44 protein-coding genes, 1 tRNA gene, 3 pseudogenes and 1 riboswitch (2 of these 49 only partly in view) are annotated in these 57,671 nt (G+C 59.3%); of the genes and pseudogenes, 19 read left to right on the forward strand and 29 right to left on the reverse strand.

Annotated elements, in window-relative coordinates; translation table 11 throughout:
- The 9 genes and pseudogenes from cysN to AAE027_RS27250 form a co-directional block, all read right to left on the reverse strand.
- Nucleotides 1–167, reverse strand: the 5' portion of a protein-coding gene (cysN, locus tag AAE027_RS27210; RefSeq protein ID WP_370986993.1) for a sulfate adenylyltransferase subunit CysN. 1,717 nt of this gene lie to the left of the window's left edge; only the first 167 of its 1,884 coding nucleotides appear in the window; its start codon is at nucleotides 165–167; its stop codon lies off the left edge, out of view.
- Nucleotides 167–1,120 (reverse strand): sulfate adenylyltransferase subunit CysD, encoded by a 954-nt coding sequence (cysD, locus tag AAE027_RS27215; RefSeq protein ID WP_370987171.1) that lies wholly within the window; start codon nucleotides 1,118–1,120, stop codon nucleotides 167–169. The genes cysN and cysD overlap by 1 nt, the downstream gene beginning before the upstream one ends.
- A 220-nt stretch (nucleotides 1,121–1,340) precedes the next feature.
- A complete protein-coding gene (gene noeE, locus AAE027_RS27220; protein ID WP_370986994.1) occupies nucleotides 1,341–2,579 on the reverse strand; it encodes a nodulation protein NoeE in 1,239 nt (412 codons plus the stop codon).
- Nucleotides 2,580–4,563: 1,984 nt separating this feature from the next.
- A complete protein-coding gene (locus AAE027_RS27225; protein WP_076829490.1) occupies nucleotides 4,564–4,749 on the reverse strand; it encodes a hypothetical protein in 186 nt (61 codons plus the stop codon).
- A 1,027-nt stretch (nucleotides 4,750–5,776) separates the two neighbouring features.
- Nucleotides 5,777–5,947, reverse strand: a complete 171-nt coding sequence (locus AAE027_RS27230) for a cold-shock protein (RefSeq protein WP_370986995.1) — start codon at nucleotides 5,945–5,947, stop codon at nucleotides 5,777–5,779.
- 102 nt (nucleotides 5,948–6,049) lie between these two features.
- The gene (locus tag AAE027_RS27235) at nucleotides 6,050–6,427 is read right to left on the reverse strand and encodes a hypothetical protein (RefSeq protein ID WP_370986996.1); all 378 of its coding nucleotides are present in this window, start codon (nucleotides 6,425–6,427) and stop codon (nucleotides 6,050–6,052) included.
- Nucleotides 6,428–6,944: 517 nt separating this feature from the next.
- A pseudogene (locus AAE027_RS27240) lies at nucleotides 6,945–7,584 on the reverse strand (cbb3-type cytochrome c oxidase subunit I); the annotation flags it as partial.
- 63 nt (nucleotides 7,585–7,647) lie between these two features.
- Nucleotides 7,648–8,007, reverse strand: a complete 360-nt coding sequence (locus tag AAE027_RS27245; protein ID WP_370986997.1) for a hypothetical protein — start codon at nucleotides 8,005–8,007, stop codon at nucleotides 7,648–7,650.
- 416 nt (nucleotides 8,008–8,423) lie between these two features.
- The gene (locus AAE027_RS27250; protein ID WP_084674912.1) at nucleotides 8,424–8,651 is read right to left on the reverse strand and encodes a hypothetical protein; all 228 of its coding nucleotides are present in this window, start codon (nucleotides 8,649–8,651) and stop codon (nucleotides 8,424–8,426) included.
- Between the two features lie 438 nt (nucleotides 8,652–9,089).
- Here AAE027_RS27250 and AAE027_RS27255 point away from each other — a divergent pair, with 438 nt between their 5' ends.
- The 8 genes from AAE027_RS27255 (at nucleotide 9,090) to hemN (ending at nucleotide 16,221) form a co-directional block, all read left to right on the forward strand.
- Nucleotides 9,090–9,608: a hypothetical protein gene (locus tag AAE027_RS27255; protein ID WP_370986998.1), complete on the forward strand. Its 519-nt coding sequence runs from the start codon at nucleotides 9,090–9,092 to the stop codon at nucleotides 9,606–9,608.
- Between the two features lie 74 nt (nucleotides 9,609–9,682).
- Nucleotides 9,683–10,024, forward strand: a complete 342-nt coding sequence (locus AAE027_RS27260; protein WP_370986999.1) for a hypothetical protein — start codon at nucleotides 9,683–9,685, stop codon at nucleotides 10,022–10,024.
- Complete coding sequence (locus tag AAE027_RS27265) at nucleotides 10,021–10,257, forward strand: hypothetical protein (protein WP_245471128.1); 237 nt, start codon at nucleotides 10,021–10,023, stop codon at nucleotides 10,255–10,257. The genes AAE027_RS27260 and AAE027_RS27265 overlap by 4 nt, the downstream gene beginning before the upstream one ends.
- A 155-nt stretch (nucleotides 10,258–10,412) precedes the next feature.
- Nucleotides 10,413–11,018, forward strand: a complete 606-nt coding sequence (gene fixJ, locus AAE027_RS27270; RefSeq protein ID WP_370987000.1) for a response regulator FixJ — start codon at nucleotides 10,413–10,415, stop codon at nucleotides 11,016–11,018.
- 724 nt (nucleotides 11,019–11,742) lie between these two features.
- On the forward strand, nucleotides 11,743–11,898 hold the full coding sequence (locus tag AAE027_RS27275; RefSeq protein WP_283810930.1) for a universal stress protein: 156 nt from the start codon (nucleotides 11,743–11,745) through the stop codon (nucleotides 11,896–11,898).
- Nucleotides 11,899–12,813: 915 nt separating this feature from the next.
- Entirely contained in the window at nucleotides 12,814–13,407 is a 594-nt protein-coding gene (locus AAE027_RS27280; protein WP_130212533.1) for a helix-turn-helix domain-containing protein, read from the forward strand.
- Nucleotides 13,408–13,562: 155 nt separating this feature from the next.
- On the forward strand, nucleotides 13,563–14,192 hold the full coding sequence (locus AAE027_RS27285; protein ID WP_130212532.1) for a hemerythrin domain-containing protein: 630 nt from the start codon (nucleotides 13,563–13,565) through the stop codon (nucleotides 14,190–14,192).
- 676 nt (nucleotides 14,193–14,868) lie between these two features.
- Nucleotides 14,869–16,221 (forward strand): oxygen-independent coproporphyrinogen III oxidase, encoded by a 1,353-nt coding sequence (hemN, locus tag AAE027_RS27290; protein WP_370987001.1) that lies wholly within the window; start codon nucleotides 14,869–14,871, stop codon nucleotides 16,219–16,221.
- A 721-nt stretch (nucleotides 16,222–16,942) separates the two neighbouring features.
- Here the strand turns inward: hemN and metE are convergent.
- A complete protein-coding gene (gene metE / locus AAE027_RS27295; RefSeq protein WP_370987002.1) occupies nucleotides 16,943–19,312 on the reverse strand; it encodes a 5-methyltetrahydropteroyltriglutamate--homocysteine S-methyltransferase in 2,370 nt (789 codons plus the stop codon).
- Nucleotides 19,313–19,414: 102 nt separating this feature from the next.
- Nucleotides 19,415–19,617, reverse strand: a riboswitch (cobalamin riboswitch).
- A 989-nt stretch (nucleotides 19,618–20,606) separates the two neighbouring features.
- Here metE and AAE027_RS27300 point away from each other — a divergent pair.
- The gene (locus AAE027_RS27300; RefSeq protein WP_370987003.1) at nucleotides 20,607–21,434 is read left to right on the forward strand and encodes a nodulate formation efficiency C protein; all 828 of its coding nucleotides are present in this window, start codon (nucleotides 20,607–20,609) and stop codon (nucleotides 21,432–21,434) included.
- A gap of 551 nt (nucleotides 21,435–21,985) precedes the next feature.
- Here AAE027_RS27300 and AAE027_RS27305 read toward each other — a convergent pair.
- Nucleotides 21,986–22,168 carry a hypothetical protein gene (locus AAE027_RS27305; protein ID WP_091894677.1) on the reverse strand — a complete coding sequence of 61 codons (183 nt, stop codon included), beginning with the start codon at nucleotides 22,166–22,168 and terminating at the stop codon, nucleotides 21,986–21,988.
- 1,021 nt (nucleotides 22,169–23,189) lie between these two features.
- On the opposite strand from AAE027_RS27305, the gene AAE027_RS27310 reads away from it, so the two are divergent.
- Together AAE027_RS27310 and AAE027_RS27315 are read left to right on the forward strand one after the other, a co-directional pair.
- A complete protein-coding gene (locus AAE027_RS27310; protein ID WP_479714251.1) occupies nucleotides 23,190–23,900 on the forward strand; it encodes a thermonuclease family protein in 711 nt (236 codons plus the stop codon).
- 10 nt (nucleotides 23,901–23,910) lie between these two features.
- Nucleotides 23,911–24,654, forward strand: a complete 744-nt coding sequence (locus AAE027_RS27315) for a carbonic anhydrase (protein ID WP_370987004.1) — start codon at nucleotides 23,911–23,913, stop codon at nucleotides 24,652–24,654.
- 860 nt (nucleotides 24,655–25,514) lie between these two features.
- Here the strand turns inward: AAE027_RS27315 and AAE027_RS27320 are convergent.
- Entirely contained in the window at nucleotides 25,515–26,669 is a 1,155-nt protein-coding gene (locus AAE027_RS27320; protein WP_370987005.1) for an 8-amino-7-oxononanoate synthase, read from the reverse strand.
- A 1,786-nt stretch (nucleotides 26,670–28,455) separates the two neighbouring features.
- Between AAE027_RS27320 and AAE027_RS27325 the strand changes: the two genes are divergently transcribed.
- Together AAE027_RS27325 and AAE027_RS27330 are read left to right on the forward strand one after the other, a co-directional pair.
- A complete protein-coding gene (locus AAE027_RS27325) occupies nucleotides 28,456–29,622 on the forward strand; it encodes an acyl-CoA dehydrogenase family protein (RefSeq protein WP_130212527.1) in 1,167 nt (388 codons plus the stop codon).
- A gap of 765 nt (nucleotides 29,623–30,387) precedes the next feature.
- Nucleotides 30,388–31,098, forward strand: a complete 711-nt coding sequence (locus AAE027_RS27330) for a glycoside hydrolase family 12 protein (protein WP_370987006.1) — start codon at nucleotides 30,388–30,390, stop codon at nucleotides 31,096–31,098.
- A gap of 108 nt (nucleotides 31,099–31,206) precedes the next feature.
- On the opposite strand, the pseudogene AAE027_RS27335 reads toward AAE027_RS27330, so the two are convergent.
- A pseudogene (locus AAE027_RS27335) lies at nucleotides 31,207–31,535 on the reverse strand (IS630 family transposase); the annotation flags it as partial.
- Nucleotides 31,536–32,016: 481 nt separating this feature from the next.
- On the opposite strand from AAE027_RS27335, the gene AAE027_RS27340 reads away from it, so the two are divergent.
- A complete protein-coding gene (locus tag AAE027_RS27340; RefSeq protein ID WP_370987007.1) occupies nucleotides 32,017–33,135 on the forward strand; it encodes a branched-chain amino acid ABC transporter substrate-binding protein in 1,119 nt (372 codons plus the stop codon).
- A 2,350-nt stretch (nucleotides 33,136–35,485) separates the two neighbouring features.
- Here the strand turns inward: AAE027_RS27340 and AAE027_RS27345 are convergent.
- On the reverse strand, nucleotides 35,486–35,857 hold the full coding sequence (locus AAE027_RS27345; protein ID WP_370987008.1) for a hypothetical protein: 372 nt from the start codon (nucleotides 35,855–35,857) through the stop codon (nucleotides 35,486–35,488).
- 911 nt (nucleotides 35,858–36,768) lie between these two features.
- Here AAE027_RS27345 and AAE027_RS27350 point away from each other — a divergent pair.
- Together AAE027_RS27350 and AAE027_RS27355 are read left to right on the forward strand one after the other, a co-directional pair.
- Nucleotides 36,769–36,960: an RbsD/FucU domain-containing protein gene (locus tag AAE027_RS27350; RefSeq protein ID WP_370987009.1), complete on the forward strand. Its 192-nt coding sequence runs from the start codon at nucleotides 36,769–36,771 to the stop codon at nucleotides 36,958–36,960.
- A gap of 334 nt (nucleotides 36,961–37,294) precedes the next feature.
- Nucleotides 37,295–37,654 (forward strand): hypothetical protein, encoded by a 360-nt coding sequence (locus AAE027_RS27355; protein WP_370987172.1) that lies wholly within the window; start codon nucleotides 37,295–37,297, stop codon nucleotides 37,652–37,654.
- A gap of 586 nt (nucleotides 37,655–38,240) precedes the next feature.
- On the opposite strand, the pseudogene AAE027_RS27360 reads toward AAE027_RS27355, so the two are convergent.
- A pseudogene (locus AAE027_RS27360) lies at nucleotides 38,241–39,027 on the reverse strand (ABC transporter substrate-binding protein).
- Nucleotides 39,028–39,999: 972 nt separating this feature from the next.
- Here AAE027_RS27360 and AAE027_RS27365 point away from each other — a divergent pair.
- Complete coding sequence (locus AAE027_RS27365; RefSeq protein WP_370987010.1) at nucleotides 40,000–41,460, forward strand: patatin-like phospholipase family protein; 1,461 nt, start codon at nucleotides 40,000–40,002, stop codon at nucleotides 41,458–41,460.
- Between the two features lie 21 nt (nucleotides 41,461–41,481).
- Here AAE027_RS27365 and AAE027_RS27370 read toward each other — a convergent pair whose 3' ends face one another.
- The 13 genes from AAE027_RS27370 to nac form a co-directional block, all read right to left on the reverse strand.
- Nucleotides 41,482–44,883 (reverse strand): AAA family ATPase, encoded by a 3,402-nt coding sequence (locus tag AAE027_RS27370; RefSeq protein WP_370987011.1) that lies wholly within the window; start codon nucleotides 44,881–44,883, stop codon nucleotides 41,482–41,484.
- Nucleotides 44,884–45,731: 848 nt separating this feature from the next.
- A complete protein-coding gene (locus tag AAE027_RS27375; RefSeq protein ID WP_370987012.1) occupies nucleotides 45,732–46,577 on the reverse strand; it encodes an ABC transporter substrate-binding protein in 846 nt (281 codons plus the stop codon).
- Between the two features lie 40 nt (nucleotides 46,578–46,617).
- A complete protein-coding gene (locus AAE027_RS27380) occupies nucleotides 46,618–47,394 on the reverse strand; it encodes an amino acid ABC transporter ATP-binding protein (RefSeq protein ID WP_370987013.1) in 777 nt (258 codons plus the stop codon).
- Nucleotides 47,391–48,143: an amino acid ABC transporter permease gene (locus tag AAE027_RS27385; RefSeq protein ID WP_370987173.1), complete on the reverse strand. Its 753-nt coding sequence runs from the start codon at nucleotides 48,141–48,143 to the stop codon at nucleotides 47,391–47,393. Before AAE027_RS27385 ends, AAE027_RS27380 begins: the two co-directional genes overlap by 4 nt.
- An 8-nt stretch (nucleotides 48,144–48,151) precedes the next feature.
- On the reverse strand, nucleotides 48,152–48,853 hold the full coding sequence (locus AAE027_RS27390) for an amino acid ABC transporter permease (RefSeq protein WP_370987014.1): 702 nt from the start codon (nucleotides 48,851–48,853) through the stop codon (nucleotides 48,152–48,154).
- Nucleotides 48,854–48,867: 14 nt separating this feature from the next.
- Entirely contained in the window at nucleotides 48,868–49,635 is a 768-nt protein-coding gene (locus AAE027_RS27395) for an SDR family oxidoreductase (RefSeq protein ID WP_370987015.1), read from the reverse strand.
- Nucleotides 49,636–49,724: 89 nt separating this feature from the next.
- Nucleotides 49,725–50,513 (reverse strand): LamB/YcsF family protein, encoded by a 789-nt coding sequence (locus AAE027_RS27400; RefSeq protein ID WP_370987016.1) that lies wholly within the window; start codon nucleotides 50,511–50,513, stop codon nucleotides 49,725–49,727.
- Nucleotides 50,510–50,929, reverse strand: coding sequence for a biotin/lipoyl-containing protein (locus tag AAE027_RS27405; protein ID WP_370987017.1), 420 nt, complete (start codon nucleotides 50,927–50,929; stop codon nucleotides 50,510–50,512). The genes AAE027_RS27400 and AAE027_RS27405 overlap by 4 nt, the downstream gene beginning before the upstream one ends.
- On the reverse strand, nucleotides 50,926–51,912 hold the full coding sequence (locus AAE027_RS27410; protein WP_370987019.1) for a 5-oxoprolinase subunit C family protein: 987 nt from the start codon (nucleotides 51,910–51,912) through the stop codon (nucleotides 50,926–50,928). The genes AAE027_RS27405 and AAE027_RS27410 overlap by 4 nt, the downstream gene beginning before the upstream one ends.
- The gene (gene pxpB, locus AAE027_RS27415; RefSeq protein ID WP_370987020.1) at nucleotides 51,909–52,568 is read right to left on the reverse strand and encodes a 5-oxoprolinase subunit PxpB; all 660 of its coding nucleotides are present in this window, start codon (nucleotides 52,566–52,568) and stop codon (nucleotides 51,909–51,911) included. The genes AAE027_RS27410 and pxpB overlap by 4 nt, the downstream gene beginning before the upstream one ends.
- Nucleotides 52,565–53,917 (reverse strand): acetyl-CoA carboxylase biotin carboxylase subunit, encoded by a 1,353-nt coding sequence (accC, locus tag AAE027_RS27420; protein ID WP_370987021.1) that lies wholly within the window; start codon nucleotides 53,915–53,917, stop codon nucleotides 52,565–52,567. Before accC ends, pxpB begins: the two co-directional genes overlap by 4 nt.
- Nucleotides 53,918–53,921: 4 nt before the next feature.
- Nucleotides 53,922–54,362, reverse strand: a complete 441-nt coding sequence (locus AAE027_RS27425; RefSeq protein ID WP_370987022.1) for an acetyl-CoA carboxylase biotin carboxyl carrier protein — start codon at nucleotides 54,360–54,362, stop codon at nucleotides 53,922–53,924.
- 112 nt (nucleotides 54,363–54,474) lie between these two features.
- The gene (nac, locus tag AAE027_RS27430) at nucleotides 54,475–55,413 is read right to left on the reverse strand and encodes a nitrogen assimilation transcriptional regulator NAC (RefSeq protein ID WP_370987023.1); all 939 of its coding nucleotides are present in this window, start codon (nucleotides 55,411–55,413) and stop codon (nucleotides 54,475–54,477) included.
- Between the two features lie 142 nt (nucleotides 55,414–55,555).
- Here nac and AAE027_RS27435 point away from each other — a divergent pair, with 142 nt between their 5' ends.
- Nucleotides 55,556–56,764 (forward strand): aspartate transaminase, encoded by a 1,209-nt coding sequence (locus AAE027_RS27435; protein ID WP_370987024.1) that lies wholly within the window; start codon nucleotides 55,556–55,558, stop codon nucleotides 56,762–56,764.
- A 21-nt stretch (nucleotides 56,765–56,785) separates the two neighbouring features.
- Nucleotides 56,786–57,451: an RraA family protein gene (locus tag AAE027_RS27440; protein WP_370987025.1), complete on the forward strand. Its 666-nt coding sequence runs from the start codon at nucleotides 56,786–56,788 to the stop codon at nucleotides 57,449–57,451.
- A 137-nt stretch (nucleotides 57,452–57,588) separates the two neighbouring features.
- On the opposite strand, the gene AAE027_RS27445 is transcribed toward AAE027_RS27440, so the two are convergent.
- A tRNA-OTHER gene (locus tag AAE027_RS27445) sits at nucleotides 57,589–57,671 on the reverse strand; it runs 46 nt beyond the window's last position.

Below are 57,671 nucleotides of genomic sequence, written 5' to 3' on the forward strand. Positions count from 1 at the left end.
CTGTCGCGTTCCAGCACCGTGAGCTGATCGTGGTAGATCATGTTGCTGTCGTGCAGTAATCGGCCGATCAACGTCGATTTGCCGTCGTCCACCGAGCCACATGTGATGAATCGCAGCTGATCCTTTGTCCTGGCGGGGACCGGTTCCATCGTCGGCTTTGTAAACATCAAAAGTAGCCTTCCCGCTTCTTCTTCTCCATTGAAGCGGCTTCATCGGCATCAATTAGGCGTCCCTGGCGCTCCGACACAGTCGCAGTCTGCATTTCTGCGACGATGTCTTCGATCGTCGTCGCATCGGATTCAATAGCCCCGCTCAAAGGATAACATCCAAGCGTACGAAAGCGGATCATCCGCATTTCCGGCGTCTCGTCGCAGTTAAGCGGCAATCGCTTGTCGTCGATCATGATCGTCGCACCATTTCGACGCACTATCGGTCTTTGTTTTGCGAAGTAGAGCGGAACGACCGGAATCTTCTGGAGCATGATGTATTCCCACACATCGAGCTCGGTCCAGTTTGACATCGCAAACACGCGCATGGTTTCGCCCTGGCGGATCCGTGTGTTGAACAGGCTCCAGAGCTCCGGCCGCTGGTTACGGGGGTCCCATACGTGTCCGGCCGAACGGAAGGAGAGTATCCGTTCTTTTGCGCGGCTCTTTTCCTCATCGCGCCGGGCTCCGCCAAAGGCCGCATCAAATCCGTGGAGGTCGAGCGCCTGCTTCAGCGCGTCGGTCTTCATTATCTGGGTATGGAGCGCGGAGCCGGAATCGATTGGATTGATCCCGCGCGCGATGCCCTCCTTGTTGACGTGGACGATCAGGTCGAGGCCGAGCCGCCTGGCTGTCGCGTCCCGGAAGCTGATCATCTCGCGGAACTTCCAGGTCGTGTCAACGTGAAGCAGGGGGAAAGGCACTTTTGCCGGATAGAACGCCTTGATCGCAATGTGCAGCATCACGCTTGAGTCTTTTCCGATCGAGTAAAGCATGACCGGCCTTTTGAACTCGGCGACCACATCACGCATGATTTCAATCGATTCAGCCTCGAGACGGCGCAGATGTTTCGGCAGCATATATCTTCTTTTCGATGCAGGATCTCTGTTCTTCGCCGTTCTATGGCTCCCCAGAGTGGGAATATCCGCGACGGAAACGGCCGGCCAAGACGCATGGCTCGTCCATGAGGTCAAGCCCCGTTGGACAGCAGACTTGCAGACGTGGCAGCATATCGCAATCCGCCGCTGGTGCTGCCGGCGCCTGCGTCACACCTGATCGGGAGATCAGCTCGCGCGGGTTAAGGATCTTGGCTAAATCAGCCAGCGTGTTTTGATCGCAAGCATTCAGATCGGCCTAGGGGATATTGAGGATCTGCTCAAGCCGCGCGACCTCGCCTCGCAACATCTCGATAGCCGTGTCGCGGTTGCGAATGGCGTCCAGCCCCGCAGCTCGATCAGCTTCTGACGCCAACAACGCCTGTTGCAACTGGGCCGCCATGGCCGGGCGCAAATTCTCCTCAACGTTGGCGCCCGATGGACCGTTCGCCTGTCGCACCTTGGAGACGTCGCACGCGGAGCGAGTTTTCTGGACCGGCTCTCCAGCGTGAGATGGACCGGATAATGCTCCCGCCTTTGTACTTCGCAAATCCCACCAGGTTCGGAATATCTGACGATAAAGTTCGGTTACCTCCCCTCCCCTATCGAGGACTCCGGCTTGCTGTGCATGCACCAGTTCCTGCTCATATCCGAGTTCTAGCAAAAGCTCGGAGCCGACCAGATCGGTCACGGTTTGCATCTCTTCGACGCTCAATTGAGATTGCCATGCCTTGACAGAGCTTTCGTCGACGGCGTTTCGTTCCAAGATTTTTCGGTCTCCAAAGCTGCTGGATCGAAGATAATCTGCTTGTCCCATTCCCGCCGATGCGACGGCCGCTGGATCACAGCCGAGCCCCGTCAACAGACGCCGGATTTCCTCGTCCGGATGTGCCACGAGCAGTTCGTATTGCACGAACTGTGTCTGCGGGCGAGTGCGGTGCGCGGCGAGCTTGGGAAGGCCCAGAACCAAATCCGCGAGTGAAGATATGATCCCGTCGGGCAGACGGAGCATGAGATCGGTGAGACTGGATACGCTGACCGAATGCGAGCTTTCTGCCCGCAGTGGGATGCCCCACGTCGATTTCAGTGAAGCGGCGATGGCATAGGGATTGCGCATCAGAAGGATGTGAGGCGATTCTGGATAGACAGATTCAAGAAACCCAAGCGCCGTCCAATAGCGTGGTGTCTTGTCTATGATGATGCGCTTGCCCGCTTCTGCCAGATACTGATCGTATGCTGCATCGGCAAAAGCGCGGCTGACGATCGTGCGATCTATCCGCCCCAGGAATTCCGCGGTCGCGGCCTCAATCAGTGAGCTGCCCGCCGGATGGCGCTGGTCCACCCTGCCAAATGCTTCAAGCGCCAGCATCAACCAGGGTTCAGGCGGAGCCACAATGTCTGGATGGTGCTGGAGCAAATGCGCCAGGAGTGTCGTCCCGGATCGTGGAAGACCGAGGAGAAAGCACACCGCAGGCGAACGGCCAAAACATCCGCTCATCGTTCAGACCCTCGTGCTTGAAAAGCGAACCCCGTCGGCGCTCGCTCGATTGAGCGAAACAAAGCCAGCAGCGGGATCACATAAGAGCAACCGCTTGCGTACAAAGCGTCGAAACGACAAGAATTTTGTCTGCCACTCATGACTGCCGTTCAGTTCGATCGATCGGGCGGAATGAAAGGATAACTGCAATCGCCTCCTCGATTGCTCGACAGTTGAAACGAAGTCAAGCGCCAGCTCAATTGCACGAAGATTGATTGCGGATATGGGAAGGTTGGAAAGAACTATACCGACGTTTGCCGAAGACCGCCCGCAGCACATGGAAGGTTATTACGTATAGTCACAAGCTGCCTGTTGCTGGGCATTGAAGACGCAAATGCGACATGCACCTCGCTGATGCTCGGCATACACCAAAGAAGTTCGGCAAAAGAGCGGACAGCTCGGCGAGTGCGGCAAAGAAGCAGACCATATCGCGGACATCTCAGACTTGGCGAGGCGCAGCTATCTTGTCAACGCGTATCGATCCCGACGCAACTTTCCCGTGAGCGCTGCCGTTGGTCCTTCAAGACACTGAGCCATGGCTCCGGCCAGCCTGTTGTTCGCAAGCCCGTCCGTGGGAACTGTACCAAGTATTTGATTTACCTGCCCTTGCAGCGATGCCCCTCCCCTAATCGGCGCTAAGGAGGCTTGTAAAGGATGGAACCTGGCTTAAGATGCCGCCGGATTTACCTGATCCAGCAAGCGCGCTTGGCCGCATCTCTACTGACGGAGACGAGATTGTCCGGCGTTTGCGTGGGAGATCAGATCGATCCATGCGTGTCTCGAAGAACTTGCCAAATTCCGTGCCAATGTGCTGGGCATCACTGGGCCACGGTGGACGATGCTGATGGCGATGACCTATTTGGGCAGAGAAAAGGATGTACCGGTCAATCTGATGTCACGATTGATGCACGTCGACCCTTGCTTCGTGACGACCCACTCAAAGCTGCTAGAGAAGAACGGTTTCCTGCGGCATAAATCCTCCGCGATGCCCGGATCGTGCAGATGTCGCTGACGGCTAAAACGCGCAAGCATCTCGCGACTTTGGCGCCACGACAGCAAGCGCAGGATGAGCTCGCTCTTGATGAATTCGGCGTTGAGCGATCAAGCGAGTTCATTGCCAAGCTTGCTACAGTGAGGCATCGCCCGGAGAGGGCCCGCTCCGGCACTCAGAAGACCAAACGCACGACCGTCGGAAATGGAGCTCGCTAACCATGTCGAGTCTCCCGTCCTTCGAGTATGTCTTGAAGCAGCGCGGTCGAAGGTGGTTGTGGTCCGTTCACAACACCGAGGGCGCGCAGGTGATGACGGGTTCAGGACGTAACCGCTCCGCCGCCATCTATCAGGCTAACAGAGCGCTTTTTCAATTGCTGCTGAGCGCGCCATATCGCCTAGGAGCTCGAGCTAGCCGACAGGCTCGGCGGCGTCCGCTTACGCCCAAACTTTAGCCTGGCATGAGCTTCGAGGATGCCCCATTCGCGAGGTTGTTTCCATTTGGCTAAAGCGGTCAGCCGATTGTTCGGCCCAGCGCGGCCAAGACTGCCTCGCCGAAGCTGAAGAAGCTGCTGGCGAACGGATGCTAGATTCGGCCCCTACGGGAGTTCGTCTGAGAGTGGTCAGCTTCTCGAAACGCTAACGCGCCTCGGACTGGGCGATGTGGCCCCATCGCATGCATGCCGGGACCGAGTGTTTCGGGGCTTTATCTTCGAGACAGGGCTATGGCTAAGGCTATGTCTTCACTCGCGATCATACATCGCAAGCGGCCGTCGAAACGATCAAAGATGAGGAGGCGTTGGAGCCCGTTCCGCGACATTGAAGGCCATCCAGCACGTGCGTGAAAAACTCTCTCAGCGCGGATCGGCAAAGCTAATGTGCGACAAAGTTTGTATGGCCATGGAGGGCGGCCCGCGAGCCGCCCTACCGCGCCAGTGGCCAGCGTTGCTCAAAATTACCGCTGATGTCCGAGTCCGATTCCGAGATTTAAGGCCTTCTGGCGTAGCGCACCGACACTGCGTTTGGTCATTTTTGCTATTTTGATGACCGGAGTTCGAGCCTTCGAATGGACTTTGAGCTCTTTGATATCTGCCTTCGTCCACTCGCGCCGCTTAACGCGTTTCTTGGTTGCTTTTTTCACGATGAATGCTCCTTTTGAGAGGAGCGGCTTGTAACACAGTTTTTTCGGAGCGACGACCGTAAAAATGAGACAATCATAGGAACTCGCGCTGGGGTATAAGCTCGGTCATGCTTTCGGAAGACAAGGCGTCTGGACTAGTGCAGCTGTGGAATTGTAAACTTCGTACAGACGCCGTGTTGAGAGGCTTCGTTATAATTAAATGCAGCCCCAATCGACGCCTTTCTATTCGAAGCTAAGCACGTAGACTAACATGTTCTGGGATGAGCAAGCCAATCGCGATGAACCTCAACACCTGCAACTCGGGAGGTTCGTGATTTGTATTAAACCTAGAGCGATCAAACATCGAGGCCCTGTGAGACATCGTGGCGATCTCTTACTATGGTCTCCTTATGACGATTGGCGCGCTGCCTTATCTAGACGCCAGATCGGTCTCGTCCGTCGTCCGGGCTCGGCTCAACGCGTCGGAGGGGCAAAGTGTGGCCGGATGAACAACTTTCACTTCTTTAGAAGAAGGACAGAGAACGGAAAGATGTTGTGGTTTCAGCGTCCGCGATGATTTCTTAGAGAGAGGCGGCCGACGTGAAGATCACGGGCCGCGCTTCAGCTTTGATCGCGCGCTTTTCGTCCAATTCGCTTTCGGTGTGATGTATCCAATTTCGCGTAGAGAGACCGCGGCTCCTTGATGGTCCTCGAGTCGAGCGAGCCGGTTATCGGTGAGGTTCACGCGTGCCGAGGTCAGATCCGGAATGCTCGACAGATTGCGCTCGATCTTCCCCATGCGGCCCGCGCAATTGATGCCCTCTACCCCAATTCAAGATCATCATGCCCAATCTCGGGGATAAGATGTTTGCTGAAAAAGCAACGACAAGCCTTCGAGATGACATGCTGAGGCCACTCGATGGCTTCGTAAGGAAGCCACACTCCAGGTCGGAACGCCAGAGGCGGTCAGAGCGCTGAAGGATCGGGCAGAGTCCCTCGCCCGGCGACGTCGTCAACCAATACGCAGATTCTCCGCACTGATTTTGCCTCAACGACCGGCCTTCATCTCGTAACTGACCCGGGCGCCTTCCGCGAGATTGGTGTAGCCGGCCTTCTCGAGCGCGCTGATGTGCACGAAGACGTCAGCTCCTCCATCCTCAGGTTGGATGAAGCCATATCCCTTGGTCGCGTTGAACCACTTCACAGTACCCATTGCCATTGCATTATCTCCAAACTCAACTTGCGCGATCTAATCGGAGTACGTGGCCATCAGCAAGGGATTGAGCGGCAAGCCGTCACGCTGATAGGCCTTTGCGCGGGCTCAATCGCTTGCCGGGCAGCGCTTTCTGCGCGCGCTTGTTCGCAGCTGCGAAGACACCAGGGGCGGCTGCTCATCTTCGGGCTCTTGCGCGATCTCCCGCTCAACCTGACCCTGCATAACACCCCGATCTAGCTGTTCGAGCGTCTCAAGAGACTTCCTTCCCTCCTCGGTGATAATCCAGTAACCGGCCTCTCGCTCGATCAGCCTTTGGCCGAAAATATCGAGCTGGGGCGCGCGGCATGCGATGCGCTTCATACGCGCCGGCCACTCTGGGCCGCTGCTATAATAGATGGCCAAGTGTTGTTTAACGACTTCAATGCTCGCCCGTCCGTGCGGCTGGCCGGCAAGTATCTTCAGTATGGACAGCTGAAAACTCACGCGCGCACGCCATCGACTCAAGGAAAAGCTCTATAATACTTATCCTGAGGGAAGCCGCAGCGCCGTGCGGCGCTTTTTCAAAGAAACCTTGCTCCCTAAGCCTAATGAAGCAGGATCCCCATCTGCCGTCGACGCGGTAAGCAAGTTTCTCGACCGCATCGGCGACATCCTGCCCAGAGTGTTTCGAAGACTGGCTCAGCGTGGATAGCCGCGTTGGCTACGCGTGTGACGAGGTCTCAACTGCCGCCTTCGACCGATTTGAGATCAAACTACGTCGATGGTAACCGCGCTGTTGCACATCTTGGCGAATGACATCGCTCACCGAACGCACCGCCCGCTTCTTTCGCTTCCAATTGCCGTCCAATCCCGCGGGGATCGCAAAGCCTCGCGGAACGACCAAAAGATCGTGTCTTCCGTTCAAATAAATATCGAACATGTCGTCCCTCGTTTGACACGAGCGTAGATCGCCGGTTCATCCATTTGGTGACATCGAAGCAACAGTCGCGCTTAAAGACTGCGGCTCCTTCCTTTTCACCAATGTCGCAAGGAACACAATGGGATAGATGACCCAGACGATGGTGAGCCAGAGATCGGCGCACCACTTCGGCTCGGCGTATTCCTTCGACTGGGTGGCGCCGAACAGATAGCGGTGCCCGCGACCAGAACAAAAACATTGACACACACCATAGCCGACGACCACTAACCACGGCGCGAGATCGCCAGTCAGTCGCGTGCGGCAAGTCTTCTGCACGACGTAGAACGAGGTCGCGATAAGCACGTTGCCGCCGAACGCAAAGATCATAGCCGACGTATGCAGCGGGCGGAGTCGCCCGAAGCTCGTCCAGGACAGACCGAAATCAGTGCAGGCCAAGCAAGCTGTGACGCGATAGAAGACCGATGGAAAACCCAGCGACGCCACATCGCCGAGCGAATTTGATCGGACCGAGTTGTAGCTCGGCCGACCGTTCATCTCCGCCGGCGGTAGTCGCGCCCGCCGTTCATAGTGGCGATTGAGGATGACGGCGGCGACGGCCAGACTGGCAGCGAAAGCCAACAATGCGCAGAAGGTAAACGCCGGATCGTGTCCCCATCGCTCCGGCAAAGAAGCAAGCGTAGGCAGAAACAACGAATGCAGACATCAGGCCTGCTTCACCCATGTCGTGGATTTCGAGGCGGCGATGGGCTTGTCCTGTGTTGGCCTTCTTTGAAATGGGGCTTGCTCAGGAGTCAAGATCTTCGGCGAGGAACTGATTGAGCGCGATCGATCGCGAAAGCGCAGCGGGAGGATATCTCACGACCGAGCCGCGGGGCCTGTTCGTTTGGGCGGTCTTTGAGCGGATTGCATGGTTCTGCCTCTCGAGGTCGGCGGCGCAGCGGGTCTTGGCCTGACACAGGCCGCACACCCGCTGCCTCGCGCAATACGTCTCCTTGGCGGCAGCAAGCGCATTCTCGGAAAGACCGGCAAGTGAGAGGCGCTTGCTTAAGGCTTCAGGAGAGCCCGGTCTTTGCGCCATGGTTAGAAAGGCGGATATGGACAGATTAAGCTCACGTGCGATCGCATCGATGTCCTGCGGGCTCAAGTGAGTCGGTTCGGATTTCCGGGACGGATCGCTCGTAACCGGCTGAGCAGATTCCTAAACCGACAAGGGCATCGATATGTGCAGATTGGCCAAACATGCATGCTCTTCGAAACAGCCATAGCTGTTTTTGACATCAATCAAATAAGACCGATTTGTGGGAGCAAATCCTTCGATCCGGATGGCGCGCCGGTACGACACTTGGCGGAGCGCTGCAGAGCCAGTTGAACGGCAGGCTGGCAAACCGTCCAGCGAGGTCCGCTTAGGTGTCGTGAGGCAACATGGCGCCTGCCGAATTGACGACAGCATCACGAGTTGTTCTCTCAAATCGACGGTCGGCACGACGCTGTCCGGGATCGCGCCTAGATTCATGGATTGACTCCCAATTCAATTCGCAGACTTCCCTGGCCAAACTCAAGCTAACCACCCCATGCCGGCGGCAATGCAGGCGGGGTTCGAAGCTCGATCACATCGGCGAAGACTGTCCAATCGCGGACACTCTTTTGCTTGCAGAAATCGGTCTCCGCCTGCTGTGCAGCAGCACTCAGCGAGGCGGCATCGATCTTGAACGCCGCCTGACAGGCACGATGCTCATGGCCGGTATCGTCACAAACGGTCTTAATGAACCGAACGTTAAATGAAGGCATGGCACCGTCTTCCTGTGGGTTTGCTTATCCGCCATTCTGCCATTCGCGCCACAAGAGTATTTGATCTGCCTCAAGCAGCATCCCCAGGAGGTTGTCCGCTCCTCGGAGATGCGGTCGAGACTTGGGCGGCGCGGCGCGAGCGCTCCTGTTGTCCCGCAGCCCCCGCAATCGCTATCTGTCCGGCTTGGCGGACCGCACTCTGTTTTGAGCCGAGCGACAGCGCCTTCTGGTCTGCTCATGCCCTCGACCAACAAAATTGAGTCGATGATCGAGGAATGTCTTAAAGAGACGATTGAGAGCAGCATGCGCCCTCACGCCCGAGATGCCGGCTATTGATCTCTATCGATCCCATACTCAACCGCTGGCAATACGGAACCTCGAGAGGCCGCGAACTTTTCTGCTTGCCGGCCGATCACAGCATTGAGGACAAATGCTGTCGTGGCCCATTCGCGTGCGGTGCGCCTCATCAACCCGGCTACACGCTGGCGTGTTGCGGACCAACGCGAGGCACTGGCGGATCGCCCGAATTGGGACATGTCGTCTGCCAACACGGGCCTGTCCGGCTCGCAGCGGCCGCTCGAGCTCGGCCATGCTGGACGCGCATCAGCTCCTTTTGACCTGTATCAATACTGCGGCGGCTGCTTACTGATAGAAGTGGTCTTCCAGTCCAAGGTCAGACACATGGCAGACAGAAAGACTTGGCGGCCCATCATCTTTTCATGTCCAGATACCGGCGACCGGGTTCAAGGACTGCTGCCGGACGCACCCGAGCTGCGTGCCGATGACCTGCGCGAGATAACCTGCGCCGCTTGCGATGGCGTCCACTTCATCGACCTGCGGACCGGCGCGATGATCGGCGCCGAGCGCAGCTCGGCCCATCCGAATGTCGTCAAGCGAATTCCGGCGTCTTCCCATTCTCGCCTGGGGATGCCGCCCCGCTCGCAAGGGCGCGGCTGACGTCATCACAACCCAACGCCCCACGCCGACGCCGTGGGACAAGGAGATTTCTCATCAACGGAGGATGTTTCGACATGACAGACCACGGCGCCATTTGTCCCGCCGCGGGCCAGATTGCGGGAGCGGCAGTCCAGTTTAACTTCTGCAGAACAGCGATCAATAGCAACCGCCGAGGGCTTGAGCTGATCCAGATCGATTCGACCGAAGGCCCGGAGTTGTTTCGCAGCGCGAATCCTAATATTTCGGTTGGTGAGCGGATCATGTCCCGGCACGATAGGTTCAACGGCGCCACGGCCGATAAAACCCCGGCCGCGGCTGACGTGATCGAGACCACGCGCCGCCTTGGTAATATTGGGCTGAGCCTGTTCGCGCGCCGGCCAAACGATCTCGTCCGTACTGTTCAGAAGGTTGCGTGAATTTGTCAGCCGGCAGCGATGAACGCCGTTCAAGATCTAACGGCGACCTGACCTGGGAGCGGCTCGAAACGGCGCCGCCGTTTGATCGGGATCTGGAGATCGCCGTGATCGAGGGTAATACGATTCACCGGGTGGTCTTTCCTTGCCGTCGGATCTTCGGCGGCTGGATCAAGGCAAAGACCGGAGAACACGTAGCCGTGCAGCCGACGCACTGGCGCATCTGGCCCAGATAGGGCCGGCTTTGTCACGACCAAAGACCATGATGCGTGTGAGGCTATCAATCTGCCAGACCATTCGAGTCACACTGCGGCCACATCGTCGCGGAATCGAATCCGGGCGGCGGCACGATCTTTCAGTTCACCGCGTTCGCGGAGCTTAGTGAAGAGACATGATTGGCCGGCGCATTCTTGTGATCGACGATGACGCCGCGATGCGGGACTCGCTTGCGTTTCTGCTTGATGTTAACGGTTTCTACGTAGCAACCTATGAGACGGCGACCGCGTTTCTCAATGACGTCGCGAGCGGTCCGGCTGACTGCATTGTGTCAGACATTCGCATGCCGGGTATGAGCGGGCTCGAACTGGTCCGCAAAGTGAAGGCCGATCGCGTCGACTGCCCCGTCGTCCTGATAACTGGTCATGGCGACGTATCGCTCGCAGTCGAAGCGATGAAAGCGGGTGCGGTCGACTTCATTGAGAAGCCGTTCGAGGAGGAGGTGCTATTACGTGCGATCAATAGTGCTTTGGAAGCGCGGCCAGCAAAGCCAGCCGATGACGCAGCGAAACTGCAGGCGGAAGCCCGCCTCGCGGACCTCTCGTCGCGCGAGCGTGACGTCCTGCAGGGACTATTAGCCGGCAAGATTAACAAGGTGATCGCCCATGATCTCGGCATCAGTCCCCGGACGGTCGAGGTCTACCGTGCGAACCTCATGGCCAAGTCCCATGTCCGTAGCATGTCCGAGTTGATGCGGATCGCCATTACAGCGGGACTCTAGCAGCAGCGCAAATGGCGGCGCCGCGCCGATCATGTTTTCAGTGACGGCTACCGATGCAATACACGCGATGCTAGTTTCTTGCCTCCGGACCATCGCGAGAGCTGCTGCTTGCTTAAACAAAATCACGACGGCGTATGAAGCAGATCAATTGCGCGGGCCCAGGTTTGTGCTCCGATGGGCGGCAGTTCTATCAGCCCGGAGAACGGCATAGTTCGGCAATATATTGGTCCATCCTCCCACGGAGCTCCCGGTGCGGGCTGCAGTAAACGGTCCGATTTCCTTCGCATTGGGCATAGGTGCGCATCTTGGCGCTGTGGCGGTCGGTTACGGGAGGACCATTATGCGGTCATTGCGCTCGGCTGGGCGGCAGTCACTTCAGTCTTCGAAATCAAACGGTCGCGTGCGTTGGAGCGGGCCGAAGCGGCACTGCGGGCACGGAACGCCGGCATACCAGTCTATTCCCTGCCCTGTTTGGTACCCGCCATGGATTTTCCATGGCGCTTTCTTCGATCAGACGAATTCGGATTTGCTGGGGCGGCCGCCGCCGTGCGGCCCGCGCGTTGCAAGACGCGATGCCGCTGCTGTGTAAAGCAGACGCCCTCACCGTCGTCGCGACCGCCACTCCGGCAGGGTCCCAGCGGAAAGCTCCACCGCCTGTCTGGGTCAGTATCTTGCAAAGCCGGGACTTTCTGCAAAGGTCGTCTCACTCCCGACATCCCGCTCAGTGCAGCGCGCCCTCCTATCGCTTGCGGCGGACGCAAGCCTCGACCTGCTGGTGATGGGTAGATACGGGCGCTCTCGGCTGCAAGAAAGGCTGCGCGGCGGTATCGCGGGAGATATCCTTCGTGCAATCACCATCCCAGTCCTGATGTCGCACTGAGGGCAGGAATTCCAGATGCGGTCAGAACGCCGTCGCAATCGGCGCAATAGCGACGCCAGGCGCGCGACCAGGAACAGGAGTGCCGTCTGTCCGGGCCATCATGCGTTCGTCGGCGCCCCATCGACGAGGTGCGGGCCGTCATCATGCGACACTGCTTCGAACGTTACACGTGCGCTAACGGTCGAGATGCCGCATGAACTGCTCGCGGACAGTCTGTCACCGGCCATCCGACGATGCCCCGAGCTCAGCTTCAAGCCAGGCGAAGTCACGATTTCCTCCCGTTTCAAAAATCGCTGGAGAGCGGTAAGCTGTCCGTTGAGCCAGGTCAATCTGTCACGCGAGCCGAGTTCTATGATCCGGGTCCCAACTCGGTCCACATGCGTACGTATCGGATGATTTCCAAGCACGTCGTCCACATCGGCCAGCGTACATCGATCAGGATGCCGTCAATATCCGCCTTGTCACGCGGGCCACCGATGCTGATCGGGAATCAGAGTCACGGCGTCCGAACAAGACTTCCTGCGGCGAGCCGAAAGTGGCGGTCGACGACAGCGTTCGGCCTGGCTGGAGTTCTTCACGGGTTCGGCCGTGCGCTTCCGACTGTTTCCATGGACGCGGCTGACGAAGCCAGCATGCAGCTTTCTAATCCGATTGAGCATGTTTGAGCAACCAAGGGATAGCGCCGCATCCATTCAAGACGCCCTACTCCACGGGACCTACGTGTAAATACTTAGGGGCTTCTACCTAGGGGAAACATCCAAATTTCCCAGTTCGTCAGGAGCAGCCAATCTGCGTCCCATCGACGTTCGCAAGATAGGGTCCGCCATGCACGCCCAGGCCCCCAGGTTTACCGAGACCAGCCACCATCCGACCAGGGTCTTGCGTGGGCAACCTCATGGTTGTGGACCGTTTGGCATGATTGCGACACCGATGCGGTTCACTCGCAATAGCGAGATCTACAGCGAAGACGAGGCAGCGGAATACCTGTATCAGGTGGTTTCGGGCGCTGTGCGAACCTACAAGATTCTGGAAGACGGACGCCGTCAGATCGGTGCGTTTTATCTGCCCGGCGACATCTTCGGCTTCGAGGCCGGAGGAAGTCATATCTCTTCGGCCGGAGCGATTTGTGAGACACAGCTGCTGATGGTGAATCGTACCGCCCTCATTGTTCGCGCCAGTCACGAGAGGGAGCTAACACGGCAGCTGTGGGACGCGATGGCGCTCGAGCTCCGCCGCTTTCAGGAACATATGATGCTCCTGATCAGCAGCGCTGAAGACCGGGTCGTGGCCTTCCTGCTCGATATGTCTCGCCGCGCTACGAAGAACGCTGCCATCGAACTGCCCATGTCACGGCAGGATGTTGCCGATTATCTTGGCTTGACGATCGAAACGGTGTCGCGCACCTTTACCCAACTTGAGCAGAATGGCGTGATCGCCCTGCCGACCTCACGCCGAGTCGAGCTGCGTAACGACAGATTGCCCAGGAGCTTTGTGCAAAACTTCGGCTGAGTTGATTTACGCTAGCTCGAATTGAAGCGCGCTACTTTTTTGCGTCGAACAGCGCGGACAATTGCAGCGCAGCGAAGGACACCGAATTCGGCTTGGGCGATCCTGCAAATGGCAGAACCGCTTCCAGCCTGCATTGTGCCTCCAGGAACATCGCAATGATCATCGATCTTTTGCTTCAAGAGCATCGCAACATTGATCTGCTTCTGGTCGCTCTTCAACGCGAATTGGAGATTTTTGAGAAAGGGATTCGTCCCGACTATGAGGTCATTCGCGCGATTATCAGCTATTTCGAGGTTTACCCCGAGGTGTACCATCATCCACAGGAAGACTTGATTTTTTCCAAGCTCAAGGCTCGCGACCCGGATGCAGCTGCAATCGTCGGCGATCTCGCGCTTGAACACCAGGAAGTCGTCGACCGTTTGCACCACTTCGCGCAAGCTATTGACGCCATCCTCGCCGATCGTGAACTCCTTCGGCAAGACGTCGGCAATATCATACGCGACTTTATAGTACGGGAGCGGCACCACATGATATGGGAAGAACGAGATTTCTTTCCCGCCGCCCTGACGGCTCTCTCGGCTCAGGATTGGACCGAAATCGCTTCCGCCCTCACCGATCATGGAGATCCGCTGTTCAGCGAGACAGCGGCAGCGACTTCCGATGCGCTAAGAGCTCATATTCTGCAATTGGAGCAAGAAGCTGAGGCCGAACGGGGCTCGGTCGCGTTTTCGTCCGCCAAGGCCGGCAACCCGCGACACGGCGCCGAGACGGATGGGGCGTATTGACCGCTGCCGTTTCACAGCAGGGAGTGGACCTCATGCTCATCCTGTCGAAATGAAAATGGGGATGCTCGCGGGCGCGTAGGCTGCCGTACCGCCAAGATGGCTTCTGCACAATATGATCGCTTCCTCGACCACCGGTGCAAACGGCATGGCCGAGCCTTCCCGAGCTCTGGTTCCGGCACGTTCCACAATGTGACCGTCGCAGGTATGGCATGCGCAGTAATATCGCGCGAAACGGACGCCTCTCATGTCCGCCGACCGATAAGGACGAGCGATTGCGGCGGCGCGGGTGCGGCGAAACACTCCCACTCCTTGAGCCCCGCCCGGCACGCTCTGAACCATCCGAGCGCAGCCGGTTCAACTCACTGCACGCCAACTGCGAGGCACTGCCACTTCCGGATACGTTCAGCACGAACGGCAAGGCGCTGGACGTTGAGCGCCTGGCGCAGTTCTGGCGCGATCGGATCACAACGATCTATGGGGCTCCGCATCGTAAAGGATGCTCATTCCTGGCGTGTGACCGCTTCATCGCGATCCAAAATACGACGTATGCGGCGTGCGCATGCCCTACCAAATGCGCTTTGGAGTGGCCATCAGCAAACCAGATATTTTGAGGCAGCGCAAAGCTTGCCCGGTCTGCGTCCGATAATCGGACCCAGAAAGCAAGAAAGGCGTCCGAATGCGACCGGACCTGGCACAATCCTACGGGCAGCATCGCCTACCGCGCTACACTAGCTATCCGACGTCCCCGCATTTCTCAGCCTCAGTTCGCGAGTTGGACTATCAAGCGTGGCTCAAGTCCTTGGGCGCGCAGCAATCCGCCTCGATCTACGTGCACGTGCCATTTTGTCGAAGTATGTGCTGGTACTGCGGCTGCCACACGTCGGTCACGAAACGCGACGAGCCGATCGCGATCTATGCGGCTGGACTGCGCACTGAAGCCTACCTCATTGCAGAGGTCGTCGGCCAACGACAGCCGATCTCTCATATCCACTTCGGGGGTGGCACTCCCACAGTCATGACGCCTGCAACGTTTGCTGATCTGGTCGGTTCGTTACGTTATTCGTTCGACGTTCTGCCTGATGCCGAGATCGCCGTGGAGATCGATCCACGCATGTTGAGCGAGCCGATGGCCGAGATGCTTGGCTATTGCGGGGTCAACCGGGCGAGCCTTGGCGTCCAGAGCTTCGATCCAGTTGTTCAGCGGGCCGTCAATCGTCTGCAGAGCTTCGAACAGACCGCAACCTCGGTCGATCGGTTACGCCGCGCCGGCGTCGGCCGGATCAATTTCGACCTGCTCTATGGCCTGCCCCAGCAGACAGTCGCGTCGTGCCTGGACACTGTCGCCAAATGCCTCGAGTTGCATCCGGACCGGTTTTCGGCCTTCGGCTACGCGCACATTCCTGCGTTCAAGAAGCATCAACGCAAGATCGATGAATTCACTCTGCCCGACAGTGTCGAGCGCTATCTCCAATTCGAAACGATCGCGGAAGCTTTAGTTGATGCTGGATACGTACGCGTCGGCATCGATCACTTTGCCCTGCCGCACGAAAGTCTTGCCCGGGCGAGGCGGGAAGGCAGGCTGAAGCGCAACTTCCAGGGCTATACCGACGATTGCGCGGACGCCCTAATTGGTCTCGGCGCCAGCGCCATCGGGCGCATGCAACAAGGGTTTGTCGCGAACGCTGTCTCGGCAAAGGACTACCTTGCTCGCATCAGCGAGGATCGGCTCGCCACCGCGAAGGGCTATTTGCTGACGGATGAGGATCGCTTCCGCGCCGAGATCATCGAGCGAATCATGTGCGACATGGCAGTCGATCTCTCCGAGACATCCCGTCGTCACGGTCTGGATCCGAAGCTCGCCGTCGTCGATCGTTCTCGAATCGACAGCCTTATCGCAGATGGCGTCGTGGTGATTGACGATGGCCGGCTTTCCGTAGCTGGTGGCGCAGAGTTCCTGGTCCGGAGCGTCGCATCGGCGTTCGACGCTTATCTTCCTCGGTGCGGGGCTACACACAGTCCGGCGGTCTAAACCGGCTGCGCCGAGCCGAGTCGTGTCGGGTCCGAAGTCGCCATCACTTAAATGGCCTATCTTTGGGGCAGGACCACACTCAGGGCTGAGGAGCACCCTATCGGCACCCGCCACCTTCAAGCCCCTGACATCCTCTGCGTCGTCCGCTCATAGATCTCAAACAGAGGCCCAAGCCGAAAACTGACTATCGGGTGGAACCGGTCGACCAACGAGTGCCTTAAGCAGGGTCCAAATCAATAGCAACCGCTCATGCATTGGCTACGTTTGCGAGATCCTTCCGGGTTTTTCGTATCGTCGCGCTGATCGAGCATATCGTTACAGGCATGAAAGCGCACCAAGTTTGCGGTTGGTGCCCGTCCATGCGGCGACCGCCCGGCATCACCGCCCTCGTTGCTGTCGGCAAACCGTTGCGAACGTGCTCATGAGCGACAAACCTTGGTGTAGATTTCTAATCTCGGGCTATATCGGTCGCATACCACGGCATAATAGAACTACGCTGAGCTTGTGCTTTAACTGGGCTCCGATTTTCGGCGAATATCCTCGCCGGGATCGAACCGTCGGCCGCCCTCTCTCCGCCGATGGAAGTCCGCGCGATGCGTCAGCGTCGCTCCTCCTAGACTTAACTTCCGCCCGGCCCGCTAAGCGCGGCCGGGCTTTTTGTGTTCCCAAGGCTCCCTCGAGATTATTGAGAGCGCAAATGACTACAAGCGGATCAGCTTTCTCAAGGAGAGACGCAAGCCCGGGACCAACGGCCTCGCGGATCGGATGCAGCGCGCAGTTCGCGGGCGGCAGCGACCATGTTGACCAGCGCCGGCCGAACCTCCTCCCATTTGCGAGTCTTCAGGCCGCAGTCCGGATTGACCCAGAGCTGCGAATCCCGCAGCCGTGTCCGAGCCAACGCCATCAGCTCCTTCATTTCGCCTGTCTCGGGAACGCGGGGAGAGTGGATGTCGTACACGCCCGGCCCGATCTGATTTGGATATTCGTAGTTCCTGAACGCGTCGAGTAGTTCCATTTTCGAGCGCGACGTCTCGATCGAGATGACATCCGCGTCCATTGCAGCGATCGCACCGATGATGTCGTTGAACTCCGAGTAGCACATATGCGTATGAATTTGTGTTTGATCGGCGACGCCCGATGAGCAGATGCGGAAACAATCCCCGGCCCAGTCGAGATAAGCCGTCCACTCCGATCGACGCAACGGCAATCCTTCGCGGAGTGCAGCTTCGTCGATCTGGATCATGGTCGCACCAGCGTTCTCGAGATCGCGGACTTCGTCTCGGATCGCGAGCGCAATCTGGCGGCAGACCTCGCTTCTGGGAATATCATCGCGGACAAACGACCAGTTCAAGATCGTCACCGGTCCGGTCAACATCGCCTTCATCGGCTTCCTGGTTAGTGATTGCGCGTAGCGCCACCAGTCCACGGTGATCGGCTTCGGCCGCAAGACATCGCCAAACAGGATCGGTGGCCTGACGCAGCGCGAGCCGTAGGATTGCACCCATCCGTTCCTGGTAAATGCGAAGCCGGCGAGTTGCTCGCCGAAGTACTGTACCATGTCATTGCGCTCAAATTCACCGTGCACGAGGACGTCCAGACCGATGTCCTCCTGCCAACGTACGGCGCGCGCAGTCTCCTCCTTGAGGAACCTGTCGTATTGCTCGTCGCTCATCGCGCCTCGCGCATGCGCCGCACGGGCATTACGGACCTCTGTGGTCTGAGGAAACGATCCGATCGTCGTGGTCGGAAAAGCCGGTAGTCCGAAGCGATTGCTTTGGATCTCGGCACGACGGGCAAATGTGCTGGCGCGCCGGCGCATGGTCTGGTCGATAGCTCTCATCCGGACAGCGACATTGGCATCACGGATCTTCGGCGAAGTCCGGCGGACGGTCGCGGCACGTTCCGACTCGGCAAAGGCTGGCGCAACATTTTGGTCGCCCGCGAGTGCACGCGCCAGGATCGCAAGCTCGCGCATCTTCTGAACCGAGAAAGCAAGCCAGCTCTTGACGTCGGAAGCGAGACCGGTCTCGAGTTCAACATCGACCGGCACATGAAGCAGCGAACAGGATGGGGCGATCTGTACACGATCCTTGCCGAGCTTCGCAATCGCGGGTTCTAGCCGCTGGCGGAGCGACGACAAATTCGACCGCCATACATTCCGGCCGTCGACGACACCGAGCGACATGACGAGATCACTTCGTGCGCCGGCAATGATCTGATCCAATAACTGTGGCGCTCGAACCAGATCGAGGTGCAATCCGGCAATTGGCAGCCTCAAGGCGGTGTCTAGATTGTCGCCGAGGTCGCCGAAATAGCTGGCAACCATGATCTTGATGGCCGGGCCCTCCTTGGCGAGCCGGTCATAGGCATGTAGCAAAGATTTTCGCGACCCCTCATCCAGATCAAGAACCAGGCAGGGCTCGTCGAACTGAACCCAATTTGCCCCGCGTTTGGCCAATTCCTGCAGAACCTCGATATAGGCCGGTATCAGATCATCCAGTAGTGAGAGTGGCAGGAACGCAGGATCGGCACTCTTGCCGAGCTTCAAGAATGTAACCGGCCCGATCAGGACAGGGCGGGTCTGGAAGCCAAGGGCCTTGGCTTCCTCATACTCCTCGATCGGCTTTCGAGAGCGCAATCTGAAAGTCTGTCCCCTGTGAAACTCGGGGACCATGTAGTGGTAGTTGGTATCGAACCACTTGGTCATCTCCTGCGCGGGTGCGCCAAATCCGCGCGGTCCGTGACCGCAACTCGCACCCTGGTCGTCGCATTGTGAACCGCGGGCCATGGCGAAGTACGTCTTGAGCGAAACGGATTCGGTTTTCGAGGCGTAGATCTCCGGGATGGCGCCAACCATGACACTTGTGTCGAGCACCTGGTCATACAGCGAGAAATCGTTCGATGGAATGACCGTGACGCCGATAGATTTCTGACGAGCCCAGTTCGCGGCACGCAGGCCAGCTGCGTCCTCGAGCAACTGCTGTTCGCTGCTTTTTCCGGCCCAGTAGCTTTCTAGAGCGAGTTTGAGCTCGCGCCTGGGACCGATGCGTGGCGTTCCGAGCGTGGCAACCGGAAGAGAGAGAAGAGACATAGCGTTAACCCATGTTGGGGGCAAAGGCCATGGCGGACGCAGGCAGGGGAAGTCGCGCAGTGCGACGGCTGCTTGGCGCACCACCGGGACACCCCGCCCGTGGACGAATATATTGTCGGGGCAGGTCTCCTGGCTCGCGGGTCATCGCTGCTGTCCGGCCTTCCCGAAGCCGCGCAGGCTTCAGTGACATCGTTGGACAGCGGCTCGCCGCTCACAGTTGCGGGGGCAGCGCCGGCATGTTCACCGGCTTCCCTCTTAGCTCCGGATCAAATGGAAACCGGAGAACCTCGACGACTTGGATTATCGGCAAGAGAACTCTTCCGTCAACCTCTCAGATTTGTCTCAAGCTAAATGCTGCGACATCTGCTACGCGAATGGCCGTGCATCTCTATCGTTGAGACGATGTAGAAGCGCTCTCCAATCAGCGATATCGGAATGACCATCGGAGCTGCCCGCGGCCCGCACGCCAGATAGGTGGAAGGGACAAATGCGGCTTGCGCGGTCGGGACTGCGGCCTCGAGCAGAACGCATTTGATGCAAGCCCCGGCTTCCCAGCGGTTCTTCGAGCACGTCCGCCATCCAGCCGCCTTCTCGACCAACAGGATCCGGGTTGAGTAGGCCCAAGACACCTGGCGAAGCCAGCAACATACCCGGCGAGCACGTTGATTTGCGGTGCCAGCCCGACTCCAAATGCTCGGCGGTGAAGATCGGCTTCGCGTCGTTAGCCATCGAGTGCAAAGCGCAGTTGGCTGAGGCTGCTCTCGAATTCCGGAGCCGAAAGGAGGCGCCAAACGCGCCATGGCCCCTTGGCCGCAAGTGCCCAAAGGCATGGCAGAGATCGAAAGCCCACATTCCGGCAACGATACCGAACCAAACGGTTCAATGGCGGCACACGTGCTCCCAATTCTCATCAGGAACTTGGCACCGAGGCGTTCCGCTGCGCCGTCGAATACCCGCTGCGTGCGAGGATGCATAAGCCGCGATGGATAGGCTGAATGGAACCATCGAAACGTGCGCAAGTCGGAAAGTCGACAAAGAGGACACAAAACCGGTGCGAATTGCCGTCTATTACGTGGCACGAAGAATGCAAGTCCTCGGCATGCCCAGTCTCCTCCTGCTGGGCATGTCCAGCACAGCAAATTGAGGCTGTCGCTGGCAACTGAAGTTAGCGGCGCGCGACATAGAGGGGAGCGCATGCTCGCGCGGGACCGGCGGTCGCCCCGTTGCGTCGCCGCTAACTTCTTGCGCTCGCGCATAACAGGTTGAAGGTTACCCGCTTTGGAACGACGTGTGGATGAATAGGCCGACGGTTATGAAGAAAATGTCTGGAAGACGCGCGCTATGGTTTTGTCTCGGTCGATTCCTGATCTGCCTGGCCGGGCTGGCTGCGACGAGCAACATTGTTCGCGCCAACGACAGCGCGCCTGTCGAAAGAGTCAAGTCAACGTGGCGAGCGCAAGACGGTGAGACAATAGAACAAATTCTCTCCAACGTCTCGAAGGTGGCACACTTCGTCCCTCGAATGTGGGGCGTCGCTGAAGGAGCTGACCAAAATGAATATGTTTTCATTTCGTGGACCAGGCACCGGGACAATAAATCAGACGAACAGTACGTTATCGCTTGGAAGATCGCGCTCGACGGGACGATTGAACTTGCGTCGACCTATGCAAAGCCGATGGAATTGGGCTGGCGCGCCCTGGCGCTCTCGTTGATCGCCCGTGAAGTCGAGGCTGGCGAAAGGGACGCAAATCTTCGCTTTCTGCATGACCCGGCCAACTTCAACTTTGTGACGACCAAGCAAGGCCAGCTCGGCAATCTTCTGCGGCAGGGCCGCTGCACTATCGTTGAACCTGTTGGAGTGGACTACTTGCCGAAGCAGATTGACAAGCCGACCGAGAAAGGTGATCTGTGGCGCGTTCTGCTTGTGGTAAACTGTGATATCCTAGGGCCCCGTTTTTTTACCCACAACGGCATCATCACTTTCGAGAAGAGCGAAGGACAAGATTGGGAGCCGCAATCCCCTTTTGCCGAGCGTATCGCGGCCTATCCTCCTGGCTCCTGGTTCACTCGCATGGAGCCAAAGGAACGGGGAGAGTTAAAGGGGCGGGAAACGTCTCGGTAAATGGTCGCACAGGGCAAGATCGCGCCGCAGCTCCTTTAGCGCCGAACGCCTCAGAGCAACTGCAAGACATATCAGCTCTAAAGTCGCGGTGTTTACGCCTTCGCAACAGTCGCGAGCCTTTCCCGCAGCCTTCAGCCCGTCATCGGAAAAGTCGGGCAGCACGATTTGGCTCGACTCTCTCGAGCTCAGCGGCGCGTGCCAGCTTGCGAGAACTGGTTTGACTCCGGCGCACCCCACGCAGTGAGAGGACACCAATCTGCGAGGGAACCCAGCTCTCCATGCCATTCTTCACGGGACCGGGTCTCGGGCCCAAGCCCGATCCGGCGTGCGCGCCGCGCATCGCGCGACTGACTGGCACCCGCAAGAGCGTGAACATGCCGACGCCGAGGCGGCACGCGGGATCGAATGCTGCGACGACACCGATGAAGACGGCAACGGGGACGTGTTAGCGACGCCGGCATACCCCCTGAGCGCCGGCCCTTTTCCGAGCGCCCCCGGCGAGGAGCCCAGGAGCCGTGCGCGAGGCATCGAGGAGCGAACTTGGGTCAGCGCTAGATTTCCTCGCGCGCATTCGTCTGCGCGTCATAGATCCGGATTTGAAGCATCGGAAAACGCTTCTTTAGTTCTGCTCCACCTGCCCTAGCGCCGTCTCTGGTTGCGAATTCGGCTCTGAGCCGGCCATCCACTTCAAGTGCGTAAGAAGAGACCGGCAATTCACGGGTGGCTGCAACCATTTCATTCCCATTGTGCAGTGAGGTGGTTGAGAATGATGCGTAGCTTGAGTCGGCCAAACCGCACCAGAGCTACCTGCCCGAGTGCGGTGATGGGCCAACGCATGTTGTGGATTGATGCCTCGCACTGAATGGCATCACGATGGCCACTCGCGATCGCCCGACCAGACGGACGACTTACCGCTTGCCCGGTGCGTATACGACAAAGCCACGGCTCGACATGGTTGCCCTTTCAAATTCCCTGGCGCAAACGCACGCCCTCATGCCGGGCTTGGTGGGTAAACCTCCACTTGTGACCGCGGGGAGGCGTACTACGAAAGAGCGGCCGCCCGTCGCGCCGCCTGGGTTATGAACAATCCGGTCCTTGTTACGAACGGGGCGGCTGCACCACGAACGATTATGGTGCAGCGCGGAGCTGCGAAAAGCCACAATGCGATTGGCATCAACGACCATCCCGGCTGGCTCTACGAAAGAGGGCTCCGGGTTTTGCGCGGTCTGCGCAAACGATACCCATTCAGTTACGCAGCGAGCGTTGAGCTGAACTCCGTGGCGACTTTGTCCAAATCTCAGAGGAAGCGAGACCAGATTTCTTTCGAACATCGGTCTTTTCGTGACAAGAATTTACGGCGAAATGTCATCCTCCTCGTCGAAACCGTCGGCAGCCTTCTGTCTGCCGATGGAGGTTGGCACGAAGTATAGCAAGGTTGCTCCCCACGCCTGACTTCCACTCGACTGCCAAAATTCACAGGCGCCTTTTTGTTCAAGCGCGGGAGAAACAGCGTTCCAGAGAGACGGGCGAGGCTCGACGGATACCGCGACACGCACACCGGAAGAAATCGCTTGAACCTCACGCAGCGTCAGGTCGTAGGTTCGAAATCACGACCAAGCTTTCATAAAGCACACGTCAAACGATGCGGGCCCAATAACGGACATGATGCGTCCAGCAGTCGAATGTGGCGGCACCGGATCGTGCGTGAACATAGATCAAGAGCTAAAGGTTATTGTCGGGATGAAACACCGCGTAATGATGGTCGCATTGCTCGCTCTCATCACATCTCCGGTCTGCGCGGCGACACTCAGCGGTGCTCCGCGCATCGTCGACGGCAATACGATCGAGATCGAGCAAACCAAGATTCGGCTCTCAGGCATCGAAGCTCCTGAGACTGATCAGATTTGCCTCGACGCCCACGGCCGCAAATGGGCTTGCGGCGTAGCCGCTCGCGACGAGCTTATCAAGCATTCGAACGGACGAACGTGGGATTGTCATACCACAGGAGTTGATGAGTACAGGAGGTCACTCGGCAGTTGCTTCATCGAAGGCGAGGATGTGAACGCCTGGATGGTACGCTCGGGCTGGGCACTGTCGTCGGGTCCATCTGACCATTCCTACGCTATCTATGAGTTGGTGGCGAGCACAGGCTATGCGGGGCTGTGGTCGGGGGCGTTCATCGCGCCTTGGGACTGGCGTCGCCGCAACAAGAGGACGATCATCGTCGGCGCGAGCTCGGTTCCGATCGACGCTCAGGAACTCCTGCTCGGATCCGCTCTGCTATCGGACCCGCCCTCGCCCGAGTGTCTGATAAAAGGCACCGTGGACCTCAACGGCGAGCGCATTTATCACCTGCCCGGGCAACTCAGTTACGGACAGATCGACATGACGAAGAAGCCCGGTGAACGCTGGCTCTGCAGCGAAGCGGAAGCCGAAGCCACCGGGTGGCGTAAAGCCGCGCGATGAGGTGACACGCATGCATGCAGGCCGTTCTCCGAATATGTCCTATCTGACCAAGATCGCGCCTTCGCGCCGCTCGCTGTTGCTGTTCGCTGTCTCGACGGTTTGCCTGCGGCTTGGCAACAACATTGTCGATGCGAAGCAAGCAAAAGCGTCGCCCAAGCCGGATAACTTGCTCTCGCCGGATGCTGCCCTGAAGCGGCTGATGGAAGGGAACGATCGCTATGTCCAGGGTGCGTCACGAGGCGACGATTTCAAGCGCGAGCGCCCGGTTTTGGTTGATGGGCAAAATCCATATGCGGCGGTTCTGAGCTGCGCCGATTCTCGCGTGGCGCCTGAACTTGTCTTCGGCAGCGGACTTGGTGATCTGTTTGTCTGCCGCCTCGCCGGCAACTTCGCCAACGATGACACGCTCGCTAGTATGGAATATGCGGTCGCCGTGCTGAACACGCCGCTCATCCTGGTACTTGGCCACGATCATTGCGGTGCGATAGACGCCACGATCAAGTCGCTCCACGACGATAAGCCGCCGCCGGGGCACATTTCATCCCTCGTCGCTGCGCTTGCGCCTGCGGTAAAAGCATCTCGCCAGCAAACCGGTGACACGTTCGCCGAAGCAACCCGACAAAATGTAATCGATAATGTCAACAAACTCAAATCGACGGGGCCGATTCTGAACGCGGCAGTTGAGCAGAACAGACTGAAGGTCGTCGGGGGCTTGTATCGGCTCGACACCGGCAGGGTCGATTTGCTGAGCTGACGCTGGCACCTTCGCGCGGCCGGCTAGTCGTTTGCCGACTGATACAGAGCTTCGGTCGAGTTCCGCGCAATTCGCTCGTCCATCGGCTGCATCAAATGCACCGAATACAATCCGCTCCACAATTGTCATAGCTTCGGGAAAACCTTTAGTATGCGCGGCCTCTTAATTCTCCTCCTATTCTACCTACTCATGTTGGCAACGCGCGGCCAGCACCAAGAAACACTCATACCGCGGCCGCCAGCATTCATGCCTCCACCTTGATGCGCCAGGCCAACAGAGGTGGTTCAAACGGCAGATCGCGGTGCGAGGCATGCTGGGTCTGAGCTCTCGGCGTACGGAACACGCGACAATTCCGGCACCCTCTCACCCGCGATCCGTCAAGCCACCTATGGTCCTGCTTATGATCACCAGGCTCAGTCAGGGCCGAAGATCACATAGAGCAGGATTACGACCACCACGACTGCCCAGCCGGCGGATGTAAAGAAAAATGCTACTCGCGTCGGCATCGGACGGTCTCTCCGGCATCAGCCATTTGGGAGACCGCCAGTGTCGGAGAAGCAGCCTCGTTGCATCTGTCTTGGGCCTGTATCCTGGGTTGCGCGTACGACAATTGCGACCACCGGTTTGAGCGGAGAACAATCTTTTGTGCCCTCGCCGGAGTTCGTCAAGCCTGCCGGTCAACTATCGACGAACGCCTTGACGTGCCACCCAAAGAGCGTTCCTGGCTCTGCGCAGGCGGGCCTTGTCATTGGGATTTCCGAAGTGCGCATCGAAAAGGGGCATCTTTTACGCGCCGGCGCGCACATTTGAAGATCGCTTTGCCGATGCGAACATCAGCCTCATGATCGCGGCCCGCGTCCTCATCGCACGTCGCCCCAAGTCTCTTCGACCAACGCATCGATCATATCGGATACATCAAGTTGCCCGACGTTAAGCGTCAGCGAGATCCGCAACCTTGCCGTTCCCACAGGCACTGTTGGCGGCCGTATCCCGCGGATATCAAAGCCGCGCGCCTGTAGTGCAGAGGCGAGCCGCATCGCGCGGGCGTTGTCGCCCACGACGTAAGGAATGATCTGGGAGTTCGAACGGCTCGGGCGCCCGCACACAACGAGCTGACGATGTGTAAAGTCGATCAGATCGATCAGGCGTTGCTGCCGCTCAGGCTCCTCCTGCAGGATCAAGAGTGCTTCTCGCACCGCGACAGCCATAAGGGGTGATGGCGCGGTGGCGAAAATGAATGGACGGCATCGATTGACCATGAAGTCGCACAATACGCCGGAAGCAGTGACAAGCGCGCCCGCCGCGCCCAGCGCCTTCCCGCAGGTGTGGACTACCACCAGATCTTCGCGCCCCTCATAGGAAGCGGTGAGCCCCCGTCCCTGCTCGCCGTAAACGCCTGTGGCATGAGCCTCGTCCACGACCAGGAACGCCTCGTAGCGCTCGGCGATTGCGACCAGATCTTCAAGCGGCGCGAAGTCACCGTCCATACTGTAGAGGCTCTCCACCACGATCCAGATGCGCCCCATTCCGCCCTTGGCGCGCCAGTCGCCAATCGTATCTTCAACCGACTGTAGATCATTATGGGCGCTTATCCGAAACTCGGCTCGGCCCGCTCGCGCGGCTTCATGAATGCTGGCGTGCACGAGCGAATCGAGAACGAGCAGATCGCCCCGCTCCGGCAGCGTTGTCAGAACAGCGAAGTTTGCGATATAACCGCCGCCAAAGAACAGCGCTGCCTCCGATCGGAAGAACTGCGCCGCCTCGGCTTCGAGAGCTTCGTGCTCCTCGCAATTGCCGCGCAGCAGCCGTGACCCACCAGCTCCGATCGGCGTGCCGGCCTCAAGCGCGGTGAACAGAGCCTTTTTCATGCGCGGCGCGCTCGCCAGGGCCAGATAATCGTTCGAAGCAAAATCAGTCCCTGCGCGCGGCTTTAAGCCGCGCAGTCGATCGTCTCCTCTCAAGGCTTCCAGGGCCGCGGCATAGCTGTCAAGCTTGCCTATATGGGTTGGGTACATTGCTCAATCCGCTAATGCCATCAATCTAAACGACTGTGATGGCTACAAAAGAAGTTGAAGGGTCCGCCGCGCACTCTTTCAAGCCGGTCGGACGCAACTGTCTCCCATCAACCAGCACGATGCGCGGCTTGCACGTTTTCTCTCCCCGAAGGACGCATAACTGCAGCCAGTCGCGCGCCCATTAATCGCCACCATGATTGGCAGCCGGAGTGCTTCGATTACGTAGGTGACCGCGCTTCGGTTTCGATTTTGGCAGGTCACAGCGTGTCCGTTGATCAACTATCCCGCCCCCGCGACAGCGCGCGACCGCGTCGCACAAACTTGCTCCTATCACCGGCGCGCGACGCATTTGCAGGAAGGTCGAACGCGCGCTGGCCAAAGAAGTCGAGCGCCCCCGTAGCCATCCGTCCGGCGAACAAGTCCCCTGCTGGGGTGCATGTCGCGACTAAACGCACTCGCATCTCTTAACGCTACCAAACGGCACGTGCTTGACGTCATTCCATAGGATAGTCGGGCAGAACCAGCATATCGAGGCCATCCTCAACACGCTCGCCCATGCCGGTGATGCCGCCGCCGCACACCTTGATGCCGGCGCCACGCGGAGACACCTGCGCCCCCAATTCTTTGCACCTAAGGGCCTTTCCGAAGGCCACCGAAAGAAGGAATTGCGGTGCGGACGATTCCCCCCGCATGGTTATTTGGCAGATTGCGCTTCGGCATGCGCGCGCAACCTTCGTACTGACCGGACAAATGCACACTCTCTCAGCGAGAGTGATCTGATCGTATCATAAGCGTACGGTACGTACCGGAGCGAGCGTGAGAAGATTTCCAGCTTCGGCGCGCCGAACCACCGGCCGTCTTGCCGCACGTCACGGCAGCCGCACCAGCATTGCGATACGGCCAAAAATCTCAAGGCCTGCTGGAAGCTTTTTGTCTTTCGATTGCATGAGCGGGGGCACTCTTGCAGCACCTAGGACAGTGAATTGATTTTGCAATGGTAGCGCCTGAAGCGGCCGTCGCGTTTGTTGAACACCTGCCGTCTGACGTCCGCTTCTAACCAACAGCTCACCCACAGTCGCTTGCGCTGTTGGTAATGTCAGGAGATCGGAGCGGGCCTGATACTCCAGTAGGCAAGCCGAGCCCGACCGGTCCGCGGTCGAGGTCCACTTCAGTCGTTCTCCTCCCGCCGTGTTCGGTTGATGACGTCTTGTGCCTGGAACCAGACACGGGAGGCGCGAGCAATCCTGCTGGCGCAGCACGGGCCACGTGATCTCGCTCGATTCAGACAAGGCCGGCAGACCATGTTTGATGGCACGTCGATTGCTGGGGAGATGGAAAAGAGACGCAGGCTTGGGCGACCTCGCGGTCGCCAAGTCAGGAACTCACAACGTGGTTCGAGCCGGCCTGGTCCCAAGTGTGACAAATCGTCCGTTGGAGAAGACATGACAAGACATGCGCGGCCGTCAACCGTCGGAGACATAGTGCAGCCGAGGCGGATCGATCTCGCCGCCGCATATCGGCTGCTTTGTCGGTTCAGCCTGAATGACAGCATCGACAGCCATATCTCGGTCAGCCTTCCCGGCCCTCAAGACCTTTTCTTTGAGCCAATACGTTCGGGATGCGGTTGGAGTGGCAACCGCCTGCAATCTCATCACAGTCGATATCAACTACGACAGTTTCGATGATCCCCACCGGTTGGGTATCAATCCGGCCGGCTTCGCCAAGCCCGCGCCATCCATATCAATGACGCGCGGCGTCGATCGGCTCAAGACACCGAGGACAGTTTATGAACGCTCCACCAGAGAAGATCACTCCAGAAACCGACGCTACGGCTGCGACCTGGGATAATCTGTCGCCGCTACTGGTCGATATCCGCGCGCGTCGAGACGAGTTCACCCGCGCGCAGAAGATTCCAGACGAGATCATCGAGGGCTTCAAGCGCGTTGGCGTCTATCGGGCTATGGCCGCCAAGCGATTCGGCGGCGAGGAGCGAACGCCGGCCGATTTTTGTCGCCTGATCGAGCGCATTTCCGAAGCCGACGGCTCCGCCGGTTGGGTCGCCAGCTTCGGCGATGGGGCTCGCTACCTCGCGGCTCTTCCGGACGACACGCTTCGCAAGGTATACGCGAACGGACCTGACGTGGTGTTGGCAGGCGCGCTTTTCCCGCTCCAGCCCGCCAGGCGAAGCACCGACGGATTTGTCGTGAACGGCGTGTGGCCATTCGCCAGCGGCTCACCGGGCGCGGATCTGATAGGCGTTGGCATCACTGTGGAAGACGATCCGACCGGTGGCCTTGCGCGTGTAGCCGTGATGCCGGCCGAGAAGGTGACAATCCGCCCCAATTGGGACGTCATCGGCCTGCAAGGCACCGGCAGCCACGAGGTCGTTGTCAACGATGTCATTGTGCCGGAGGAATGGACCTTGATCCGCGGCGGTCCGCCGACACTCGACGGGGCGGTCTATCGTTATCCGTCCGTGGCTTTCGCTGCACAGGCGCATGCGATTGTCGGCATCGGTATTGCGCGCTCCGCGCTAGACGAGGTGATCGCCATGGCCGGAAGCCGCGCCTCGATCACTGGAGCGCCCGTGATGGCAGAGCGCGCCTATATCCAGCTGGAGATGGCCAGAGCCGAAGCCATGCTGCGTTCCGCCCGTTCCTTCTTCTATGAGGCCACCGAGGAGCTGTGGAAGGAAGCGCTCGAGGGTGCGGTAAACCCGAGCACGGCGACGCTGATGCGGCTCGCCGCGACGAACGCCGCACGACAGAGCGCTGAGGTCTGCAAGATTGCAAGCGGTCTCGCTGGAACTGGGTCTCTCTATACCACCAGCAATCTGGCGCGCGCCATGTGCGACAGCTTCGTGGTTGCCCAGCACGCAGCTTTAAACGAGGGAACGCTCCAGAGCGCCGGCCGCCTCCTGCTCGGATGTGCAGCACAGCCGGGCTTTCCATGAAGTGGTTCATCCACGAGCAATTCCGCACGCCCCGCAGCAACGGATTGCAGGACCTGTGATGCGGTCTGCCGCTAGAGGACTTGGCGGCCTGCCAGCCTTGGTTGAAGGACAAGAGAGAGACGTTTGCGGTCAGCCGCTTCTCAAAAACACCACTGCATATCCGTGGAGGATCCCTTCCCCGTCGCAAACATAGCGAGCGCTCTCATAAGTCTCTACGCCCCCGCCTTGATCATCGTCGTGTCGAGCCCGATCCACTTGCATTTCAGCGCAACGGCTCGCGGTTCAACTCACGAACCTTCCACGCCGCCGTCGCTGAAAGGGGCGAGCGACGTCCGCCCGGCAGGCCGGTACAGGGACAGACACGCACTTTTCAACCACCGGGGCAGCAAGACGGGAACGTCAATTGGAAGACAGTGACCTATCCGGCGCGATCGTGCCCGAACCCCGCAGTGTTGCTTACTTCGCGCTTGGGCCGCGCTTACCCCAGCACTTTCAAAGAATCATAATCACCGTAGATAGGCACTCGTCAGCTTCTCGAAAGCCAACCTTCCTAGCATTCGAACCTGGTCTCTAGATGCCGATGCCGCCTATGACTGGACTGGTGACGAACGTGGGATACCCGCTTGACGGATCGGCAAGAGACTTTGTTCGAATAAGAGCAAGGAGAGCATTATGGATTCCAATCGGATAAACGGTGCCGGCTCGCCAGGGTCCCCAACGGGGTACGTCCGCACACAGGAGGACCATAATCTATTTAGGCAGGCTATGAGTGAAGCCAGGCCAGCGTCTGCTGCGCCTGCATCGGCAAAGGCTCCGATTTGGCGTTCGAGTGAACCATACGGGACCTTCTCACGCGATGGCTACTCTTGGAACAACGACGTATGGGGTGTGGGCGCTGGGCCTCAAACGATTTCGGTGCATGCAGTCAACCAGTGGGGCGTGTGGTCGAACCAGCCCAATACTGCTGGCATCAAGAGCTATCCGCACGAGGCCTTCAATATCGGAAAACCGCTGAGTTCAATCAACACTCTGCAATCGAGCTTCAATCAGGGTGTTCCCACTAGCGGCGCCTGGGACGTCGCCTACGATATCTGGGACAGCACAAACCAGCATGAGATAATGCTCTGGACCAATTACACCGGAAATCCGGACGGCAGCGGCAATGTCAAACCAATTTCTTATCATTATCGGCAGGATCCTTCCGGGGCAGCGATCCCGGTCTACACCAACGTCGACGTGGGCGGGGCGACTTGGAACGTGTTTGAAGGCTTCAATGGTCACAAGGTCATCTCACTCCTGCGCACTTCGAAGACGAACAGCGGGACAGTGGACATCAAGAGTATCCTGCAGTGGATCAAGTCAAAGGGCTACTTCGGCGACATAAACGTCGGTAGCGTCCAATACGGCGTCGAGATCACCTCGTCCCCAGGGGGAATGAACTTCAATTTCAACGACTGGACCGTGACCTCAAAGTGAAGATCGCGGGCGAAGATGTGATCTGCGCTTTGCCATTGAGCGGCGCCAACTGACGACCTCGGCTTGCCGTTTGCGACTTATGAGCCGGCGTTAAGGTGCAGTCGCTGTATAGTCCACGGCGACGCGACTGTCGGTGACCTTGACGTTGCGTCCACCTCGATGTGGATCGAAGGTGACGAACAGATTGGCGGTGCCGTTGCGGCGATACTCGTAATCGTAGCGCTCGCGCGGTCCCCGTTGGGCCGGGACCGGGCTGGCGTACCTTGCCGATCAGCAGAACGGGTCTCGCCGAAGTAGACCAGCGGCCGGGCGGGATTCTGCGTTTCGGCGAAGAGGTCGAGCACGTCCTCCATACGGACAACGTATTCGCCGTCGACATGGGGAATGTACCACATGCCCCTGCGCCACGGCTTGAGGTCGTTCTCGGCCAGCCGGCGGGTTTCAGAAGCGGCGAGCTGTGTACGTTACGGACTGACCTCGCTCTTTCATAGACGCGGGATTCGGCTAGTGTCCATCTAACCCTGTGCGTTGACTGGCGGGCCGGCATGCGATTAGCAATGCGCTACGAAGCTGAGACGGGACGAACGCGTCCTACGTTAACATTGCTTGTTCATACGGTCTTTCTTTGCGCATGCGCCCCCGCTCGTCGCCCTGCTGGAACAACATCGGCAAATGTGCATGTATTATTTTCGAGCGATGAGCTGCCGGCCGATAGTGCCCCGAACAGTTGTATGTTTCGGCGAGGCGGTCCGTTTTCTCACCAAGTCGAGGTGGGCTCCCGCTCCCTCATGGCAGTGCAATCGAAGGGGTTTGATGTGCGACCATGACTTTATCTCCGGCTGCTCCTGGCACCGCCGCCGGGCGCTTTGCTCTGCTCGATCTTACTCGCCGCTGCGTTTACCCTGTGAGGACCACGCCATGAAATCGCTCAAGCTGATCGGCCTTGCACTTGGAGCAGCGATTGTGCTGTCCAGCGCGGCATTGGCGGAGGACATCACCATCGCCGTCGCTGGACCGATAACCGGGAGCGAGTCCGCCTTCGGGCGGCAAATGAAGAACGGCGCAGAGATGGCGGTGGAGCAGATCAACGCTTCCGGCGGCGTACTCGGCAAGAAGATCGCCCTCGACGTCGAGGATGATGGCTGCGATCCCAAGCAGGCGCGATCGGTAGCGGAGAAGGTCGCCGCCGCCAAGATCCCATTCGTTGCCGGTCACTTTTGTTCTTCGTCATCGATCCCTGCCTCGGAAGCCTATGCGGATGGCGGCGTGCTGCAGATCACGCCGGCTTCGACCAACCCGCTATTCACCGAGCGCAAGCTATGGAACGTGGCGCGCGTCTGCGGCCGCGACGACCAGCAGGGCCAGGTTGCCTCCCAGTACATTAAGAAGCACTTCAACGGCAAGAACATCGCCATTCTGAATGACAAGACCACTTATGGTAAGGGGCTTGCCGAGGAGACGAAGAAGTCCCTCAACAAGGCCGGCATCATCGAGAAGATGTACGAGTCCTATAACAAGGGCGACAAGGACTTCAATGCGATCGTCTCGCGCCTGAAGCGAGACAATATCGACCTCGTCTATGTCGGCGGCTATCACCAGGAAGCGGGCCTTATCTTGCGCCAGATGCGCGATCAGGGCCTGAAGACCGTACTGATGTCGGGCGACGCGTTGGCTGACAAGGAATATGCCTCCATCACCGGCGCGGCTGGAGCAGGCACGCTCTTCACCTTCGGCCCCGACCCGCGCAAAAAACCGACGGCGGCTGCGATCGTCAATACATTCAGGTCCAGGAGTATCGACCCCGAAGGCTACACGCTCTATACTTACGCTGCTGTCCAGGTCTGGACGCAAGCCGCAACCAAAGTCGGCACCACCGATCCGAGGAAGGTGATGGACACGATCAAAGCGGGCTCCTGGGACACGGTGATCGGCAAACTGGAATACGATGCCAAGGGTGACATCAAGCAGCTCGACTATGTCGTTTATAGGTGGGACGACAAGGGCGGCTATAGCGAGACTAACCCGAGCGCATTCTGACGCATCTTGGTCCGACGCATCAAAGCTGGCGTATTCCAGGGGCGGTGATTAACGCCGATTGATCGAGTGCTCCAGGGCAGCAAGTTGCGGCCGGAAGAGATTGAATGTCTGAGCTCGGCCTATGCAAGGCCCCTGCGCTCGCTTTTGCCTGGTTGATCGAGACGACCTTATCGCCGAAATCGTGGCAAAGAAGATTAGCGAGATCGGCGCAGCGGGTTTGGCGATCCGGCAGAGATATCAAAGCTCGCCATCGGCCTAAAGCGAGCATCGCATACATAGCTGATCGTTTTATCTTTACTTCCGATCGATGCACAGCCCGCTCCTGCAGGAAGGCCTCACGGCTTGGACTCAATGGAGCTTATCAGGCTTGACTAATGCAAATCTTTGAGCGGTCGGCAGATGAGGCGACTGTTCGACAACTTGCAGTCCCACATGCTTCCGTGCGACACGTATCGCTCGTGCCCGTTGATCCACGAAGAGCTTCGACCTGAGATTACTGCCCGGCCCATGGAGAACAAGGCGGGGCCGGTCCCTCTACCCCGGGGACGCCGCGCTGCGGATTACAATGGCTTTTGTCTACCGTTCCTCATCTGTCGACTGATCATTCGATATACCGCCGAGCGCGTCACCCGCATTGCGACTTTCGGCCCTCGGCATTTTCCGCGACATTGCGCAGGACGAGCTCAGAAAGCTGCACAACCAGCTGTTTCAGACGCGCTATTTCTTGCCTGCACCGCGCCAACTCGCGCTGTTCATCTGTCATTCTAGATACTTCATAGCGGTTCCCAGCCGCATGATTCATGTTGAACCTCTATCCGACTAGGTAAGCGCGAACGACGGCTCGAGCATACCCCTTGCCCGGGATTGTACCGGCAGATCGGCATTTTTGCGCCAGTAAACATCGTACGCAGCGATCCACGATCTTGCCGCCTCCGCTTAGTGTGCCATCCCGGCTACAGATCTGAGCGTCTCGTACAAAAACTCGCTTGCCATGAGGAGCACGAGATCGAGTTTTGCCCCCTCGGGACGGCTCTCGCGGAAATAGCCACATCGGATCCAATTGCCTTCCTGATTTGCATTCACATATCAACCAGACCCATCAAACCTGGAACAACATCCGTCCAGGCTCACGATGCGATCGCCGTTCCTGCTGGAACGATCCGCCAGCCGTGTTCCACAGATATCAAAAACGCGTCTGCAGTGCGGAGGCGATCCGCATCGCGCGCTTTACTGTCGATGCTTTCCTTGACTGGACGGTGACCATCCACCTGCCCGCATGATCAAAAGAAAATCAGACGCGTCGATTTTGCGCAGCGCATTGCGCCAACTCCGCAAAGGAATTGCCTTTTGGGTACTGCCACGGCGCAATGCGGAAGGCGTCAGTCTCGAGCCCAACTTGGCTATGCCCTCCCGAGCCTTGGTGCTCGGCTGGAAGGTGATCGCGGCGCGGCGCTGGCCGCCCTGCTTCGTCCTTGTTCGAGAAGCAAGCGGTTTGTCATCGAGATTGGGAATGGGAATGGCCAGCAGGTTGTTATCAGAACTTCTGTGGTGATCCCCAACATCGAATATGAGCTCGAAGAGGAGAGCAGAAGAGGTTGAACATCAAAGGGAACCGTGCAGAATGATCGAGACCACGCAGCTGGTGGGGATAGTTGATGGTTGGCGTACCCCGGCGATAGAACGGGGCGTTTCTTGCCGCACCAAATGCGCATTGCGCGTCCCGCCCGTCGACATCCACGCCGGCGGTCACCAGCCATACTGGCTTGGCGCCGGCATCGGCGAGAGCCGCTCCAATCAATTCCATCGGCACGAGCCGACCTCAGCTCCTTAGCCGGTTTTGCAGTGCCGGCCGGCTGACGCCGAGATTCTTGAGGTTCAGCGGGTCTGGCTGACCTGTTGCCAATCCCCTGAGCAGCGCGCGCGTGCCGGACAAAAACGCCACAATCATAGCTGTTCTGCTGCTTGGCCATGTCGGCTGGCCTGAAGCTGAGGCCCAGCCGGTTGGCGAGCCTTGCTGCACGCGCGTCATTGTATCCCCGGATGGAGTCGTAATGATAGGCGACCGGCCGTTGCCGGTCCCTACGATCAACGACCGCCTCCTTCCCTCCTTCGACACCTCCGCGGCTTGACCAGCGCGACGCGCATCAGCTGCCCTTCGAAATCCCAGGCAAGCAAAATAGAACTGTGAGCAGCTCGCGCCCATCGCGATCCGGCTGACACAATTCGACTTGCAGTTTGCGCTCGTTAGCAGCGTGTTTGCTCCAAACATTTGAGCATCGGCACAGCGTATCAAAAACACGACCTTTCTGGTCCAAGCTTCGTTACTGTAGTGGTCTGTGTGGAGAATGGATTAGCCGCGCGCGAAATCCAGGCAATCCAGGACGTGGACGGCGCCTCCACGCCGATCTTGCCCCTGCTCACCAACGCGGATTCGGCGCCGTCGGTGGGAGTCCGCGAAGAACGCCAGCACGCTCGCGCTCCATAACATCTGCATCGTCAGACAAAACTCTCGACCACAGGAGAGTGGCTTTCCATGTTGGCCAATACCGCTCGGCATTTCACTGTGACGGACCAGCCGAATGAGCGGCAGTTCCACAAGCCCCATTGTAAAGATGCTCAGATCGGGCATCCGCGCGGCAAGTAGCCTGGTGCGCTCGGACCAATCCTGTCCGCTCTTGGCCGGAATGACCATCTCGAGTTCGAGATCGTCGACGCTGGCCATGCTATTCGGATAGCCAACAAGAAGCTTCCAAAATGATGACCATGGTCGCCACTTAGAAACCACGTGATCTTCTGGAAAAGACGAACACATACGACATCACACAAAATATGACGTGCAATGTGCCTTGAGCGCTCACGTGTACAAGCCCATTCAAAAACAGAATGCGTCACGCACGTCGACCGCTGGCGGATCCCTCAGCTGCCTGTGAGAGATCGGCGGCTTGAATTTTATGCGGATGAGCTAAAAGGCCTTGAATCGCACGTAGCGTCACGTTGTACCATTGCGAAGTAGCTGACGAGGATGCCCGGCAAATCGGACCGGCCCGCTGTTTGCTGCCACCGGTGAGACGATGATACCAATGCGGTCGATGTGTGTACAGCAGAGGGCGACACGGCCCCAATCCCCGCCTGTGGGATCGCGCGAACGGGCTCCGAGTGCTCGCATGCGCACAACAACGTACTTCGTCCCAGCCCAGGAAATGCTGGGTTACTGCGCTGTGCGGCCGGCACGTTGACGCCGTTCTAACAACCGCGGATCGTCCCTGTTCGGCGCCGCTCATTAGTCAGTATGGCTTTGACGATCCTCAGGACAACGGACAATACACACTTCAAGGTTTGTGCGAGCCAGTGTTGAGCCGCACATCAATATCGTCTGATAAAAAAAATGACGCCAGATTTCTCCGATCATTGATCCTTTCGCAATTAGAATTTGCGGTGAACGTTTTGCCGCAAATAACCGTCGGCAGTTCTCCCTCTGTCGACGACAGACTTCGGCCCGGCCATCGAAATGAGGCCGGGCTTTTTTTGCCACCGATGAACGACAGTTTGGAGTGTTCTGGCCCGCGGTGTCTGATGATGGCGAAGGGTTAGGGAGACAAACGTAAGCGATCGATTGGGAGGATAGTTCGTCACATGCTGAAATCGATCAATACGATCCTAGCGCCCGAGCTGCTCTGGCTGCTCGCCCCCATGGGCCATGGCGACTGCCTCGTGGTCGTCGACGCCAACCACCCGGCCACCAGCATTGTCGCGGCGACTCTGCTCGGAGCGCCTGATCCAGCTGCCGGGCATGAGTCATGGAGAGGATCGTCCGCGCCATCCTAACGCTCTATCCGCTCGACGATGTCGTCGATCCGTGCGCGTGATGATGCCGGTCGACGATCCCGACCGTGTGCCCGGACGCAGCGCACGGTGCTGGCCGAGTTCGAGCGCTCGGTCGGCCGCGCCATCAGTCCCGGCAAGCTCTCGCGTCCGGATTTTTTATCGCGCGGCGGCTACGGGCTTCGGCGTCGTGCAGGTGGGTGACAGCAGGGGATATGGGTGCTTCCTGATCAGGAAGGGCGTGATCAGCTAAGAGAAAAATTCTGCGCAAAATTGCGCAGAACTCTGCACCCAAATTTGAATGGCCTCCGCGCAACCGACCGACTATTGTCGATCCATGTCTCGCCTTGTGTGTCTAACTGCTACTATCATCATGTCGCTGCTGCCGGTCGTTACGAACGCTGCGCCAATTCAAAAGCGGCCCAAGCCGGTCTGGCAAGGTTACGGATTCCTGCCAGGCTATCGCCAGCCGCTGAGCAACAGCATTCCGCTCTACAAGCAGAAGGAAGCGATGCGTCGGCTCTCGCGCGCCGACCGACGCCACTGGTATATTGACCCGGTTCCTCAGTACTACGGTTGGGATGGCGAGTGGCACTATTTCGGCAGTCCCGGCTTTGGCGGCGGCCGCTACAACGGCGGGAGCTTCGGGCCGTGTTGGACGCGGACGCCGATCGGGCCGATCTGGAATTGCGGGTGATCGGGCGGCGCGGCTAGGAGAAACTTCGGGCCATTGCGCCGGGATCACGTCGAGGCGTTTACCGACGTCCTCGCCGATCTTCGTCATCGCGCGGCAGCCGCACGGGCAGCGTGCTCTCAGATTGGATGATCAGCTCCACCTGCGGCAAATGAGCAGGCAAGTAACCCGATTGCGATGACGATCTTGATCCAATCCGGCGCGAGATCCCCCTGATGATCGCCGCCGTCTTCTCCTGCGTCGCGTCCAGGACGCCTTGCGGGATAATCGGCTGCTGCAGTTATGCTGGACGCCTCACGGCGATCTTGTCCGGAATGAACAACATGCTTCAGCTCGCTTTCCCATTGAGACAATAGCGACACGAAGCGCGTGCTGAAATCCGCCCATCTCAAGGAACGACGAGAACTGATGCAATTGCTTTGGCATTTGTTCGAAGCAGTGCACCAGCTTCCTAGAGGGCCAGACCATACAGCAGCCGTTTAGACGATTAAACGCTTCGAGCGCCGGCTGGCAGTGTTGATTCAAGCATCTGAAACGGCTCGGGCGGGCCAAATTCCGGACTGTGCACTGCAACAAACAAGCAAGCATTTCACTCGATCACCTCCTCGGCGCGAGCGACGAGCGTCGTCGGCACTTCGATGCCCAGCATCTTGGCGGTCTTAAGGTTGACCACAAGATCAAATTTCGTCGGCTGCTCCACGGGAAGATCAGACGGCTTCCTGCCACGCAGAACCTTGTCGACGAGCTCAGCAGCGCGGCGATAAAGGTCAGTGAGGTTGGGTCCATAAGATATCAGGCCTCCCTCTTCGACGTGCTCCCGCTCACCATAGATAGTCGGCAGCTGCGCCTCCAACGCTAACGTGGCGATCCGACCCCTGTTGTTATTTACAAGCGGATCAGCACACACATAGACAGCGTCTACCCTGCCTTTCAGTGCTTTGAAGGCGGTCCCGATATCCTCCACGCGACGGAATTCAGGTGTGACAAATTCGGGATTAACAGACTTGGCCGCCTTCTGCACATCGCGCATCTCTAACGCAGCTCCCGCACTACAAGGATTGGCAAGGACTCCCAATCGGCGCAAACTCGGGACCAGCTCGCGAATTAGCTCCAGTCTCTTACCACTGAGATCGGACCCTTGATACGACAGCCCGGTGACGTTTCCGCCTGGTCGCGCCAGACGCGACAAGCCCGGTGCAAACTGGGTCGGTCGATATCGCGAAGTCGATCGGGATGTCCAAGGTCGCCTGTTTCGCCGCTATAACGGGTCCAGCTCCCGCAGTGACAATGATATCGACCTTCTTGCGCACAAATTCAGTCGCGATTTCGGCGGCGCGCTTGTTGCTGGCCTCGGCCCAGCGATATTCGATAGCCACCTTCCGCCCCTCGGGCCAACCGAGCTCGCTCAGTCGCTGCAAGAAAGCAGGTAGAGATTTTCTCTGGGCCGAGGCCGTAGTTGCGCCCAAGTATCCAATTGTCGATATCCGCTCTCGTTACTGCGCGCGGGCGACGAGCGGCCACATGGCCACGACACCAAGCATACCAAGAAATCGACGCCGCCTCATTTGTCCGACCCGAGGCATCAAAACGGGCAGCTTATAGCACACAGGAAAGGGCGCGTGGGGTGCCCCTCGACGGCTACCAGATGCGATATATCTATTTTCTCGGTCCGTCCGCGCGTGCGCGGCTCGCCTGCAAAGAAATCGCATATACCGAGATCATGCGGCGTGGCGCCGGCATGTATCGCGGTAATGCGCGTGGCAAGTAGGCGATGGCCGACAACCAATCGGCAAAGCGGCGCGGCAGCGGCGACCGCCACGCTCCAGCTTGAGCCGACATGTCGGGTCTTGGAAGCGAAGCAGAAATCATGTGCTCGTTCCGAGCCTTACCGGTTGTGACCCGCAGCGGTCCATCGGTGACAGCTGCGCACCGTCCGCTTCCAGACCAGCAACGGACTAGCCCCTCGCAGGCCTAGAACACCGATCCTGGCCCGAGGCTGACGGACACATTGCGTGGACAGCGCGGCATAAGGCGGACTCATTGTTGCTCACTGGCAGCCACGCAGTCACTTGCGAAATACTTCGGCGCGTCTTAAGAGGCAGGTAAATGTTCTTTCTCTCGAAAGGTCTCGAAGTTCTCTAGCTCGCTCCAAACCATATCGTTCGCCAACAACAAGATAGGAGTGAGTCACCGATCTGCGTCAGGTCGGCTGCCATATTCGATTTCCATCACAACCTGTCCGCTCACAGGATCTGCTTCACAATTTCTTCAAAAGGAATTAATCTGCTGCCGTTGCGGAATTTCAAACTTGATTGGAGCGTCGACGATAATGCGTAAGGAGTATTCAAATGCCAACCAACGGAGAGCCGCGTAGAGCAATTACGCTTGGTGGAGGTGGGCCGGCAGCGGGGCTGCACATCGGGGTTCTGGAGGCCCTTGCCAATCAGCCCGACCTGAAGTTCGACGTATGGTCTTTGTCTTGCATCGGTGCATGGGTCGGTGTCGTCTACAACCAGTCAGACAAACCCAATGCTCAAGGTAAGGTCGAAGAAACATACGAATTCTTCAGAAATGGCGTATTTCGAGATGATGAAGGCTACAGGCGCTTCCCGATAAACACCGTGTTCGGGCCGGATTGGCGCAGCAACATCGACGCATTCAACAAATTCGTTAGTGACCCCAAAAATTATAAAGACTTTCAATGGCAGCCCTACAGGATGTTCGATTACGTCCAGGAATCGCTGTCAATTGTGATGGACCAATTGCCGACCGGCGAAAGAAAATCCTTCAAGAGGTTGGACGAAGGAGATCTCAATCGATGGATACTCAACCAGTTGATGGCTCCTAATCCCTTCATCCGCTATCTGACATCCCTGATGTACCTGTCCAAGTTCAACGGACTCTCCAGAATAAACTACCCGGAGAGCGAGTTCATGAAGAAAATCAAATTCGACCGGCTGTCCCCATCCGGTCGCGACGACGCGGAGAAGACACCCCTGATCTTTCACAACGCGTGGGACCTGGATCATCACGAGCTCACGTACTTCGCAAATCGTCCGATGCCGGTGCTGAACAAGACCGACGAAAGCATAAAGAAGAGGTACGGCGGCCCCATCACCGCACAGTCTTTATGCGCGTGCTCGGCTCTTCCCTTCATCGAAGAAACCGTGGAGATCGATGGAACGACCTACTGCGAAGGGGCCTTGGTGGACACGGTCAATTTCGAGGGACTGCTCGATCTCCAGGTGAGAGGGCAGAAGCTCGACGAAATATGGATTAGCCGGATTGTCGATTCTAAACAGATCCGAAAGCCGGACAATCTTCACGATGCGCTGGCAAATCTCTGCCAATTGTTTGCAGCTTCGGTTGGCGAAGATGACGTCAAGCTGTTCAAATACCACGTCCGGTACGACAAACGAAAATGCGACGCATCGAAAGACAACGCTGCGGAAGACCAGAATTCCAAAAAAACAAGCGCTGAAGCTTCGAAGAATGACGCTGCGAAGACTAAGAATTCGAAGGCCAAAGATTCGCAGGTTCACAGTTCAAACGACGTATGGAACGGCACGGTTGTCGAAATTCACGTCCCCGGGCACATCAACTTCAAATGGAATCACAGCAACTTGGACAATGGGCGAAAGCTGGGGCGAGAGTCTGCGGAGCAAGCGATCAAGCAATATCGCCAAAACAAGGATACACCCCATCCCGGAGAGCCGCTCTTCATCAACGAAAGACCCGAGCAAGATGCCGATTGGCGACGAATTCGCGATGACTATCAAAAGCTGAAGAAAGTGCTCGCCGAGAATTAGCAGATCTGAACTATCGCGGGATCACCGCAGTCGATCGAGCAAAGCCCGTGCTTGCTTGAGGTCTTGCGTCTCAAAACCCTCGGTGAACCAGTCGTAGACGGGCGTGAGGACCTTGATCGCTTCTTCACGGTTGCCTTCCTCCACCCAGACGGCGGCAAGATCCATTGCGGCTCTGAGTTCAAGAGCTTTGGCCCGTTGGGCACTTGCGGTCGTTAAGGCCTTTTGCAGCAACTCGGTTCCGGCATCCCTTGAACCGCGAAGCATCAGCGTACGCGCTTTCAATCGATACAACTCGGCCTCAAATATCCGTTCGCTATTCCGACTGGTTGTCGTCAGGCCCCGCTCGATAAGCGCCATCGCAGCCTCGTAATCCTGCCCAAGCAGCAAAGCCGGACACAACAGCACATATAGCGCCGTGATTCCCAGTTGGTAACCCGCGCCACGATATTCGTCCATTGCAGCTCGGATCTCCTCGACGGCGCTGGAGGAGGGGTCAAGCATTGTCACGCATATGCCACGGACGGCCTGCGCCAGCCCGTGCCATTGACGGAATCCGTGCTCCTCCGACAAGCTGCGACAACGGTCTGCATAGCGTTGCGCGCGCGACATTTCGCCGCGAAGAGCGTGGAGAACAGAAGCATAGTAGCATGCATACGCTTGCGAGTGAGGATGATTGATGACGTCTGCTCGTTGAATGGCGGCATCCATGCGTGCGCTTGCTGCATCAAAGTGACCGAGCAGCCAGAGAACCCATGACATCAGCGCGAGGTCAGCTACTCCGGCATCCTGACCGGCTGCACGGGCGGCCAATCTGTCATCCTCAGAGCTTGCCTCGAACTCCGCAACCGCGCGCTCGATAGCTTCGCGGGCATCAGTGAGACGTCCCATGAAAAGGCGAATCATGGCCTGACCGCGGGTCGCATTGAGCAGCGCTGGCCGATCGCCGCGCGTCTCGGTGAGATGAAGCAGTGCCGCGATTGTTTCCTGGGCTACCGGCAACTCGCCGCGAATGACGCTCGCGGTCGTCAACCAGAACATAATTTGCAATTGTTCAGGGGGATCTCCGAGGCGCTCGCACAGCTCCCGCGCGCGAGCAAAGGTTGCCACCGCTTTGTTAGAAGCGGGGCCCTGGGTAGCGATGAGGCAGGGTCCCAGCGCGACTGCAAAATCAAGCTCTAACCTGTCCTTTCGTTCACCATTGGCCAAGTGGATAGTGGTCTCGATACCCCGCTCCAGTTGAGCGATGGCCTCGAGGTTGGCGGAGCGCATGGCGGCTTTCCTGCCTGCCAGCAGCCAATATCCCGTCGCCTTTTCGAACAGTCCCGCCTCGGTTAGATGATGCGCGATTGTTTCCGGTTGAGCTTCCACGATTTCCGGGAAACGCTGCTCGAAGGCGTCCGCAATCATGGCATGCAGCGCCGCGCGCCGACTCTTCAGAAGTCCCGAATAGGCAGCATCCCGCACGAGCGCATGTTTAAAGGTGTAAACCGCCCGGGGTATCTCGCCTCGGCAAAATATCAGCTCCGATCGAACCAACTGGCCAAGCGCCTCGTCAAGTCTCTCTCTGGGCATTCCAGCGACAATGCTCAGCAGTTCGTAGGAGAACTCGCGACCAACCACAGCGCCAATCTGAGCCACCTCCCTCACCGGGGCCAACCGATCCAGCCTTGCCATGAGAGACGCATGTAATGTCGTCGGAATCGCCATCGGAGGCAGTGGCCGGCTGAGGACATAATGATCGTCTTGCTCGTGCAACAAGCCTGTTTCGAGCACCGTCTTGGTTAGTTCCTCGACGAAGAGGGGTACGCCATCGGTACGGGCGAGGATCTGGTCCATGACCTCTTTTGGGAGTGTCTTGCCGGCCGTAACGCGCTCGATCAGTGCTGCACCGTTGCGTCGGTTCAGGCGCGTGAGCGACACCGTCGTCACATGCGCATGACCCGGCCAAGGCGGCATGAAATCCGGCCTCGCGGTGATGAGCACCAGCGCCCGAAGCTGCGGTACTCGTTCCAGTGTAAGCGTCAGCAGCTCAAGCGACGTAGGATCGGCCCAATGAGCATCCTCAAAGGCAATGAAGACGGGCTGACGTGCCGCGAGAGTATTGAGCTGCATCAGAAGCGCCGCCAGTGTGATCTCCTTCCGCTTCTGCGGGCTCAGCTCTGGCAGCTGGTAGCGGCCACCGGTAGGCACCGACAGGAGGTTTGCCAAAGGTGGTACTATCTGGTCTGCGGCAGCACCGGATTGCGCCAGCAACGCCTGGAGCTTGACGAATTTCACATCTGACGAGTCGGTTCGCTCGAAATGCGCGGCTCGTTCGAGTTGGCGGATGAACGGGTACAGCGCGCTGTTAGTGTGGTGCGCCGAGCAGAAAAGGCGCAGCGTGATGTGCGGTTCGGTTTCCTTGAGTCGTTCTTCGAGCGCTTGTGCGATGTGCGACTTTCCGATGCCCGGCTCTCCGGTGAGCACCACAGCGCTGCCCTCATCACGGGTGGCGTTGTGCCAGCGACGTAACAGCAGATCTATCTCCTCGTCGCGCCCGATTGGGGGTGTCAATCGAGTCTGGTGCAGCGCCTCGAATCGGCTTTCCACCCCGCTCGTTCCCAACACCTCCCAAGCTGGTAGCGGTTCTACCCATCCTTTGAGTATAGCCGGGCCGACATTGCGGTATTCGAATTGTCCCTCCGTGAGTCGACGCGTACTCTCACAGATCAGGACTGTACCCGGCATTGCGAGCGCCTGCAGGCGTGCGGCCAAATTCGGCGTCTCACCAATCACCCCCTGTTCCTTGGCAGCGCCTTCGCCGATCAAGTCGCCGACCACAACCATTCCGGTAGCGATGCCAATGCGAACCTGGAGCACCGCGCCGACATCTGTCTTCAGGTTAGCGACGGCATCCACCAACGCCAACCCGGCGCGGATCGCCTGCTCGGCATCATCCTCGTGCGCCTGGGGAAAGCCGAAATAGGCAAGAACGCCGTCTCCCATATAGCGGGCGATGATCCCCTCAGATTTGGTGATAACCTCAGCGATGCAAGCGTGGTAGGCGCCGATTACCGCTCGCAGGTCCTCGGGATCAAGGCGGACCGAGAGTGCAGACGAGCCCACTAGATCGCAAAACATCACCGTGAGCTGACGGCGCTCGGCGCCCTCCCGCGGTACCGTCTTGCTTCCTGTTGGAGCTGCCGGAGGGACATCGCCCCGAAGTTCGGCAATCGCACGCAGCATCTTGCGCCGATGTCCCAGCAAGACGCCAAGGTCCTTCAGGTCCTGCTCCGTAAGATCGCCCAGGACCGAAAGATCAATGGCGTTCTCGGCGAAACGCCCCGCGTACTCACTCAAGCCTATCGATGCTAGCCATTCCGCAATAGCTGTCATGGCAAACCTAATGGCTTCTGTCGTGATAATAGCACGTTTGCTGGACATGCGAAGGGGCTCGTCCAGCCACGACGTGTGCAATCGCCCGTACCGGGAAAACGCCGACGCATAGCTACGGTTCTAACCGACCGATTTGCAGCTCTTCGCATGCCCCGATGAGCATGCATTCAGCTTATGACATTCTCGTCCATTTGCGCCAGCGTTGGTCGCATGCCAACTTGCTTCTCATCTGAAGCATCGACCCATAGGCTTGAGAGCTCGGACCCGAGCCGGAATGTGCGTCCGGTTCTAGAAGTAGACAGGACTAGACTTGCGCGGTTAGGATACTTCCGCTTTCGGGCCCGAAACCGAAATGCGGCCCTAGCCTTTTTTGTCGGCTTGTCAGGGTAGACCGGACGCGAGCGGACGGCGGTTCGAATAGACGCTCATGACCCTCAGCAGAACTAGCGCGTCTGCAGGATGTCCGCCTTTGCGCCAACAGCGGCCACTCCTAACAACTCAGCTGTGCACCTTCGGAGTGCGAGTCGACGGAATGAAGGGACGCCTAACGGCTGGATGCAGCATAGAGCAGTTCGGCGGAGAGAGTGCCAGTCAATCCCCGTTGAAAGATCAAGCATTCTTGACCTTCCTGAACCAAAACCCGCGAGTTGAGCTACAGCCGAAATACATGGTTTGGTCCGAAGCTCAAGGCGTGTCGGAATGCCCCTAACTGCGCTGCGACGACCGTCCCCTGGTGCGAATGGGCGGAAACATCAAAAGGCGGAAACGGCGTTTTTCTTGTCGCGCAAAAGTGGCACGACTGCCCCTCGCCGCCTAAGCGGCGAAGGAGCAGACTGCGGGCACTTTAGCTCGGCACACTGCTGCCTTGATCGATGTGAATGGCGCCGGTTCGCAACTCACGGGAGCGGCGTGAACTTCAGCTGGCTGAGTGGTGCGACCTTGTCGGTACGTGTCATCTTGAATTCGGTGTTCGGACCAAGCCATTTGTCCCAAATCTGGTTGATCTCGCCAGCCTTGTCCATGGCCAGCAGGGTCTCGTTGACCTTTGCGAGCAGTGCCGGCTCGTCCTTCTTCATGCCGATGCCGATCGGCTGCAGCACCATGGGCTCCTCGATCATCTTCAGCGGCTGCCCGGCCTCCTTGGACTGGCTGACGAGCTTGGTAATGGTCATGGTATTCGCCACCATCCCGACCGCCTTATTCTGTTGAACCGCCATGAAGGCCGAACCGGTATCGACGAAAGTCAGCGGGTCGGATTCGTTCATCTTGATCGCGAGTTCCGACGTCGATCCTTTGGTCGATGCCAGCCGCTTACCCTTGAAGTCGGCCTTGGCGGTCCCGGGGTCGCTCGCCTTCACTGCCAGCATTTCCTTGGCGATGTAATAGGGATCGGAAAACTGGATCTGCTCGGCGCGCCCCAGCGTGTAGGCGAGGTTCGCCACCGTGATATCGACGTGACCGAGCTTGACCTCGGGCACACGCGCCTCGACCGAAAGCGGCGTGACCTTTGCGACAACGCCCCAGTGTTGGGCGATCGCCTTGCAGAGGTCGACGTCAAAGCCGACCATCTCACGTGTCTTGGCATCCGGCGCCGCGAACGGAGGCACGTCCGCGAAGGTTCCGCAGCGCAGCTCCTTGCGCTGGGTAATGTCCGAGAGCTGGTCGGCGCAAGCCGCTGACGCGATACCAGCAAGGCCTGCGATCGCGGCCCCCAGCCCGATTGAACGATTCTTGAAAGACATATTCGTTCTCCTCCAGATTGATCACATCAAGTCAGCGCGCTCACCTTGTGTGCAGGTCCGACAGGAAACGCTGCGCACGGGGATGTTGTGGTGAGCGAAAGAAGTCGACCGGAGCTCCCGTCTCGAGCACCCTCCCAGCGTCCATGAACCAGACGCGATCGGCGACATCACGCGCGAAGTTCATCTCGTGGGTCACGCACATCATGGTCATTCCATCGCGCGCAAGCCCACGCATGACGGACAGCACCTCGCCCACCATCTCCGGATCGAGCGCGCTGGTCGGTTCGTCGAACAGCATCGCCGGCGGCTCCATGGCGAGCGCGCGGGCGATCGCCACGCGCTGCTGCTGTCCGCCGGAGAGCTGGCCCGGATAGTTCTGGGCTTTGGCCGCGAGTCCGACGCGATCCAGCAGCCGCAGGGCAGCTTCGCGCGCGTCGCTGCGCTTGACGCCGTTCACCTTCATCGGCGAAAGCATGACGTTGTCGAGCGCACTCAAATGTGGAAACAGGTTGAAGCTCTGGAAAACGAATCCGATCCGGCTCCGCAAGTGATTCAGCGCCGTGCCACCCAGCTTGCCATGAACGTCCCTGCCTTCGAACAGCACCGAGCCCGACTGGATTTCGTCGAGCCTGTTGACGGTGCGGATGAGCGTCGATTTGCCGGAGCCGGACGGCCCGCAGACCACCACCACCTCGCCCTTCTTCACCTCCGCGTTCACGTCGGTCAACGCGGCGAGTGCCCCAAAAAATTTGTGCACAGCGACGAATTTGATCATCGGATCGGCATCCCGGGATGGAGTCTCCTGCGACATGGTCATGCCCCTGATGCGCTTGCGGGCACGGCAGGCAGTGCAGACATGGCAACCGGGCCTGCGGTTCGGCGCGCGGTTATCCGCCGTTCGACCATGTTGATGGCCTGCGTCACGGTCCAGCAAACGATGAAGTAGCTGATGGCAAGGATGAAGTAGACTTCAAAGGGCTTGGTCAGCAACCGGTTGTTGATCTGTCCGGCCGCGAAGGTGAGCTCCGGGACGTTGATGATGTAGCCGAGCGTGGTCTCCTTGATGGTCGAGACGAACTGACTGAGGATGCTCGGGATCATGTTGAACAGTGCCTGCGGCAGAATCACGTAGCGCATCGCCCCGAGACGGCTGTGCCCGAGCGCTCGGGCGGCGTCCATCTGACCTGTTGGCAATGCCTGAATTCCGGCACGCACAATCTCGCTCAGGAATGCGGCTTCATAGCCGACCAGCGTGACGAGCATGGTTGCGAAGGCCGGCACGCTATGGCCGATCAAAAGCGGCAGCACGAAATAGACCCACAGAATGATCAGCAGCAGCGGCACGCCGCGGGTGATGTAGACCAAGGCCATAACTGGCCAGCGCAGCGCCCGCCACGGCGACAGGCTGGCCAGCGCCATCACGACGCTCAGCGGAAAGGCCAAGGCAATACCGAGGACGGAGAGAATGAGGGTGGCCGCGATACCGCCAAGCGGGCCGTTCGGATACTGGCCGACGAGCAGCAACAGCCAGTTGTCCCTGACAATCTCGATCATGCTCGGGAGCAGCGACATGGTCAGACCGCTCCGGCCATGCGGCTGCGTTGCTCCAGATGGTGACCAAGCCACATCAGCAGCAGCGAGCAGACGAGATAGACGATCGTGGCAATCAGGTTAGTCTCGAACGGACGAAAACTCTGGTTCTCGACCTCCTTGACGGCGTGGGTCAGCTCGGCAACGCCAATCGCCATCGCAAGGCTGGAATTCTTGAACAGGGAGACCGTATGGTTCACCAGCGCCGGCATCGCGTTGCGGACGGCCTGCGGCAGCAGGATGTAGGCCATGGCTCCGAAATAGCCGTGGCCCAACGCACGTGCGGCTTCCCACTGCCCCTTCGGCACGGCACGCAGACCGGAACGTTGATCCTCGCTGAAATACGCGGCCTGGCACAAGCCCAAGGCAATGACAGCGAACACCGCTTCGCCATTGTGATCGCCGAGCCAGATCTGAACCGGGTCCGGCAGCAGGCTCGAAATGCCGAAATACCAGAGCATGAGTTGCACCAGCGTCGGCACATTGCGATGGTAAGAGACGTAGATCGCGACAAAGCCGTTGGCGATCCGGCTCGGCAGCATCCGGACGGCAAGTAGGACCATTCCAAGGCTCATGGCCAGAAGCCACGAGCCAATGAAGATGATGAAGGTCATCTTCACCCCATGGACCAGCATCCGGCTGAACTCCGGATTGAGCAGGACGGCCATGAGGTCGAAACCCTTCATCGCACGCCCCTCGTCTAGGTCGGGAGAACGGGTTTTGGGGAACCCTCGGGGCGCGTGGTCGACAAGCCACCCGGCACTTGCAAGGTCGGTGTGATCTCGATGTAGCCGACATTCACCGCTACCGGCGCGGCGATCGCAAACGCGATCGCGTCGGCAATGTCCTTTGCCTCGGGGAGTTCAAAGCCATCGATGAAGTTCGCGCGCGTTTCGGCGCTGTCGCCGTGGACGTGGGCGAAGATATCGGTTGCAACCCGGCCCGGGCAGATTTCAGTGACGCGCACGCGCTTGCCGATGCAATCGACCCTGAGCTGACTGGTCAGCATGCTGACGGCCGCCTTGGTCGCGTGATAGCTCGAGTTGCCCGCAAAGTTGTAAGCGCCGGCAATCGACGTGATGTTGACAACGTGGCCGCGATCGCGCTCCGCCATGCCCGGCACGAGCAGACGGCAGAGGTGCAGGATCGCGCGCAGGTTGACGTCGACGAGGAGGTCGATGTCCTCCGCATCCGCCTGGAGAAACTTCCTCGGCCGGTCGACGCCCGCGCTGTTGACGAGCACGTCGACGTCGATACCCTGAGCAAGCCTGGTGATAGCCGTAATATCTCTGACGTCGATCGCGTGCGGGATGCAGCCGGTGCGATCGGCCAAAGCTTTCAGCGCGTCCCCGCTCCGCGCGAGCGCATGAACCTTGAGGCCCTCACGCGCCAGGCGCTCGACGACCGCCAAACCGATGCCAGACGAGGCGCCGGTAACGAGAGCAGTCCTGTAATCGGAGAATGGCATCGGGCTCCTCACCTTTTCAATAGGCTAAACGATCGCGCAACTTTCTCGCCAAGAGGGATTAACTGTGGCGGGATAAGGTCCCCTTATGATCAACGAGCCGCTCCACCGGAGCCTGCCACAAGCCGGGAAACCGGCACGATCTCCCCGCCTGCAGCCTCGATCGAGGCCCGAATCCCTCGAGCCAGCTCGACGGCGCCCTGGGTATCCCCATGCAGCAGGATCGATTTGACCGGCATGGCGAGCGCCTTTCCGCTGGCGGCAATGACCACGCCGTCACGCAGCAGGCGCTCGACCCGCTCGGCGACCACCCCGGCGTCGTGAATGACCGCGCCGGGCTTTGCCCGAGACACCAGCAGGCCCTCGTCGTCATAGGCTCGATCAGCCAGGAACGTCGTGGCGACCCTGATGCCGCACTGCGCCGCCGCCCCCTCGATGGCGCGACTGCTCGAGGAAACGATCAGGAGATTGGGATCGAACGCGGCGACCGCGCAAACCAATGGGCGGGCAAGATCGGCGTCGGCAGCAGCCATGTTGCCGAGCGCGCCGTGAAAGCTCATATGCGTGACGCGATGCCCGACGGCCCGCGCGATGCCGTCGAGTGCGCCGAGCTGGTAAGTGACCATGGCGGCGAGCTCGGTGGCGTCGATCTGCATCACGCGCCGGCCAAATCCCTGGCGGTCCGGAAACCCGACATGAGCCCCAAGATCGACGCCGCGCGCCCTGGCGCGCTCCGCCGTGCGCTGCATGATCAGGGGATCACCGGCATGAAAGCCGCATGCGACATTGGCCGAAGACACAAAGTCCAGCAGCGCCTCGTCATTGCCCATCGGCCACGGACCAAAACCTTCGCCCATATCGGCATTGAGATCGATCTTCATGCTGCCTCACCTTTAATCGGCCGTAGTACGAACAACGGCGCGCCGTAGCCGACGACCGTGCCATGCGCGATCAGCACATCGGTCACCATTCCAGCCCGGGGCGCAGGCACGGGCAAAAGCAAAGGCCCGATTTGCAGGATGCCGAGAGGGTCGCCAGCCCTTACATTGGCGTCGGTCAAAGCGATTGCGTGCTCGTGAAGCGGGTGACGATCGAGAAAAATGCCTGGCGAGGCAGCGCGGACGGTAACTGACGGCGCGTCGACGAACAGGGATTCGTCGCCGGCAACGACACGCACCGATGCGCCATCATTCACCAGGCGCAACGTGGCGCTCGGACCGCGCAGCTCAAGCAGCGCGAGATCGGCGTGCTTGAGCCAGACGCTCAATTGGTCGACGTGGTCGAGGGGATTGCTCATCGGCCTCCTCCTTCGCCGCAGTGAAGCTCGACGAGACGACGGGCGTTTGCGAGCCAGCGGCGGGTATCCGCCGAGGCGCTCAGCGCTTCATCCCAGCTACAGCGGATGAAGCGGACGCTGCTCCCAATCGGAGCCTGGCCGAGACGCCAGAGGTCAGCCTCGATCACCGTGCCGATTTTGGGGTAGCCGCCGGATGGTTGTGCATCGCGCATCTGGATGATGGGCTGGCCGCCATGAGGCACCTGAATGACGCCGGGCACGATGCCATGCGAGCGCAATTCCAATGGGCGCAGCGGGTTGAGCTCAGGGCCGGCAAGCCTGTAGCCATAGCGGTCGCTCTGCGGGGTGATTTTCCAGGCGGTCGACCACAATGCATCGTGCGATGAATTGGTGAAGCAGTCGTATTCGGCGGCAGGTAACACGCGAACAGCGGGCACACCGTCGACCTCAAGCGGGAGCGCCAGCCCGGGCGGGACCAGACCGAAACCAGGAGCGGCCCGGCCCTTCGACCGGGCCGTCGGCAGTTCGTCGCCATCGCGTAGCGGACGCCCCTCGTGGCCACCAAACGAGCCTCTCAACTGCGTGCTGCGCGAGCCGAGCACGGCCGGCACGTCAACGCCATCCGCGATGCACAGATAGGCGCGGGTCGCGCGCCATGTCGTCTGCCTGGGAAGCGAAAGCGACAGCACCTGCCCCGCTTCGGCGCGATGCGCCCACCACGGCAATACCGGCGTCTCATCGATTCTCGCTGCGCAATCGGCTCCGGTGACAGCAAAAACAGTCGAGCGCTCGAAACGAACCTTGAAAGGAAGAACCGGAATCTCAATGGCTGCGGCGTTCTCCTCGTTGCGCAGCAGGATATTGCCTCCGGCAAGTGCGAGCGCGTCCATGGCGCCCGATATCCCGACGCCAAGGTTGAGCCCACCGGTACGGCCGAGATCCTGGACCGTCGCCAGCGCGCCTGCTAACAAGATCTTGATCATCGCAGCACCCGCAAAACCTTGAAGCGGATGCTGTCGCCCGGCTGGAGCAGCGCGGGCGGGCTGCGATTTACATCGAAGAATGCCACCTGTGTGCTGCCGATCGTATTCCATCCGCTGGGTCCATCGGAGGCAGACACGCCGGTCTGACCGCCGCCGATCGACACGGCTCCCCCCGGAATCTTCAGCACCGGCACCTTGCGGCGCGGCGTCGCGATGCGCGTATCCATGCCGCCGAGATAGCAGTAGCCGGGGTGACTTCCGAGCGCGAACACGGTGTAGGTTGGCGCGCTGTGGCGTTCGACGATCTCATCGACGGTCATGCCGGTGTGTTCGACGACATCGGCCATATGCGGCCCGGCTTCGCCGCCATAGGTGACGGGCAGATCGATGCAGCGCCCGGCGATCGGAAGCGGCTCGACGACGTCCCAGAGTTCGACGAGCCAATGCTCGATCTCTTCCGGTCGTCGCGGCGGCTCGACAAAGGCCAGCATGAGGTTGTTCATGCCTGGCACAGCCTCGCGCACGCCGGGAAATCCAGCAGCCTCGCGCGCCATCGCCCAAATCCGCCGCTGCGTTTCGAGCGAAGTCTCGCCGGGCGCCTCGAACAGCACGGCCGTCGTCCCGAGCAGACTTGTGCGAGGCCGATCCGTTGTCATGGCTGCCCACTCCGGCGAAGTTTCGTCTCCATATGGTGGATATTAACGCCGCCGCGGATAAAATCGGGATCGACTACAAGGCGCCGGTGCAGCGGCAGATTTGTTGCAATCCCCTCGATCCGCGCCTCGTCGAGCGCCACTCGCAAGCGGGCCAACGCCTCATCGCGTGTCGTGCCATGGACGACAAGCTTGCCGAGCAGCGAATCGTAATGCGACGACACGCGGTAACCGGCACTTGCGTGGCTGTCGATGCGCACGCCAGGTCCGCCCGGCATCTGCCAGGTATCAATCACACCCGGTGACGGCACGAAACGGTCCGGGTCTTCGGCGTTGATACGGCACTCAAAGGCATGACCGCGACAGGCGACGTCGTCTTGCCTAAAAGGCAGCCTCTCACCCTGCGCTACGCGGACCTGAGCCTCGACGAGATCGATCCCGGTGGTCATCTCGGTGACGGGATGTTCGACCTGGAGGCGCGTATTCATCTCGATGAAATAGAACGCGTCATCTGCGACCAGGAATTCGAAAGTGCCGACGCCGCGGTAGCCGATCTGCCGACAAGCCTCTGCGCAGCGCTCGCCGATTTCGCGGACCAGCGCATTGTCGATCTGTGGAGCCGGCGCCTCCTCGATCACCTTCTGGTGCCGGCGCTGTAGCGAGCAATCGCGACTGCCGAGCCAGACCGCGTTACCGTACGTATCGGCGATGACCTGGATTTCGACATGGCGCGGCCGGCCCAGGAATTTTTCGACATAGATTTCGCTGTTGCCAAACGCCCGCCGCGCCTCTTCCCGGGTCAGGAGCAGCGCGTCGCGCAAGCCGCTCTCGTTCTCGACCATCCGCATACCGCGACCGCCGCCGCCGCCGGCAGCCTTCAGGATCACGGGATAACCAATCTCGCGCGCCGCCATGCGCACGAGATCAACACCCTCGGTCAGGGCTGCATCGGGACCGGGGACGCACGGAACGCCTGCCGCTCTCATAGCGCGCTTGGCCGCGATCTTGTCACCCATGACGCGCATGCTCGCGGCGGTCGGACCGACGAATGTCAGGCCAGCGGCCTCAATTTGTTCGGCAAAGCCGGCATTTTCGGACAGGAATCCGTAGCCGGGATGGATCGCCTCGGCTCCGCTGACCTGCGCTGCAGACAAGATCGCCTTCTGGTTCAAATAGCTCTGCGCTGCCGCGGCGGGACCGATACACAGAGCCTGGTCGGCACAACGCACATACGGCATCTCGTGGTCGGCCTCGGAATGGACCACGATCGTTCGTAGCCCGAGACGCCGGCACGTCCGCTGGATGCGCAGGGCGATCTCTCCCCGATTGGCTATGAGCACCGATTCAAACATGTGGTCACGCGAACCGTATCAGTTCTTGGCCGGCCTCGACCTCCTGACCGGACGCAACCAGGATCGCCGACACCGTGCCGTCTTGTTCGGCGCGCACCTCGTGGAACATCTTCATCGCCTCGATGACACAGAGTGGCGTTCCGGCCGTCACAGCCTGCCCTACCGAAACGAAGACCGGCGCATCCGGCGCCGGCTGCAGATGGACAATTCCGAACAGCGGCGCTGCGACGTTCGCCTCTCTTTTCAGCGCTGCATCCGGTGCGGCGCGAGTTGGCCGCTGTCCGGTGTGTGTGGATGCGCCCGACTTGACTAGTGCCCGAACGGTACTGTCCGGCTGCGCACGACGGACCAGCCTGAGCGACCAGCCTTCTTCGCTGAATTCCATCTCGTTCAGATCGGACGCAGTCATCGCATCGATCAGAGTCTTGATCCGATCCAAATCCATGTTCCGCCACCCATACGGGATCGTGATCTTGCACGTGCAACGCCGGCCTCGACGCTAGCGCTATCGATTCCCGCCGACCAAGACGGATTGGCTTTGCCCCTATAAGGGAGCGCTATGACGGCTTTTGAGACCGCTCTTCATGCGCAACGAGGTTCCCCGGTATACCGACCACAAGCTCCAGCAGGATTTCCTTGATCGCCTGCGCCGGTTCGGAAAGCGGCAAATGATCGGACTGGCACAGCGCCAGCGGGGCCTCGATCACCGGTTCGATGATGCACGATTGCCAGGCATCGCAGGAGGATGCGACCTGCCGCGCCATTGATTCGGGTAGGATAGTGGCGCCAAGCCCGTCGGAGATCACGGCAGTCAACGTGCTGGCGGATTCGATTTCCGCGACGACCTTTGGCACCTTGCCGATGGCTGCGAACGCATCGTTCACCATCTTGCGGACGACGTTGTAGGGACGCGCGAGGTAAAGGTCGGTGTCAACGAGCATCGCGAGCGGCACTTCGGCCGGCGGCGCCACCATGCTGCCGCGGCCGACGAGGTAAAGCGGCTCTCGCAGCAGCGGCTGGAATGAGAGGCCGTGGACTGCAGTCTTGCCGCCGTAGAGAACCGCCAGGTCCATTCGGCCATTCATCACAAGCTCGGAGAGCGTGGTGCCATAAGTCTCGTTCAAATAAAGCAAAATGCCGGGGTGCCGCGCCCGCACCGTGCGCAGCAGCGGCAGGGCCAGTCCTGCCGCGGCAGTCCCCGGCGCGAGCCCCACGGCCACGGCTCCGGAGATGTTCTTCGCGGCCGCATTCATGTCGGCTCGCGCTTGGTCGCATTGCCGCAGGATAAGCTGGGCGTGGCGATACAGCACCTTGCCCGCCTCGGTCGGCACCACACCGCTCTTGGTGCGCACGAGAAGCTGCTGACGCACCTCGCCTTCGAGCGTTGCGAGCTGTTGACTGAGCGCCGGCTGCGCCACATGCAGCACATCGGCGGCTTGCGTCAGACTGCCGACGTCTACGATCTTCACGAAATACTGCAGTCGCCTGAGATTCACGTCGTCTCCTCGGACTGTCTACTGCTCCCGATCGGGAATAGAGCATCCATAAGATATGCCTATCAGGCCAGATTGAACTCGTGTTGGCCAGCGCCGCGCTCTGTCTCTAGCGTCGCACCTCGCTTAGCCAGGGTCAATCGCTATGAACCATCCTCGTATCTCCGCACGCGTGAGGCGTATCAAGCCTTCGCCGAGCTCGGCGGCAGCCGATCGGGCAACGGCGCTGAAGCGGGAGGGCAAGAACATCGTCAGCCTCGTCGTTGGCGAGCCGGATTTCGATACGCCCGCGAACATTCGCGCCGCGGCCACAAAGGCGATGGACAAGGGCGCAACCCGTTACACGATGTTGGCCGGCTCCGTCGAGCTCCGCCAGGCGATTGCCGCGAAACTGAAGCGCGAGAACAATCTCCTCTACTCACCTTCCGACATCATCGTCACCAACGGTTGCAAGAGTGGCATTTACAGCGCGCTGGAGGCGACGATCGAGGCGGGCGATGAGGTGATCATCCCGGCGCCCTACTGGGTGTCCTACCCCGACATGGTGATCGCCTGCGACGGCGTTCCGAAGGTTGTCGCGTGCCCGGAAGGCCAAGGCTTCAAGATCTCGCCAGTGCAGCTCGAAGCTGCGATCACCGAAAAGACGCGATGGCTGATCATCAACTCTCCGTCGAATCCGACGGGCGCGAGCTACTCGGCGGCGGAATATCGCAAGCTGGCTGACATTCTCGCACGGCATCCCCACGTGCTCGTCATGACGGACGACATCTATGAACACATCCGCTTCGATGGTCGCGCAACGCCGCACTTGCTGAACGCTGCACCCGAGCTGGCGGGCCGCGTGCTTGCGGTCAACGGCGTGTCGAAGACCTACGCGATGACCGGCTGGCGGATCGGCTGGATCGCCGGGCCCTCCGATCTGATCGGTGCGCTGAACACGCTGCTGTCGCAGGCAGCCGGCAACGCCTGTTCGATCAGCCAGGCCGCCGCGGTCGAAGCGCTCAACGGCGATCAGAGCTTCGTTACCGAAAGCGTCGCAATCTACCGTACCCGCCGCGACCGCATGCTCACGCGCATTAACCAGATCGAGGGCTTGAGCTGCCTGCCGCCCGACGGCGCGTTCTATCTCTACGTCAATTGCGCCGGGTTGATTGGTCAAAAAACCCCTGGCGGGGCGCACCTCGAAACCGACAGCGACGTCGCGATGTACCTGCTCGAAAGCGTTGGCGTCGCCGTGGTTCAAGGCAGCGCCTACGGGTTGTCGCCGTACTTCCGCATCTCGATTGCCGCCTCACTCGACGTGCTCGACGACGGCATCAACCGCATCGCTCGTGCTGTCTCCGAACTCCGCTAGCATTCCGATCGGAAGCATCTCATGTCAAACACCGGCATCGAAAAGAATCCCTCCGCTCCGCAACTCGATCCCGCGGTGATCGCAAAACTGCGGACCATCGCAGTCGCCCTGCTCAGCGACCAGCTGCACCGCAATTGCGGCAGCATCGGGCTGATCCCCTATCACTCGCCGGCGCCGATGGTGGGCACTGCGGTGACGGTGAAGACGCGCGGCGGCGACAACCTCGCCATCCTTCGTGCCTACGACTTCTGCCGTCCTGGCGACGTGATGGTCGTGGATGCCGGCGGTGATATCTCCAACGCACTGGTCGGCGGCATCATGACACTCGGCGCAGCCTCGCTCGGGCTTGCCGGCATGGTCCTCGACGGCGCCATTCGCGACGTTGCAGAGATTCGTCAGCGCACTTTTCCCGTGTACGCGCGCGGCGTGACCCATCGCGGTCCCTACAAGGATGGTCCCGGGGCGATCAACGTCCCGATCACCGTCGGGGGCATGCCCGTGAACGCGGGCGATATCATTGTGGGGGACCAGGACGGACTTCTGGCATTTCCACCGTCCTTGGCCGCAACGGTCATCGAGAAAGCATTGGCGCAGGAGCAAAAAGAGCAAGGCACCATCGACGCGATCCGCGAGGGTAGATGGGATCGCGCCTTCGTCGATGCGCTCGAGGCACGTTGCGCGAACTGAGCGGCAAATAATGATATTCTGGCCGCGCAGCAGTCCGACTTGCTCGCCCCAATATCCAATCTACGACGCGCACATGCTCGATCTGTACCATTGGGTCTGCGCGCGGTATCTCGTTGACGTGAGGGGTGCGTAGAAACTGGCGAAGAGAGTGGGAGTCAAACCCACGAATCGCGATCATTCGACTTCGAACAATCGAGACCGCGCCAGCACTCGTCCGCCG

Origin of the sequence: Bradyrhizobium sp. DN3, from assembly GCF_041357655.1 — a bacterium.
GTDB lineage: Bacteria > Pseudomonadota > Alphaproteobacteria > Rhizobiales > Xanthobacteraceae > Bradyrhizobium.

Bases quoted from the DNA above. Each gene is read 5' to 3' on its own strand.
- noeE (WP_370986994.1), bottom strand. From the start codon at position 2,579: ATGAGCGGATGTTTTGGCCGTTCGCCTGCGGTGTGCTTTCTCCTCGGT.
- AAE027_RS27230 (WP_370986995.1), bottom strand. From the start codon at position 5,947: ATGGCAATGGGTACTGTGAAGTGGTTCAACGCGACCAAGGGATATGGC.
- AAE027_RS27250 (WP_084674912.1), bottom strand. From the start codon at position 8,651: ATGCCTTCATTTAACGTTCGGTTCATTAAGACCGTTTGTGACGATACC.
- AAE027_RS27260 (WP_370986999.1), top strand. From the start codon at position 9,683: ATGACAGACCACGGCGCCATTTGTCCCGCCGCGGGCCAGATTGCGGGA.
- fixJ (WP_370987000.1), top strand. From the start codon at position 10,413: ATGATTGGCCGGCGCATTCTTGTGATCGACGATGACGCCGCGATGCGG.
- AAE027_RS27280 (WP_130212533.1), top strand. From the start codon at position 12,814: ATGATTGCGACACCGATGCGGTTCACTCGCAATAGCGAGATCTACAGC.
- AAE027_RS27285 (WP_130212532.1), top strand. From the start codon at position 13,563: ATGATCATCGATCTTTTGCTTCAAGAGCATCGCAACATTGATCTGCTT.
- hemN (WP_370987001.1), top strand. From the start codon at position 14,869: ATGCGACCGGACCTGGCACAATCCTACGGGCAGCATCGCCTACCGCGC.
- metE (WP_370987002.1), bottom strand. From the start codon at position 19,312: ATGTCTCTTCTCTCTCTTCCGGTTGCCACGCTCGGAACGCCACGCATC.
- AAE027_RS27300 (WP_370987003.1), top strand. From the start codon at position 20,607: ATGAATAGGCCGACGGTTATGAAGAAAATGTCTGGAAGACGCGCGCTA.
- AAE027_RS27305 (WP_091894677.1), bottom strand. From the start codon at position 22,168: ATGGTTGCAGCCACCCGTGAATTGCCGGTCTCTTCTTACGCACTTGAA.
- AAE027_RS27310 (WP_479714251.1), top strand. From the start codon at position 23,190: ATGATGGTCGCATTGCTCGCTCTCATCACATCTCCGGTCTGCGCGGCG.
- AAE027_RS27315 (WP_370987004.1), top strand. From the start codon at position 23,911: ATGCATGCAGGCCGTTCTCCGAATATGTCCTATCTGACCAAGATCGCG.
- AAE027_RS27320 (WP_370987005.1), bottom strand. From the start codon at position 26,669: ATGTACCCAACCCATATAGGCAAGCTTGACAGCTATGCCGCGGCCCTG.
- AAE027_RS27325 (WP_130212527.1), top strand. From the start codon at position 28,456: ATGAACGCTCCACCAGAGAAGATCACTCCAGAAACCGACGCTACGGCT.
- AAE027_RS27330 (WP_370987006.1), top strand. From the start codon at position 30,388: ATGAGTGAAGCCAGGCCAGCGTCTGCTGCGCCTGCATCGGCAAAGGCT.
- AAE027_RS27340 (WP_370987007.1), top strand. From the start codon at position 32,017: ATGAAATCGCTCAAGCTGATCGGCCTTGCACTTGGAGCAGCGATTGTG.
- AAE027_RS27345 (WP_370987008.1), bottom strand. From the start codon at position 35,857: ATGGCCAGCGTCGACGATCTCGAACTCGAGATGGTCATTCCGGCCAAG.
- AAE027_RS27350 (WP_370987009.1), top strand. From the start codon at position 36,769: ATGCTGAAATCGATCAATACGATCCTAGCGCCCGAGCTGCTCTGGCTG.
- AAE027_RS27355 (WP_370987172.1), top strand. From the start codon at position 37,295: ATGTCTCGCCTTGTGTGTCTAACTGCTACTATCATCATGTCGCTGCTG.
- AAE027_RS27365 (WP_370987010.1), top strand. From the start codon at position 40,000: ATGCCAACCAACGGAGAGCCGCGTAGAGCAATTACGCTTGGTGGAGGT.
- AAE027_RS27370 (WP_370987011.1), bottom strand. From the start codon at position 44,883: ATGTCCAGCAAACGTGCTATTATCACGACAGAAGCCATTAGGTTTGCC.
- AAE027_RS27375 (WP_370987012.1), bottom strand. From the start codon at position 46,577: ATGTCTTTCAAGAATCGTTCAATCGGGCTGGGGGCCGCGATCGCAGGC.
- AAE027_RS27380 (WP_370987013.1), bottom strand. From the start codon at position 47,394: ATGACCATGTCGCAGGAGACTCCATCCCGGGATGCCGATCCGATGATC.
- AAE027_RS27390 (WP_370987014.1), bottom strand. From the start codon at position 48,853: ATGAAGGGTTTCGACCTCATGGCCGTCCTGCTCAATCCGGAGTTCAGC.
- AAE027_RS27395 (WP_370987015.1), bottom strand. From the start codon at position 49,635: ATGCCATTCTCCGATTACAGGACTGCTCTCGTTACCGGCGCCTCGTCT.
- AAE027_RS27400 (WP_370987016.1), bottom strand. From the start codon at position 50,513: ATGAAGATCGATCTCAATGCCGATATGGGCGAAGGTTTTGGTCCGTGG.
- AAE027_RS27405 (WP_370987017.1), bottom strand. From the start codon at position 50,929: ATGAGCAATCCCCTCGACCACGTCGACCAATTGAGCGTCTGGCTCAAG.
- AAE027_RS27410 (WP_370987019.1), bottom strand. From the start codon at position 51,912: ATGATCAAGATCTTGTTAGCAGGCGCGCTGGCGACGGTCCAGGATCTC.
- pxpB (WP_370987020.1), bottom strand. From the start codon at position 52,568: ATGACAACGGATCGGCCTCGCACAAGTCTGCTCGGGACGACGGCCGTG.
- accC (WP_370987021.1), bottom strand. From the start codon at position 53,917: ATGTTTGAATCGGTGCTCATAGCCAATCGGGGAGAGATCGCCCTGCGC.
- AAE027_RS27425 (WP_370987022.1), bottom strand. From the start codon at position 54,362: ATGGATTTGGATCGGATCAAGACTCTGATCGATGCGATGACTGCGTCC.
- AAE027_RS27435 (WP_370987024.1), top strand. From the start codon at position 55,556: ATGAACCATCCTCGTATCTCCGCACGCGTGAGGCGTATCAAGCCTTCG.
- AAE027_RS27440 (WP_370987025.1), top strand. From the start codon at position 56,786: ATGTCAAACACCGGCATCGAAAAGAATCCCTCCGCTCCGCAACTCGAT.